We start from the raw sequence: 57671 nt of genomic DNA on the forward strand, positions 1-57671 counted from the left end.
GCGGGCGCGCCCGTGCCGCCGCCCACCCAGGCGGCCGCGCCCGCCACCCCGCCGCCCGGCTTCGGCCCGCCGCCCCAGGCCGCGTACGGCTATCCGCAGCCCCAGCCGTACCAGCAGACGGGCCCGATGCCCATGCCCGCACCTCCAGCCGCGCCCAAGAAGAAGACCGGCCGCAATGTCACCCTCGCGGTGCTGGCCGTCCTCGTCATCGCCGGATTCGCCGGAGCCGGGTCCTATCTCGCCCTCTCCGGCGGCGACAAGGGGGACAAGACCTCTGCCCAGGGCCAGGGCACGCCGTCCGGCGGGCAGTCCTCCTCCCCGCCGCAGCAGGAGACCGCCGCACCCGGTCCGGCCGCGGACGGCCAGGGCGACCCCGCCGACCCCGCCGACTCCTCCGATCCCGCCGCGCCGCCCGCCGAGCCCGTCGCCGATCCGAAGCCCGCGACGTACGACGGCCTCAACGTCGTCGACGAGTACCACCTCACCCTCGACGACGACCCGATCAAGCCGATCGGCGACAACTCCAACGCCGACGTCGGCTACGACTGGAGCCTCGGCCGGATCGAGGTCGCGAACGCCCGGCTGATCCTGTTGCGCAACGGCCAGACCGGAGACCTCGACACCTGCCGGAACGAGACGCGGTACGCGACCCGGCTCAAGCTCAACGGACTGTCCAAGGGATCAAGGTTCTGCGTGCTGACCAACTCCGGCCATGTCGGCGTGGTCACCTACCAGGGGAAGTCCCCCGACTCCGACCCCAGCCGCTACATCACCCTCGATGTGACCGTGTGGCGCAACGCGCTCAACCCGGTGGAACCCACGTCCTGAATTCCGTCCGCGGAGTGGCGCGCACCGCGCCCATGCCGTTAACTGGCCCGCGACCCCCGGTGACCGACCATCACCCGAGGGTCGCGGGCCGGTGTGTGCCGGGCACGACGATGTGCGAGGGGGAGGGCTGTTGTTGCGGAGCGTGGGGCAGACGCGGTTGGCAGGGAGCGGCGAGGACTCGAGAGCGACGGAGCTGCGCGCTGCCGTCTCCCGGCTCCGCCGTGAACTGGCAGGTCATCCGGTCGACTTCCCCGACCGGGGCATCGCGGAGGACGAACTGGCCGTGCTGGCCGCGATGGTGGCTGGCGGGCAGCCGGAGATCCCGCGCATGCGGCGGTCACTGCTTCTGATCGCGGGTGCGGTGGGGTCGGTGAGCGCGCTGGGGCCCGCGCTGATGCAGGTGCGCCAGGCGGTCGACCTGTTCGGCGAGGCGCCGCGGGGCCGCGGCTGAGTCACCGCGGCGGCGCTCGGCGGCTGACGGCCGCCGCCGGGCGGGCCCGAGCCCACGGCCGGGGCAGCCGGAGTCGTCCGGCGTGCGTTTGGGGTGTCGGGGCAGCCGGAGTCGTCCGGCGCACGCCCACGGCCGGACGGCCGGAGCCGTTCGGCGCATGGGCCGGCCAGGTCCGGCTCGACGTCGGCCGGCCCGGACTGACGCGTGGTCGGCCGGCCCGGGCCGGCGCGTGGTCGCCTCGGGGCTTGCGCTGCGCGCTCCGACAGCCCCGGATGCCGTCAGCCGTGTGCGGAGGCCTCCTCCGGGAGCGGCTCGGGGCGTTGCACGGGCGCGCCGCCCGCCGTGCCCAGCCGGGGCAGCCGCCGGTCGAGCCAGCGCGGCAGCCACCAGTTCGCGCGGCCCAGCAGCGCCATCGCCGCGGGTACGGCCACCATCCGCACCACCGTCGCGTCAAGCACGATGGCCGTCGCCAGTCCCAGGCCCATCATCTTCACCAGCGGTGAGGGATGGACGACAAAGCTGAGGAACACCACCGTCATGATCAGCGCAGCCGAGGTGATCACCCGGCCCGTGCCCGCGATGCCGCGGGCCACCGACTCGGCGTTGTCTCCGGTGGCCTCGTACTCCTCGCGGACGCGTGAGAGCAGGAACACCTCGTAGTCCATGGACAGGCCGAAGAGCACGGCGAAGAAAATGGCCGGCAGCGGGGACGCGATCGGCAGCGTCTGCTCCAGTCCGAACAGGCCCTGGAGCCAGCCCCACTGGAAGACGGCCACCACCACCCCGTACGCCCCGCCGATGGACAGCAGATTCATCACGACGGCCTTCAGCGGCACCACGACGGAGCGGAAGACCAGGGTCAGCAGCAGAAACGACATGACCAGGATCGCCGCGATGAAGACGGGCAGCGTGTCGGTGAGCTGCGTCGTCAGATCGACGGTCATCGCGGTCAGGCCCGACACCGCGACATTCGCGGGCGCCAGACCGCGAACCCGTTCGAGGGTGCGGGACGTCTCCGAGTCCGCGGCGGCTGTGGCCGGCACCGCCGGCAGCACTGCCGTGTCCCCGGCAGGCGACTCCTGCGCCGCCTTCACCTCCGCGATGCCGGGGTCGGCGGCGATCCGCTCGGACAGCGCGGGGATGCCCGAGGCGTCCACGCCGGGGCTGTGCAGATCGACGACGATCAGGAGCGGGGAGTTCACGCCGGGGCCGAAGCCCTCCGCCAGCAGATCGTGGGCGCGGCGGTGCGTCGTGCTCACCGAGTCGTCTCCGGCGTCCGGGAAGCCCGTCTGCATCTTCAGCGCCGGGGCGGCCAGCGCCAGCAGCGCCACGGCGGCGACGATCAGATACGGCCACGGCCGGCCCGCGACGCGGTGGGCGAACCGCTTCCACGCCGTGGCCTCGGGCTTGCCGGCCCGGCGGCGGCCCGTCAGCCGCCCGGCGTCCACGCGGTCGCCGAGCAGGGCCAGCAGCGCCGGCAGCAGGGTGAGCGAGGCGGCCACGGCGAACAGGACGACCAGCGAGGTGCTCAGGCCGATCGAGGTCAGAAAGCCCAGCCCGGTCAAGGCCAGGGCGGCCATCGCCACCACGACCGTGCCTCCGGCGAACACGACGGACGGGCCGGACGACGCCATGGCCTGCGACAGCGCGACGGCGTTGTCCCGGCCCGCGGCTCGGTTCTCCCGGTAGCGGGCCACGATGATCAGGGCGTAGTCGATGCCGACGCCGAGCCCGATCATCGCCCCGATCGTCGGCGCCGCGCTGGAGACGTCCATCGCCCCGGCCAGCAGCAGGATGCCGCCCAGCCCGGCGGCCACCGCCACCAGCGCCAGCACGACCGGGACCAGCGCGGCCACGACCGTGCCGAAGGCGACCGCAAGCACGGCCAGCGCGGCCAGCAGGCCGGCGGCCTCCGCGCCGGAGGTCTCCGTCTCGGCGTTGATGAACGCCGCGTCCCCGCCGAGCTCGGCCGTCACCCCCTCCGCCCGTGCCGGTTCCAGCGCGGCCGTGAGGGCGTCGAGCGGCTCGGGACCGAGCTCCGCCGACGGCGTGTCGAAGGCGATCTCGGCGTATCCGATGCGGCCGTCGGCCGACACCGCGCCCGCGGCGAACGGATCGGCCACCGCCGTGACGTGCTCCACACCGGCGATCTCGGCCACCGCGGCGTCGACTGCGGACCGGCTGTCCTCAAGCCGTCCGCCCTCCGGGACGGCGAACACCGCCTTGGCGCTGCCGCCCGCGGCCTCGGGGAAGCGTTCCTCAAGCAGCCGCATCGCCTTCTCGCTCTGGCTGCCGGGGGCGACGAGATCGTCGCTGAACGCGCCGCCAACGGTCCCCGCGAGCCCCAGGACGAGGGCCGCGGCCGTCAGCCACGCTCCGATGACGGTCCAGGGTCTGCGGGCGCTGGCGTCGCCGATGCGGCGGATGAAGCGATGCACGACGGGTGCTCCTTCGAGGGTGCGGACGAGAAAGCGGATCGAACGGCGGAGGGAACGGCCGAGAAGACGGCCGAGAAGACGGCCGACAAAGCGGTTCGAACGGCGGACGCCTGCCTGGCGGGCCGCCGCCGCTTGACTCTCCTCGCCTAGGCCCCGCAGGTCGCCCGCCCGCGGACGCAGCCGTTCACCCCTCTCGCGGCGGACGGCGCATCCCGGTCCGGGCCGCCGTCTCCCCCCGTGCGACGGAGACCCGCATCCGCCTCCGGGCTGATGACCGCCCCGCGGGGCTTGACCTATCGTGTGCGGATTGCTTCGGCGGCCCGCCCGGGACCACGGAACGTCCTGGCGTGGAGCGACGGTGAGAAGCGGAGCGACGGTGAGAAGGTGAGCACAACGGCGCTGGACAGCACGGCGTTGGACACCGCGGCGTGGCCGTCCCCGACGCCGCGGGGGACCGCCCCGAGGAGATACAGGGGGCCCTTCGCCCGCTGGCCCCGTGCCGCGGACGGGGTCCTCGCCGTCACGGTCTTCCTCACCACGCTGCTCGTGACGGAAGGCCCGGGAGACTCCCTGGTCATCCGGTCCTTCGGCGACCTCCCCCTGATCGCTCCGCTGGTCTTCGCCGCGGCCGCCGCCGCGCTGTACCGGCGCCGGAGCGCTCCGCTGGTCGCTCTCGGTGTGAACCTGGCGGGCTGGGTCGCACTGCTCGGAAGCGGTCACGCGGACCTCGGCTGGGGGACCGTCATCGCCCTGTACAGCACGGGCCGGTACGCCGACGACGACCGGTGGGCGCATGCCGGCGTGGCCGCGGCCCTCGTCGTGGTCGGCGTCGACGGTCTCTTCGAACCCGTGCCGTGGGCGGAGCAGGCCGTCGCGGGCGTCGTGGTCCTCTTCGGCGCGTGGTACGTGGGGCGACGGATGCGGCAGCGCGGGGAACGTGCCGCTCGGCTGCTCCAGGAGCAGGCCGCCGAAGCCCGCCGGATCGTCGCCGAGGAGCGGACCCGCATCGCACGCGAACTGCACGACGTGGTCGCCCACCGGGTGAGCATGATGACGGTGCAGGCGGGCGCCGCCAAGACCGTGGCGGCACAGGACCCCGAGAGCGCGCTCAAGGCGATGGCGGCGGTCGAGGAGGTGGGGCGGCAGGCGCTGGACGAGCTGCGCCATCTGCTCGGCGTCCTGCGGCCGGAGACCGGCCTGGACGCTCTCGGCCCCCAGCCGGGGCTCGCGGACCTCGACCGGCTGGTCGAGCAGATCCGCACGGCGGGCGTGGACGTCTCGCTGGCGGACGGCGCCCGGGAGGCGCAGACCGCGCTCTCGGGCCTTCCCGCGCGCGTGGACCTGTTCGCCTACCGCATCGTCCAGGAGGCGCTGACCAATGTGCTCAAGCACGCTGGCCCCGGCGCCCGCGCGGAGGTGCGGCTCGGCGTCGACCGCAAGGCGATCGTCATCGAGGTGCTGGACGACGGGCGCGGCACGGCCGTCACACAGGGCGCGGGCCCCGTCCAGGGAGACGGCCCGGGCCACGGGTTGGTCGGGATGCGGGAGCGGGCACTGCTGCTGGGCGGCTCCCTGGACGCCCGCCGACGCCCCGGCGGGGGCTTCCGGATCGTCGCCCGGCTTCCGTCGGGAGGTGAGCCGGCGTGACCATCAGCGTCGCCGTCGTCGACGACCAGGCACTGGTCCGCGGAGGCTTTGCGATGATCCTCCGGGTCCATCAGGACATCGAGGTGGTCGCCGAGGCCGGAACCGGCCTCGAAGCCGTCGAGGCGGCACGACGGCACCGGCCCGATGTGATCCTCATGGACATCCGGATGCCCGAGATGGACGGGCTGGAAGCCACCTCCCGCATCCTCGCCGAAGCGGACTGGGACGTTCGGGTGCTGATCCTGACCACGTTCGACCCGGACGAGTATGTCTACCGGGCGCTGCGCGCGGGAGCCAGCGCCTTTGTGCTCAAGGACATCCCTCCCGAGCAACTCGCCGACGCGGTCCGCACCGTGGCGGACGGCGGAGCCCTGCTGGCGCCGTCCATCACCCGGCGTCTCATTGGCAGGTTCAGCGAGCGCCCCGCCGTCAACGCGGCCATCGCCGCCCGGCTGGAGAGGCTCACCGAACGGGAGCGCGAAGTGGCGGCCGCTGTCGCGCGCGGGGCCAGCAACTCGGAGATCGCCGGAGACCTCCGCATCGGCGCGGCGACCGTCAAGTCGCATGTGTCGAGCATCCTGGTGAAGCTGGGGCTGCGCGACCGCACCCAGGTGGTGATCTTCGCCTACGAGAGCGGCCTCGTCGAGGCGGGCGTCCACGACATCGGCCACTGATGCCGGCCGCTGGCGCCGGCTGCTGACGTCGGCCGCAGACAGCGGACCGTGCGGCGACCGGCCTCCAGCCCGTGCGCCCCCGGCGTCCAGCCCGTGCGGCTCCCGGCACTCAGCGCGCCCGGGAGCCGCTCCTCAGCGGCGGATCAAGTGGCGGGCCGTCGCCGCCGCCACCGCCGCCGTGCGGGAGTCGACGCCCAGCTTCGCGTAGATATGCACCAGATGGGACTTGACCGTGGCCTGGCTCAGGAAGAGCCGCTTGCTGATCTGCAGATTCGACAGCCCGTCGCCGACCAGCTGAAGCACCTCCAGCTCCCGCTTCGTCAGCGCCGCCGCCGGGGCGCGCATACGGTGCATCAGACGGTGGGCGACCGCGGGCGCGAGGGCCGAGCCGCCGGACGAGGCCGTGCGGACCGCCGCGGCGAGTTCCTCGGGCGGGGCGTCCTTCAGCAGATACCCCGCCGCGCCCGCCTCCACCGCGGCCAGGATGTCGGCGTCGGAGTCGTATGTGGTCAGCACGAGGACCCGCGGACCGTCCGGCAGGGCGCTGATCTGCGCCGTCGCCTCCGAGCCGTGCAGCAGCCCCGCCCCGAACTGAAGGTCCATCAGCACCACGTCGACACCGCCCCCGGCAGACCGCAGTACGGCCTCCTCCGCGGTCGCCGCCTCCGCGACCACCGCGAAGTCCGGCTCGGTGTCCAGGACGGCCCGCAGCCCCGCCCGTACGACGGGGTGGTCGTCGGCGAGCAGCAGCCGGACCGTCGGCGGCGCGCTCATACGGCGGCCGCCCGCGTGGGCAGCGGCAGGGTGAGCGCGACGGCCGTGCCCTCGCCCGGGGCCGACTCCACGCTCAGGGTGCCGCCAAGCGTCCGCGCCCGGGACCGCATCCCCGGCAGGCCGAAGCCCTCGCCCCCGGCGACCGCCGCGGGGTCAAAGCCGCGGCCGTCGTCGACCACGTCCAGCGAGACGGAGGCGTCCATGAAGCTGAGGGTGATCTCGGCGCGTCCGGCCTGTGCGTGGCGTACCGCGTTGGCCAGCGCCGACTGGGCCGTGCGGAGCAGGGCTGCCTCGTAGGCGGTCGGCAGCTCCACCGGTGTGCCGCTCACCGAGAACCGCACGGCGGGCGGCCCCGGCGACTTCGCGCACAGCCGCTCCAGCGCGCCCGTCAGCGAGCCGTTCGCCAGGTCCGGCGGGGTCAGGGCGCGGACGAAGCGGCGGGCCTCGGCGAGATTGTCCTGCGCGGCCCGCCGTGCCTGCCGGACGTGCACCGCGGCGGCCGGGCCGTCCCCGGGCAGCGCCCGCTCGGCGGCCCGCAGCAGCAGCTGAATGGACGACAGCCCCTGCGCGAGGGTGTCATGGATCTCCCGAGCCAGCCGCTCCCGCTCCGCGAGCGTCCCCGCCGCGCGCTCGGCGGTCCGTTCCGCGTCGGCCAACTCGGCGCGCGTCGAGACCAGCTCCTCGATCAGCTGGCGACGCTGCTCGCTCTCCCGGTAGAGCGCCTGGTAGCCCAGGACGGTCGCGACCGCCACGGCCGCCCCGAGCAGCGGCCCGAGGAAGGCCCCCGGCGTCACCCGCTGCGCATGCAGCACAAAGCTGCCGATGGCCGAGGCGGCGGTCACGGCCACCGTGGGCAGCCCCCAGCGCACCGGCAGCAGATGCAGCTGGAGGAAGTACAGCGGGAAGGCCGCCCACAGCGCGTCGGGGGAGAGAGCGAGCAGCACCAGCCACATCGCGCCGAGGGCCGCGAGCCAGAGCCCGGCCGCGCGCGCCGAGCGGTCCACGGCGGGGGAGCGGACGCCGTACCCGTACACGGCCGCCATCGCCGCCGTGGCGGCAACAACCAGGGGCGTCGCCCCGCGGACGGCCGTCAGCGCCAGCAGACCCAGCAGCAGGGCGTGCAGACACCAGCGGAGCGCACGCAGTACGGGAGTGAGGGGGCGGGAATCCATGGCCCGTCCAGCGTAAGCGGACCGTCCCCGCACCGGGTCAACCAAAAGGTTGATACGAGCGTGCACGCAGGCTCGATGCCCGGCGGGCCGGGGTGCGCGCACGCTGGTCGGCATGTTCGTCGCATGGAGAGATCTGCGGTTCGCCAAGGGGCGATTCGCGCTGATGGGCACGGTCGTCGTGCTGATGACCCTGCTGGTGGGGCTGGTGTCCGGGCTGACCGAAGGGCTCGCCCGGGAGAACGTCTCCGCCGTGGCCGGTCTGCCCGCCGACCGGCTCGCCTTCGCGGCCCCGCAGGATGGCCGGGCGGTGTCCTTCGCCGATTCGGCGGTGTCCCGTGAGCAGTGGGAGACCTGGGAGCGGCAGCCGGGCGTGAGCAGCGCGCAGCCGCTGGGCATCCGCACGCTGCGTGCCGCTGCCGGGGACCGTACGGCGTCGGTGACGGCGTTCGCCGCCGCACCGGACTCCGGGCTCGCGCCGCGGGGCGTGGGCCCCGGCCGCGTCGTCCTCTCCGCGAAGGCCGCGAAGGAACTGGGCGCGGGAGTCGGCGACACCGTACGCCTGGGGGAGCGGGAGGCCGTGGTCGCGGCAGTGGCGGGCGAGGCCTCGTACAGCCACACCCCGGTCGTGTGGACCCCGCTCGACGGCGACGACGCCACGGTGATCGCCCTGCGGGCCGGGAGCGGCGCGGACCTGGCCGCGGGAGACGAGGCCGCCGGGACCACGACCCTCTCCGTGGACGACGCGCTGACCGCCATCGGCTCGTACCAGGCCGAGAACGGCTCGCTGCAGCTGATGCGGGGCTTCCTCTTCGTCATCTCCGCGCTGGTGACCGGCGCGTTCTTCACCGTGTGGACGATCCAGCGCAGCGGCGACGTCGCCGTGCTCAAGGCGCTCGGCGCGTCCACGCCCTATCTGCTGCGGGACGCCCTCGGGCAGGCCGTCGCCCTGCTGGCGGGCGGCACCCTCGCGGGCGCCGCACTCGCCGCCGGGGCCGGGGCGCTGATCGGCGGCACGGATGTGCCCTTCGTCCTCGACGCGGCGACGGTGCTGCTGCCCGCGGGGGTGCTGATCGCCCTCGGCGCGTGCGGCGCGGCGCTCGCCATCCGGCGGATCACCGCCGTCGACCCCCTCACCGCCCTCGGGAGCGCCCGATGACCCTGCTGATCGACGATGTGACCCTCACCTACCCCGACGGCGAAGGGCGGCTGACCGCCCTCGACGCGGTCGGCCTGCATGTCCCCGCCGGATCGCTCACCGCCGTCGTCGGCCCCTCCGGCTCCGGCAAGTCCAGCCTGCTGGCCGTCGCCGCGACGCTCGTGCGCCCCGACCGCGGCCGGGTGTCCGTCGCCGGCGTCGACGCCGGCGGCCTGGACCGCACGGCGCGGGCCGCGCTGCGGCGCGAGCGCATCGGCATCGTCTTCCAGCAGCCGAACCTGCTGCCGTCGCTGACCGCGGCGGAGCAGCTGGAGGTGATGGCCCATCTGACCGGCCGTATATCCCCCTCGGTACGACGCAGGGCCCGCGACCTCCTCGACGCCGTCGGCCTCGCGGCTCTGGCCCGCCGCCGCCCGCATGAACTGTCCGGCGGTCAGCGCCAGCGCGTGAACATTGCACGGGCCCTGATGAACGACCTCGCGGTGCTGCTCGTCGACGAACCCACCAGCGCGCTGGACCGGGAACGGGGCGCGGAGGTGATCGACCTGCTGCTGGCGCTGACGCGGGAGCGGGCGGTGGCGACGGTGGTCGTCACGCATGACGCGGGACATGCCGGGAGGGCGGACCGGGTGGCGACGATGCGGGACGGGCGGCTGGGGGCTCCGCCCCCGCACTCCCGTACGGCCTGACGGCCGTGTCCTCAAGCTCCCCCGGCTACCTCCCCCAGGCTCCGTCCGGGGGGACCCCACGGAGGTGCCCCCAGGCGGGGCTGGATTTTCCAGCCCCGCCTGGGGGTGCCGCCCAGCGGTAAGCCGGGGGAGATTGAGGCGCGAGGGCCGGAAACCAAGCCCCGCCGGCGATTGAGGCGCGGGGGTCCGGGGGCGGAGCCCCCGGGTCAGCCCTGGCTCCCCGTGCTGGCCAGCGCCGCGGAAAGATCGCGCGCGACCTCCTGGAGCACCGGGACGATCTTCTCCGTCGCCGCCTCCGTCACCCGGCCCGCCGGGCCCGAGATGGAGATCGCCGCGGCCGTGGGCGACTCGGGCACGGAGACGGCGAGGCAGCGGACGCCGATCTCCTGCTCGTTGTCGTCGACCGCGTAACCCGCCTGCCGGACCTGCTCCAGGGCGGCCAGGAAGCCCTCGGGCGTGGTGATGGTCTTCTCGGTGGCGGCGGGCATGCCCGTACGGGCCAGGAGCGCGCGGACCTCGTCGGGCGGGGTGTGGGCGAGGAGGGCCTTGCCGACGCCGGTGGAGTGGGGCAGCACACGCCGGCCCACCTCGGTGAACATGCGCATGGAGTGCTTGGACGGCACCTGCGCCACGTACACGATCTCGTCGCCGTCGAGGAGCGCCATGTTGGCTGTCTCGCCGGTCTCCTCGACGAGGCGGGCGAGATAGGGCCGCGCCCAGGTGCCCAGCAGGCGGGAGGCGGACTCGCCCAGGCGGATCAGCCGGGGGCCGAGGGCGTAGCGCCGGTTGGGCTGCTGGCGGACGTATCCGCACGCGACGAGCGTGCGCATGAGACGGTGGATGGTGGGCAGCGGCAGCCCGCTCGCCGCGGACAGCTCGCTCAGTCCGACCTCGCCGCCCGCGTCGGCCATTCTCTCAAGCAGGTCGAAGGCGCGTTCCAGGGACTGCACGCCGCCGCTGTTGGCGGTCTTGGCGGCGTCGGTGGTGCTGGCGCTGGACGTCGGCACGGGCGGTCCTTTCGGGCAGGCAGGGCGAGGCAGCAGCGTACCGGCCGGTCTTGCGCCCTCTCCTTGGCGGAAGCAACCTTCTGCTTAGTGGAATTGTACTTTCACTTTGTGGAAGCGCACAAGGGTCGTCCCGGTACGCCCGGTGACCCTTGACTGAAGCAGTCCCGTGGATGAAGACTCCTTCAACAGTTCGTTGAATTTCGGGAGGAGTACGGGTGGACGTCAATCTGGTGCTGCGCTCGACGCGCGTCATCACCCCGGAAGGCATGCGGCCGGCCTCGGTGGCCGTCGCCGGCGAGACGATCGCCGCGGTCCTCCCGTACGACGCGGAGCCGCCCGCCGGAGCGAGCGTCGAGGACGTCGGCGACCACGTCCTGCTGCCCGGTCTCGTCGACACCCACGTCCATGTGAACGACCCCGGCCGCACCGAGTGGGAAGGCTTCTACACCGCCACCCGCGCCGCGGCCGCCGGCGGCATCACCACCCTGCTGGACATGCCGCTGAACTCCCTCCCGCCGACCACGACCGTCGGCCATCTGCGCACCAAGCAGGAGGTCGCCCGCCCCAAGGCGCATATCGACACCGGCTTCTGGGGCGGCGCCATCGGCTCCAACCTCAAGGATCTGCGGCCGCTGCACGACGCGGGCGTCTTCGGCTTCAAATGCTTCCTGTCGCCCTCCGGAGTCGAGGAGTTCCCGGAACTCGACCAGGAGCAGCTCGCCCGCGCCATGGCCGAGATCGCCGGCTTCGGCGGACTGCTCATCGTGCACGCCGAGGACCCGCACCATCTCGCCGCCGCCCCCCAGAAGGCCGGCCCCCAGTACGCGGACTTCCTCGCCTCGCGCCCCCGCGACGCCGAGAACACGGCCATCGAGAGCCTCATCGGCCACGCCCGGCGGCTCGGCGCGCGCGTCCATGTGCTGCATCTGTCCTCCTCCGACGCCCTGCCGATGATCGCGGCCGCCCGCCGGGAGGGGGTGCGGATCACGGTGGAGACCTGCCCGCACTTCCTCACCCTCACCGCCGAGGAGGTCCCCGACGGGGCGACGGAGTTCAAGTGCTGCCCGCCCATCCGCGAGCGGGAGAACCAGGACGCGCTGTGGCAGGGCCTGGCCGACGGCGTAATCGACTGCATCGTCTCCGACCACTCCCCGTGCACCACCGACCTCAAGACCCCCGACTTCGCGTCCGCCTGGGGCGGCATCTCCTCCCTCCAGCTGGGGCTGCCGGCGATCTGGACCGAGGCCCGCAAGCGCGGCCACAGCCTTGAGGACGTCGTCCGCTGGATGGCGGCGGCCCCCGCCGCGCTCGCGGGACTCAGCCGGAAGGGCGTCATCGAAGCCGGCCGGGACGCCGACTTCGCGGTCCTCGCGCCCGACGAGACCTTCACCGTCGACCCGGCCGAACTCCACCACCGCAACCAGGTCACGGCCTACGCGGGCAAGACCCTGCACGGAGTCGTCACCGCGACGTGGCTGCGCGGCCGACGCATCGTGGAGAACGGCACCCTGGCCGCGCCGAGCGGCCGGCTGCTCGAAAGGAACAACTGAAACCGTGTCCATACCCTCCTTCACCGGCGACGCCAGTCCCTACGGCGGCGGCGACCCGTACGCGGACTACCGCACGGCCGAGTTCCCCTTCACCCACCTCGCCGACCTCGCCGACCGGCGGCTCGGCGCCGGTGTGATCGCCGCCAATGACGAGTTCTTCGCCGAGCGGGAGAACCTCCTCAAGCCCGAGCCCGCGGAGTTCGACCCGGAGCACTTCGGCCACAAGGGCAAGATCATGGACGGCTGGGAGACCCGCCGCCGCCGCGGCGTCTCCGCGGAGCGGCCGCACCCCGCCGAGGGCGACCACGACTGGGCGCTCGTACGGCTCGGCGCGCCCGGCGTCATCCGCGGCGTCGTCGTCGACACGGCCCACTTCCGCGGCAACTATCCGCAGGCGGTCTCCATCGAGGCCACGTCCGTCCCCGGAACCCCCTCGCCCGAGCAGCTCCTCGGCGACGGCGTCAAGTGGACGACCCTCGTCCCCCGCACCGCCATCGGCGGCCACGCCGCCAACGGCTTCGCCGTCGACGCCGAGCAGCGCTTCACCCATCTGCGCGTCAACCAGCACCCCGACGGCGGCATCGCCCGGCTCCGCGTGTACGGCGAAGTCGCCCCCGACCCCGCCTGGCTGAAGGCCCTCGGCACCTTCGACCTCGCGGCCCTGGAGAACGGCGGGCAGGTCGAGGACGCCTCCGACCGCTTCTACTCCCCGGCGACCAACACCATCCAGCCCGGCCGCTCCCGCAAGATGGACGACGGCTGGGAGACCCGCCGCCGCCGGGACAAGGGCAACGACTGGATCCGCTACCGGCTCGCCGAGCAGTCCGAGATCCGCGCCATCGAGATCGACACCGCCTGCCTCAAGGGCAACAGCGCGGGCTGGGCGGCGCTGTCCGTACGGGACGGCGGGGAAGGCGAGGCGGGCGAGTGGACCGAGGTACTGCCCCGCACCCGGCTCCAGCCGGACACCAACCACCGCTTCGTGCTGGACACCCCGGCCGTCGGCCGCCAGGTCCGCATCGACATCTACCCGGACGGCGGGTTCTCCCGGCTGCGGCTGTACGGCTCGCTGACCGAGCAGGGCGCGAACCGGCTGGCCGCCCGCCACCAGGAGCTCGGCGGCTGAGCGAGCACGACGATCAAGACCCGGGCGGCGGCGACACCGCCCGGGCCCCCGCTGTGGTCGCGGGGGCCGGGCCTTTCGCGCGAACGAAAAGGCCCCAAGACGCGGGGCGCACCGGCTGACAGCACCGGCGCGCCCCGCGCGCCGCGCCCGCCCGCCGATGAGTCCGGGGCGACAGTGGAGTCGACACTGCACCGACTGCCACTCCACACAAGGGAGCCCCGCCATGGCGCAGCTCACATTCATTCAGTTCCTCACGCTCGACGGCGTCTACCAGGGGCCCGGCGGCCCCGACGAAGACCGCAGCGGAGGCTTCGAACACGGCGGCTGGCTCGTCCCCTTCGCCGACGACGACATGGGCCGCTTTGTGAACGAGGTCTTCGACCGCGCCGGGGCCTTCCTCCTCGGCCGCAGGACGTACGACATCTTCGCCTCCTACTGGCCCCGGGTGACCGACGAAGACGACCCCATCGCCTCCCGCCTCAACCACCTGCCCAAATACGTGGTCTCCCGCACGCTGCGGCACGCCGACTGGGAGGGCTCTGCGATCGTCAGCGGCGACGACGACGCCGTGGCGGCAGAGGTGGCCCGGCTCAAGGAGGAGCAGCCGGAAGGCGAGCTCCAGATCCACGGCAGCGCCACACTGGCGCGGTCGCTGCTGGCCCGCGACCTGATCGACGTGTGCCACCTGCTCGTCTATCCGGTCGCGGTGGGCCAGGGGCAGCGGCTCTTCCAGGACCTGCCGCTGCCGACCGCCTTCGAGCTGACCGACCACCGCACGACGGCCGCCGGGGTCGCCATTCACACCTACCGGCCCGCGGGGCGTGCGACGTTCGGCACGATCGGCGCCTGAATCCCGTGATTCCCGGGCCTTGAGCCGGGGCGCTGACTCCCGGGCTCAGAACCCGCCGCCCCTTCCGGCGCGGTCCGCGACCATCAGCATCCCGAAGCCCACCACGGCGTAGACCGCGTACGCGAAGAGCTCCTTGCCGTCCAGGAAGCCGAACGTCTCCACCGCGTACCGGGTGAACCCGAGGAAGGGAAACCAGCCCGTCAGCTCGCGGATCACTCCGCAACCGCCCACCACGAGCAGCGCCGTCCCGGCGAACTCCAGAATCTTCTTCATGGGGCGATGGTGGACGCGGTGCGCACGGCCCCGCTTCGGCCGTCGGAACACGGTCCAGGGCCGAAGGTACGCCGAGAGCCCGACGAAAGTCCGCACTGTCCGCGACTCAAGCAGCGCGTCTCTCTCCGCTGCCCCGGCCCCGGCCCCTGCCTGCGTAGATTTATCGATATGACTCGCGCCACCCCCGCCCCTGGCGTCTCCCGTGCGGAGTATCCCTGGCTGCTCCCCTCCGCTCTGAGCGACCCCGAGCTGCCCGGCGACCGGGGCGGCCGGGAGCGGCCGCGGCGGACCGTACGCGACTGGATCGTCGACACCTGCGCCTTCGTGTTCGCCGCCTTCATCGGACTGGTCGCCCTGGAGTCGGTCCTGGAAGCCGACAACGCCGAGATCGTGATCTTCCTGGATCTGATCGCCGGGCTCGCCGCCTGTCTGGCGGTCTGGCTGCGGCGCAGGTGGCCCATGGGGCTGGCCGTGACGCTGGTGGTGGTGGGCACGCTGGCCCCGGCCGCGGGCGGCGCGATGCTGGTGGCCCTGTTCAGCGTCGCGGTGCACCGGCCGTTCAAGCCGGTCGCCGCCGTGGCGGCCCTGGCGGTCGCCGCCAGCGTCGTCCAGCCGTTCGTACGCCCCGACCCCACGCTGTCCCTCTGGGGCTCGATCGTGCTGGGCGCCGTGTTCGTGCTGCTCGCCATCGGCTGGGGCATGCTCGTACGCGCCCGCCGACAGCTGGTGATCGCCCTGCGGGAACGGGCCATGCGCGCGGAGAGCGAGGCGGAGCTGCGCGCCGAGCGAGCCCAGCGGCTGGCCCGTGAGGCCATCGCACGCGAGATGCACGATGTGCTCGCCCACCGGCTCACCCTGCTCAGCGTGCACGCCGGCGCGCTGGAGTTCCGGCCGGACGCGAAGCCCGCGGAGATCGCCCGCGCGGCGGGAGTGATCCGGGACAGCGCGCATGAGGCCCTGCAGGATCTGCGCGAGATCATCGGCGTGCTCCGCACCCCCGGAGAGGCGGCCGCGGGCGGCGGCGTCGCCGAACGCCCGCAGCCCACCCTGGCGACCCTGGACTCGCTGATCGCCGAGTCACGGGAGGCCGGGATGAAGGTCACCCTCGACAACCGCGTCCCGGACCCCTCCGCCGTGCCCGCGGCCACCGGACGCACCGTCTACCGCATCGCCCAGGAGGCGCTGACCAATGCGCGCAAGCACGCTCCGGGAACGGAGGTCACCGTCCGCGTCGCCGGCGAGCGCGGACAGGGGCTCACCGTCGAGGTGGTCAACCCGGCCCCCGCCGGCGACGTCGAGGCCGTGCCCGGCTCAGGACAGGGGCTGATCGGACTGACCGAGCGCGCCGCCCTCGCGGGCGGCCGTCTCGACCATGGACCGGACCCGGACGGCGGGTTCCGCGTCCACGCCTGGCTACCGTGGCCCCCATGACCGCACAGACCACCCCTCCCATCCGGCTTCTCGTCGTCGACGACGACCCCCTCGTACGGGCCGGGCTCTCCCTGATGCTCGGCGGCGCCGACGGCATCGAGATCGTGGGGGAGGGGGCGGACGGCGCGGAGGTCCCCGCGCTCGTCGAGGAACGGTCCCCCGACGTGGTCCTCATGGACATCCGGATGCCGACCGTGGACGGCCTGACCGCCACCGAGGAACTGCGCCGCCTGCCGAAGGCCCCCGAAGTCGTGGTCCTCACCACCTTCCACGCCGACCGACAGGTGCTCCGGGCGCTGCGCGCCGGGGCCGCCGGCTTCGTCCTCAAGGACACGCCGCCCGGGCAGATCGTCGAAGCGGTGCGCAGAGTCGCGGCGGGGGAGCCGGTGCTCTCCCCGGCCGTCACCCGGCAGTTGATGGCGCATGTCGCCGACAGCGCGGGCGACGAGCGCGCCCTGCGCGCACGGGCGCGGCTGGACGCGCTCGCCGAACGTGAACACGAGGTGGCCGTCGCCGTCGGCCACGGCCGCTCCAATGCGGAGATCGCCGCGGAGCTCTATATGAGCGTCCCCACCGTCAAGGCCCATGTCTCCCGCATCCTCGCCAAGCTCGAGCTCAACAATCGGGTGCAGATCGCGCTGCTGGTGCATGACGCGGGGCTGCTCGACGAGGACGAGCCGAGGCCGTAACTGGGGGCTCCGCCCCCAGACCCTCTCCGGGGGGAGGGGCTGCGGGGCTGCCGCCCCACGCCCCCTGACGGGCGGCAGCTTCGCGCCGCCGCCCCTTGTACGGCCTGAAGGCCGTGCCCTCAAACTCCCCCGGCTACCTCACCCGGACGGAGTCTGGGGGTACCCCCACGGAGGTGCCCCAGGGGTGCCCCCACGGAGGCGCCCCCAGAAGGTGCCCCCAACGGGCTTGATTTGGCTGCGCCAAATCCCAGCCTTGTCGGCGTTTGCGGCGCGGGGGCCAGAACCATCCAGCCGCGCCGGCGTTTGAGGCGCAAGGGTCTGCACGCTCAGCCCCGCCTGGGGGCACCTCCGCGGGGGTCCCCCCGGACGGAGTCTGGGGGAGGTAGCTGGGGGAGTTTGAGGCGGGAGGGCCCGCACAATCCAGCCCCGCCGGCGTTTGAGGAGCGGGGGTTCGGGGGCGGAGCCCCAGTAAAGCGGGGTCTGGGGCGGAGCCCCAGTTTCGGGAAGGGGCGGGGAGGGGAAGAGGCCCGCCGCAAGGCGAAAGGTGCCCGATGCACACAAGGAGGCCCCCATGCCCGTCCACGACACCCCCACCGTCGACCTCGCCGCGCTCGGCGAGAACTTCACCCGCAACCCCTATCCCGTCTACGCCGCCTTACGCGCACAAGGCCCCGTCCACCGCATCCAGATGCCCGAAGGCCGCCCCGCCTGGCTGATCGTCGGCTACGAGGCCGGGCGCGCCGCGCTCGCCGATCCGCGATTGGCCAAGGACTTCCGCCAGGCCGCCCCGGACCTGGCGGTCCGGCGGATCGCCGCCGGGGTGACGATGCTCAGCGCGGACCCGCCGCTGCACACCCGGCTGCGCACGCTGGTGGCCCGGGAATTCACCCCGCGGCGCGTGGAGCGGCTCGCGCCCCGCGTGCAGGAGATCGCCGACGGCCTGCTCGACGCGATGGCCCCGGCGGGCCGGGCCGATCTGGTGGACGCCTTCGCGTTCCCGCTTCCCATCGCCGTGATCTGTGAGCTGCTGGGCGTGCCCTTCCTGGACCGCGACTCCTTCCGCGCCTGGTCCAACACGGCGCTGTCCGGGACCGACCCCCAGGACCGCGTCGACGCCTCGGCGGCGATGAAGGGGTATCTGGTCCGCCTCGTCGCGGACAAGCGGCGGCGGCCGGGCGACGACCTGATGAGCGCCCTGATCCATGCCGCGGACGAGGACGGTGACCGGCTCAGCGAAGACGAACTGCTGGGCATGGCCTGGCTGCTGCTGGTCGCCGGACACGAGACCACGGTCAACCTCATCTCCAACGGCGTGCTCGCGCTCCTGACCCACCCCGCGCAACTGGACGCGCTGCGAGCCGACTTCTCGCTGCTCGACGGGGCCGTGGAGGAGATGCTGCGCTATGACGGGCCGCTGGAGACGCCCACGTACCGCTTCACGACCGACGCGTATCTGGTCGGCGACACGGTGATCCCGGGCGGCGGCGAACTGGTCCTGGTCGCGCTCGGCGACGCCGACCGCGATCCGGCGCGCTTCGCGGACCCGGACCGCTTCGACATCCGGCGCGAGAGCCGGGGGCATCTGGCCTTCGGCCACGGCATCCACTACTGCCTGGGTGCGCCGCTGGCCAGACTGGAGGCCCGGATCGCGCTCCGCTCCCTGCTCGAACGCTTTCCGGGCCTCCGCCTGGACGCCGATCCCGAGGCCCTGACCTGGCGCCCCGGCATGCTCATCCGCGGCCCGCTGAGCCTTCCGGTCGCCTGGTGACCGACCCGCCCGCCCCTTCGGGCCAACGGCCCGCATCGCCGCCCCGGCATCGGGACCCACTGCGAGCTGCTCCAGCACCCCTGCCGCGGGGGCCTCGGCCGACACGGCGCTCCCTCCGATCGCCCCCGCGGGTTTCCCGACCCGACCGCGCCCGCGACCACCTGGGCGGCCCGGGCCACGGGGCTGTGACGAGTTTCCCCGGCGGTATGCCGCCGGGCCTCGCTGCCCTGGCCGCCGGGCCGCGGCCCGCTCTGGGCCCCTGTCGTCGCGCCGTCCGCCCGGCCGCGACTGCCCGGCCCGCCCCGGGCCACAGGGCTGTGGCGAGGCCCCCGGCCCCCCGGCCGCCCGGACCCGCCGCCGCAGGCGGCAGCGCGCCGCTACCGGGACTAATCGCAGTGCTCCCCCGTTTACGGGGGAGCACTGCGATTCTGAGAGCTGCTCTGACAGATCGCAGATCAGAGCGGGCGATTTTGCTGCTCGATGTACTGACGGACGATCGACAGCGGAGCCCCGCCGACCGATCCGGCGAAGTAGGAGCCGGACCACAGCCGTTGCGCCCGCCAGTAGTGCCGGACCAGTTCCGGGTATTCCTGGCGGAGCCTGCGGGAGCTGACGCCCTTGAGGCTGTTGACCAGCTTGGAGACAGCGACCTTGGGCGGGAAGTTCACGAGCAGGTGAACGTGGTTGTTCTCGCCGTTGAACTCCACCAGTTCGCATTCGAAGTCGGCGCAGACGGCCCGCATGATCTCCTCCATGCGCGTCAGGTGTGCGTCGTTGAACACCTTGTGCCGGTACTTCGTCACGAAGACCAAGTGCGCGTGCATGGCGAACGCACAGTGTCTCCCTGTCCTGATGTTCTGATAATCAGTCATAAACCAACTGTAGTATGGTGATCGTCGTGCAGCTCAGGTACGCCTTCCGGATGTACCCGAACAGTCCCCAGCGCTCGGCGCTGGCCAGGGCGTTCGGGTGCGCCAGGGTGGTCTACAACGACGCGCTTCGCGCTCGTGAGACCGCCCGCACCGCCGGCGAAGCGTTCCCGAAGACCGGCGATCTGTCCTAGCTGCTGATCACCGAGGCGAAGAAGACCGAGGAGCGGGCCTGGCTCGGGGAGGTATCCGCCGTCGTCCTGCAACAGTCCCTCCGAGACCTCGACACTGCCTATCGGAATTTCTTCGACGGGTTGAAGGGCAAGCGCCCGCGCATGGGAGCGCCCCGGCTCAAGAGCCGCAAGGACAATCGGCAGGCCGTACGGTTCACCGCCAACGCCCGCTGGAAGATCACCACCGGCGGTGACCTGTCGCTGCCGAAGATCGGCGATGTGCGGGTGAAGTGGTCCCGACCCCTGCCCTCCACACCGTCCACGGTGACCGTGATCAAGGACGCGGCCGGAAGGTACTTCTGTTCCTTCGTCATCGAGACCGAGGCGGACGAGACGCTGCCCGAGATGGCCGCCCAGGTCGGCATCGACCTGGGCCTGTCTCACTTCGCGATCCTGTCGGACGGCACGAAGATCGACAGTCCGCGTTTCCTGCGCCGGGCTCAGAAACGCCTCAAGCGCGCACAACAAGCCCTCAACCGCAAGGCCAAGGGCAGCAACAACCGAGGAAAGGCCCGGCTCAAGGTCGCCCGCGCTCACGTGAAGGTGGCCGACGCACGGCGCGAGTTCCACCACCAGCTCTCAACGAAGATCATCCGTGAGAACCAAGCGGTTGCCGTTGAGGACCTGGCGGTCAAGGGACTCGCCCGTACACGCCTGGCCAAGTTTATCCACGACGCCGGATGGTCGGCGTTCATCGGGATGCTGGAATACAAGGCCGCCCGGTACGGGCGCACCATCGTCAAGATCGGCCGGTTCGAGCCGACGTCTCAGGTGTGCTCGCAGTGCGGCGTCGAGGACGGCCCCAAGCCCCTCCACGTCCGCGTGTGGGAGTGCGGAGCCTGCGGGGCCATCCTCGATCGAGACATCAACGCGGCGGTTAACGTCGCCAAGGCGGCCGGACTGGCCGTGTCAGCCTGCGGAGCGCGGGTAAGACCGGGACTCGTCCCGGCGCAGCGCGGTGAAACAGGAACCCACCGAGACGGTCAGCCGACCGTGGCAGGAATCCCCCGGCTTTAGCCGGGGGAGCGGAAGTCAATCCGCCGGGATCTCCTCCAGCCGCACCGGCCGCCGCTCCCGCCGGGACAGCTCGCATGCCTCGGCGATCCGCAGAGCCGTCAGCGCCTCGCGCCCGTCGCACGGGTTGTCCGCCTCGCCGCGCGCCACGCGTACGAACGCGTCCAGTTCGGCCTCGTACGCGGGGGCGAACCGCTCCAGGAAGCCGGGCCACGGCTTGTCCGCGCGGGGCGGGCCCTGGGGCTCGGTGGAGGTGATGGGGGTGCGGTCGTCGAGGCCGACCGCCACCTGGTCCAGCTCGCCCGCCAGCTCCATCCGCACGTCGTAGCCCGCGCCGTTGCACCGTGTGGCCGTCGCCGTGGCCAGCGCGCCGTCGTCCAGGGTGAGCAGCGCGGCCGCGGTGTCCACGTCGCCGGCCTCACGGAACATCGCGGGGCCGGCGTCGGAGCCATACGCGTACACCTCGACGACCTCGCGACCGGTCACCCACCGCAGGATGTCGAAGTCATGTACCAGGCAGTCCCGGTACAGGCCGCCGGAGAGCGGCAGATACGCGGCGGGCGGCGGCGCGGGGTCGGAGGTGACGGCCCGTACGGTGTGCAGCCGGCCGAGCCGGCCGGAGCGCACCAGCTCGCGTGCGGCTGTGTACCCCGCGTCGAAGCGGCGCATAAAGCCGAGCTGGAGGAGCGTGCCCGCGCTCTCCACCTCGTTCAGCGCGGCCAGCGTGCCCGGCAGATCGAGGGCGATCGGCTTCTCGCAGAAGGCAGGCAGCCCGGCCCGCGCGGCGCGGGCGATCAGTTCGGCGTGTGCGGCGGTGGCGGAGGCGATGACCACCGCGTCCACGCCCCACGTGAAGATCTCGTCCGGCCCTGGGGCCGCCGTCGCCCCGGTGCGTTCGGCGACCTGGGCCGCGCGTCCCGCGTCCGTGTCCGCCACGACCAGGGAGCCCACATCCCGGTGGCGGCTGAGCACGCCCGCGTGGAAGCTCCCGATACGTCCCGTTCCGATGAGTCCGATGCGCATGCGCCTAAAGGTGATGCCCGCGATGCCATCGTGTCAAGACTTTGTCCTGACAACCGAACTTCACGACTTCCCGTCAACATCCCCGCCCGACTACGCTCACCTCTGTGCCCAAGCAGCCCAGACACACGGCGGACGCGTCTTCGTCACTCCAGCTCAGCGTGGACCGCACCAGCCCGGTCCCGCTCTATTTCCAGCTCGCCCAGCAGCTTGAGGCGGCCATCGAACGGGGCAGTCTCACGCCCGGCAGCCTCCTCGGCAACGAGATAGAGCTCGCGAACCGCCTCGGTCTGTCCCGCCCCACCGTCCGCCAGGCCATCCAGTCCCTTGTCGACAAGGGGCTGCTGGTGCGCCGCCGCGGGGTGGGCACCCAGGTCGTGCACAGCCAGGTCAAGCGCCCTCTGGAGCTGAGCAGCCTCTACGACGACCTGGAGGCGGCCGGCCAGCGCCCCGCCACCATCGTGCTGCGCAACGCCCTCGAACCGGCGGGCGCCGAGGCCGCGGCCGCCCTCGGCGTCCCCGAGGGCAGCGATGTCCAGCTGATCGAGCGGCTGCGCTATGCGCACGGCGAGCCGATGGCCCTGCTGCGCAACCAGCTGCCCGCCGGACTGGTCGACTGCGACAGCGAGCAGCTGGAGGTCACCGGCCTGTACCGGATGATGCGGGCCGCGGGAATCACCCTGCACAGCGCCCGCCAGTCGGTCGGCGCGCGCGCCGCCACCGCCGCCGAGGCCGAGCTGCTCACCGAGGAGCCGGGCGCGCCGGTGCTCACCATGGGGCGTACGGCCTTCGACGACACCGGCCGGGCCGTGGAGTTCGGCACGCACATCTACCGCGCTTCGCGGTACGCCTTCGAGTTCCAGCTCCTCGTCCGCCCGTAGGGGCGTCACCGTCTCGGCCATTCCGCGTCAGAATGTTCGGACAAAGTATTGACGGCTCGGGGTCGCCTGCGTAGAAACTCTCCTCAGCCGCCACAGGGCGGCCGGGAGAGAAGGCGGGACCCACCATGCGCAATGTCCGAACAGCCCTGAGACCCCATCGAGCCCGTACGGCAGCAGCCCTGCTCGCCGCACTCGCACTCGCCGCGACCGCCGGATGCAGCAGCTCCGGCGGCAAGGCGGCCGACGACAAGCCCTCCGACGGCGCGGCGGCCGGCGGCGGCAAGCCCGCCGCCACCGAGCGAATGAAGATCGCGATGGTCACCCACTCCGGCGAGGGCGACACCTTCTGGGACATCGTCCAGAGCGGCGCGAAGGTCGCCGCGGGCAAGGACAATGTCGAGTTCCTGTACGCCGCCAACAAGGAGGGCAAGGAACAGGCCCAGCTCGTCCAGACCTATATCGACCAGAAGGTCGACGGAATCGTGGTCACCCTCGCCAAGCCGGAGGCCATGCAGGACGTCGTCAAGAAGGCCGTCGCCGCGGGCATCCCCGTCGTCACCATCAACTCCGGAGCGGAGTTCTCCGAGGAGCTGGGCGCGCTCGCCCATATCGGCCAGGACGAGTCCGTGGCGGGCGAGGCCGTCGGCGAGGAGCTCAACAGACGCGGCAAGAAGAAAGCTCTCTGCGTGATCCACGAGCAGGGCAACGTCTCCCTCGAAGCCCGCTGCGCCGGAGTGAAGAAGACCTTCCAGGGCACGGTGGAGAACCTCAACGTCGAGGGTGTCAATATGCCCGCCTCCACCTCCTCCATCGAGGCCAAGCTGCAGAGCTCCAAGGACATCGACGCCGTCGTCACGCTGGGCGCGCCCTTCGCCGCCGCCTGTGTCCAGGCCAAGAACGGCGCGGGCTCCACGGCCGAGATCAACACCTTTGACCTCAACGCCGAGGTGGTCAGACAGCTCAAGGCCAAGGAGATCGGCTTCGCCGTAGACCAGCAGCCCTACCTCCAGGGCTATCTCGCCGTCGACGAACTCTGGCTCCACAAGGTCAACGGCAATGTGATCGGCGGCGGCAAGCCGGTGCTGACCGGGCCCGCCCTGATCACCGAGAAGGACGTGCCGGCGCTGGAGAAGCTCACGGCCGACGGCACCCGATGACCGCGCTCACCATCGCCGTGAACCATACTTGGGCGGCCGGACCGGGGCGATTCGACCACCGGCCGCACCGAGAAGCACAGGCCGTCAAGGTCGCACAGCAAGAAGGGCACGGCGTCGTGGCAAGGGCAAGGACAGGGGTACGCGCGCTCGGCGCGGTGCTCGCGGCGGTACTCGGAGCCACCCTCACCGCATGCAGCAGCACCGGCGGCAAGCGCGCCGAGGACGCCCGCAAGGCGCAGCAGGCCGCCGGGCGGGCCGCCGTCACCACCCCCCGGTGGACCTTCGCCATGGTCACCCACTCCGGGGACGGCGACACCTTCTGGGACATCGTGCAGAGCGGGGCCAAGCAGGCCGCCGCCAAGGACAACATCGACTTCCTGTACGCGCACAGCGACGAGGGACAGCAGCAGGCGCAGCTCGTCCAGTCGTACATCGACAAGGACGTCGACGGCCTGATCGTCACGCTCGCCAAGCCCGATGCGATGAAGTCCGTCGTCAGCAAGGCCGTCGCCGCAGGCATCCCGGTGATCACCGTGAACTCCGGGTCCGCCGAGTCGAAGGAGCTGGGCGCCCTCACCCATGTCGGCCAGGACGAGACGATCGCCGGCGAGGCCGTCGGCGACGAGCTTGACCGGCGCGGGAAGAAAAAGGCCCTGTGCGTGCTGCACGAGCAGGGCAACGTCGGCCATGAGCAGCGCTGCGCCGGAGCGGAGAAGGCCTTCGACGGCGATATGCAGAGCCTGTACGTCGAGGGGACGAACATGCCCGACGTACGGGCGGCCATCGAGGCCAAGCTGCAGTCCGACCGCTCGATCGACGCCGTCGTGACCCTGGGCGCGCCGTTCGCGGACGCCGCCGTCCAGGCCAAGCAGAGCGCGGGCAGCAAGGCCGAGATCGACACCTTTGACCTCAATGAGAAAGTCGCCACAGCCCTCCAGGCCGGATCGCTCGGCTTCGCCGTCGACCAGCAGCCCCATCTCCAGGGCTATCAGGCCGTGGATCTGCTGTGGCTCTACAAGTACAACGCCGAGGTGCTCGGCGGCGGACGTCCGGTGCTGACCGGGCCGCAGATCGTCACCCGCGACGACGCCGCCGAGCTGCGTGACTACACGGAGCGGGGAACCCGATGAGCGCGACCGCACCACCTGCCGCCACACCGCAGAAGACCGCGGACGAGCGGCTGCTGCACACCTCACCGCTGCGCAAGCTGCTCGGCCGCCCGGAACTGGGCTCGGTCGTCGGCGCCGTCGCGGTCTTCATCTTCTTCTCGGTCGTCGCAGATTCGTTTCTGCAGACCTCCAGCTTCTCCACCGTGCTGTACGCGGCCTCCACGCTCGGCATCATGGCCGTGCCGGTCGCGCTGCTGATGATCGGCGGGGAGTTCGACCTGTCGGCGGGCGTCCTGGTCACCACCTCGGCGCTGGTCTCCTCGATGGTCAGCTACCAGCTGACCGCGAACGTATGGGTCGGGGTGCTGGTGTCGCTGCTGGTCACCCTGGCCGTCGGGGTCTTCAACGGGCTGCTGCTCACCCGCACCAAGCTGCCCAGCTTCATCATCACGCTCGGCACCTTCCTGATGCTGACCGGCCTCAATCTCGGCTTCACCAAGCTGATCAGCGGCACGGTCTCCACCAAGTCCATCGCCGACATGGACGGCTTTGAATCCGCGAAGTCGCTGTTCGCCTCCCAGCTCACCATCGGTGACATCAGCCTCAAAGTGACGATCCTGTGGTGGTTCGCCCTGGTGGCCCTGGCCACCTGGATTCTGCTGCGCACCCGCTTCGGAAACTGGATCTTCGCGGTCGGCGGCAACGCGCCCGCGGCGCGCGCGGTCGGCGTGCCGGTCGTCAAGACCAAGATCGGGCTGTATCTGGGCGTCGGCTTCTGCGCCTGGGTCTCCGGGCAGCATCTGCTGTTCTCGTTCGACGTCGTCCAGTCCGGCGAGGGCGTCGGCAACGAGCTGACGTACATCATCGCGGCCGTCATCGGCGGCTGTCTGATCACCGGCGGCTACGGGTCGGCGATCGGCTCCGCGGTCGGCGCGTTCATCTTCGGCATGACCAGCAAGGGGATCGTCTACGCGGAGTGGAACCCGGACTGGTTCAAGTTCTTCCTCGGGGCGATGCTCCTACTGGCCACCCTGCTGAACGCATGGGTCCGCAAGCGCGCGGAGGCGACGAAATGACGACGACGACCGCTGTCCCGGCCCCCCTCGTCGAGCTGACCGACGTCAGCAAGCACTACGGCAACATCCGCGCCCTCGAAGGCGTCTCCCTGCGGGTCGACGCCGGGCAGATCACCTGCGTGCTGGGCGACAACGGCGCGGGCAAGTCCACCCTCATCAAGATCATCGCGGGTCTGCACCAGCATGACGCGGGCGCCTTCCGCATCGAGGGCGAGGACACCCGCCTCGCCAACCCGCGCGAGGCGCTGGACCGGGGCATCGCCACCGTCTACCAGGACCTCGCCGTCGTCCCCCTGATGCCCGTCTGGCGGAACTTCTTCCTCGGCTCCGAGCCGACGAAGGGCGCGGGACCCTTCAAACGGCTCGACGTCGCCACGATGCGGGAGACCACGCGCGCGGAGCTGCTGCGGATGGGCATCGACCTCCGCGACGTCGACCAGCCCATCGGCACGCTCTCCGGCGGCGAACGCCAGTGCGTGGCGATCGCCCGCGCCGTCTACTTCGGCGCGAAGGTCCTCGTCCTCGACGAACCGACCGCCGCGCTCGGCGTCAAGCAGTCCGGTGTCGTCCTGAAGTACGTCGCGGCGGCGCGGGACGCGGGACTGGGCGTGGTGCTCATCACTCACAACCCGCACCACGCCTATCTGGTCGGCGACCGCTTCGTCCTGCTGAAGCGGGGCGCGATGACGGCGAGCCACACGAAGGACTCGGTGAGCCTGGATGAGCTGACGCGGCAGATGGCGGGCGGGAGCGAGCTGGACGACCTGCGGCACGAGCTGGAGCGGCAGGGGTGACAACCGGGGCTGAAGCCCCGGACCGAATCCCGTTTCCCGGGGGCTCCGCCCCCGGACCCCCGCTCCTCAAACGCCGGAGGGGCTGGAATTTGGCTGCGCCAATTCAGCCCGTCCGGCGATTGAGGACACGGCCGAAGGCCGTACGGGGGGTCCGGGGGCCTGCCCCCAGTTTCGGGAACGGCCCGCCGCAGGCGGACCCGCCCCCCGCCCGCTCCCGATGGCAGAATCGGTTCCTGACCGCCGTCCGCCCCCAACCCCCCAGGGGACATGAGTACGTACCGCGACTTCGCGAACCGAGGCTCCGCCCGCGCCACCGTCCTGCGGACCGTGGGGACACGCGAGCGCCGCTCGCATCTGTCCGCGCCGCGGGTGCCGACCGTCGGGATCGACATCGGCGGCACCAAGGTGATGGCGGGCGTCGTCGACGCCGACGGGGTGATCCTGGAGAAGGTCCGCACGGAGACGCCGGACAAGTCCAAGAGCCCCAAGGTCGTCGAGGACGTCATCTGCGAGCTGGTGCTCGACCTCTCCGACCGCCATGACGTGCACGCCGTGGGCATCGGCGCGGCCGGCTGGGTCGACGCAGACCGCTCCAGCGTGCTCTTCGCCCCCCATCTCGCCTGGCGCAACGAGCCCCTTCGGGACGCGCTCTCCGGCCGCCTCGCCGTCCCCGTGCTGGTGGACAACGACGCGAACGCGGCCGCCTGGGCGGAGTGGCGCTTCGGCGCGGGCCGCGGCGAGGACCACCTCGTCATGATCACGCTCGGCACGGGCATCGGCGGCGCGATCCTGGAGGACGGCCGGGTCAAGCGCGGCAAGTACGGGGTGGCCGGCGAGTTCGGCCATATGCAGGTGGTGCCCGGCGGTCATCGCTGCCCCTGCGGCAACCGCGGCTGCTGGGAGCAGTACAGCTCGGGCAACGCCCTGGTGCGCGAGGCCCGTGAGCTGGCCGCCGCGGACTCCCCGGTCGCGTACAACATCATCGAACGGGTCAAGGGGAACATCCCGGACATCACCGGCCCGCTGATCACCGAGCTGGCCCGGGAAGGCGACGCCATGTGCGTCGAGCTTCTGGAGGACATAGGGCAGTGGCTCGGCGTGGGCATCGCCAACCTCGCCGCCGCCCTCGACCCCTCCTGCTTTGTCATCGGCGGCGGAGTCAGCGCCGCCGACGACCTCCTCATCGGTCCCGCACGCGACGCCTTCCGCCGCCATCTCACCGGCCGCGGCTACCGCCCCGAGGCCCGTATCGCCAAGGCCCAGCTCGGCCCCGAAGCCGGTATGGTCGGCGCCGCGGACCTCGCCAGGCTGGTGGCGCGCCGCTTCCGCCGGGCCACCCGGCGCCGGGTGGAGCGCCATGAGCGGTACGAGCGCTATGCGCAGGCGCTCCGCAACCCGAGCACTGCCCGCCCCACCCAGGAACCGTAGCCATGACCCTGCCCCACCAGCCGCCGTCCGCGCCCCCGCCCGCCCGGCGCCCGGAGTCCGGCCAGATTCCGGAGCCCGAGACCCGTCGCCGCATGGTCCTGCGCCGTCTGCTGACGCTCGTCATCATTTTGCTGCTGATCGGCGTCCCGGCCGGCTATCTCGTGGTCTCCGCCCAGCAGAGCCGGGCCAGCGGCCGTGACAAGGAGGCCGAGTCCTCGGCCACCGGTCTGCGCGAAGTCTGGCCCTCGCTGATGAAGCGCCGCATCTTCGAGGTGCCGATCCCCTCCGGCTCCGCCCACGTCGCCTACTACGAGACCAGCAACTGGAAGACCAGCCGGCTGTATGTGCAGTTCCGTACGTCCCCCCAGGGGCTGGACGCCTTCCTGAAGGACGTCGGGACGAGCCGCGCGGAACTGGCCGACGGCGAGGTCGCCATCAGCGACCGCGACGCGGAGACCGTCGGCTGGGACTTCGACGTGCCCGGCCATGACTGGCGCGGGATCGTCCAAGAGCAGCAGGCCCCCCGGCCGACCAGGGACATCACGGTCGATCTGACCGAACCCGACCGCCCCTGGGTGTACGTGGTCTCCGCCACCAACCCCTGAATGCCCGGCCCCTGAACGGACCATGCCACGCAGTCATTACCGTGGGTCGGGTGAGTGAGACGCATACGCCCCCGCAGACCCTGCAGCACCGGTGGGACGGCCCGGACGACGCCCCCGTACTCGTCCTCGGGCCATCGCTCGCCACCACCTGGCATATGTGGGACCGGCAGATAGCCGAGCTGACCCGCCAGTGGCGGGTGCTGCGCTTCGATCTGCCCGGCCACGGCGGAGCGCCCGCGCACCCCGCCGCCTCCATCACAGACCTCGCGGACCGGCTGCTCGCCACGCTCGACGAACTGGGCGTCCAGCGCTTCGGCTACGCGGGCTGCGCGGTGGGCGGCGCGGTCGGCATCGAGCTGGCGCTGCGCCGCCCCGACCGGATTGCCGCGCTGGCGCTGGTCGCCGCCTCCCCGCGCTTCGGCACCGCCGACGAGTTCCGCCAGCGCGGGGTGGTCGTCCGCACCAACGGCCTTGACCCGATCGCCCGCAGCGCGCCCGAGCGCTGGTTCACCCACTCCTTCGCCGCTTCTCAGCCCGCGATCGTGGAGTGGGCGGTGCAGATGGTCCGCACCACCGATCCGGGCTGCTATGTCGCCGCCTGCGAGGCGCTCGCCGCCTTTGACGTCACCGCGGAACTCGGCCGGATCGCCGTGCCCGCCCTGGTGGTCGTCGGCTCCGAGGACCAGATCACCGGGCCCGCCGAGGCCCGCACACTGGTCGCGGGCATCCCCGACGCCCGGCTCGCCCTGGTGCCCGGGGCCTCTCATCTGGCCCCCGTCGAGCAGCCCGCGGCCGTCACGGAGCTGCTCGTCCACCACTTCGCGACCGCCTGGCAGTCCGCCCCCGCGGGCGTGGACGCGCCCCCCGGGCCCGTACACCACGCCCCTCCGCCCGAGCCCCCCGGGCCCGTGTCCGCGGCGCCTGCCGCGCCCGCCGCGCCCGCGGTCCCGGCGGCCGAGCCCGGACCGGCCGGGACCGCCGCCGGCGTGACCGGGCCGATGCGCCCCGATCCGTACGAGGCGGGGATGCGGGTACGCCGCGAAGTGCTGGGCGACGCCCATGTGGACCGGGCGACGGCGGCCGCCGACGACTTCACCCGTGACTTCCAGGACCTGGTCACCCGCTACGCCTGGGGCGAGATCTGGACCCGTGACGGCCTGGACCTGCGCACCCGGAGCTGTGTCACCCTCACCGCGCTCGTCGCGGGCGGCCACCTCGACGAGCTGGCCTTCCACACCCGCGCCGCCCTGCGCAACGGGCTGAGCCCCGCCGAGATCCGCGAGGTGCTGCTGCACGCGGCCGTCTACTGCGGGGTCCCCGCGGCCAATGCGGCGTTCCGTGTCGCACAGGCGGTCATCCGGGAGGAGACGGGCCCCCGTCCATAGCAGGATGGGGGCATGAGGCTCACCAAGAAGAGGCACGCCTGCATCCGGCTGGAGAAGGACGGGCAGACGCTCGTCATCGACCCCGGCGCCTTCACCGAGGAGGACGCGGCGCTCGGCGCGGACGTCATCCTCGTCACGCACGAGCACATCGACCACTTCAACGAGCAGCGGCTGCGCACCGCCCTGGAGGCCAATCCGGCCGCGGCCCTGTGGACCCTGCGCAGCGTCGCCGGCCAGATGGCGGGGGCCTTCCCCGGCAGGGTCCACACGGTCGGCCACGGCGACCGCTTCACCGCCGCCGGATTCGATGTGCAGGTCCATGGCGAGCTGCACGCCGTGATCCACCCGGACATTCCGAGGATCACCAATGTCGGCTATCTCGTGGACGGTTCCGTCTTCCATCCCGGCGATGCGCTGACCGTCCCCGAGCACCCGGTCGACACGCTGATGCTGCCCGTGCACGCGCCCTGGAACAAGATCTCCGAAGTGATCGACTATGTCCGCGAGGTGAAGCCGCGGCGCGCCGTCGACATCCATGACGCCCTGCTCACCGATCTCGCGCGGCCGATCTACGACAGCCAGATCGGCGCGCTCGGCGGTGCGGAGCACGGCCGGCTGACGCCGGGCGAGAGCACGGACCTGTGACGACAGGCCCCCGCTGAGGGACTGTCGTCCGGATCGGGAGCGCAGCCCGCCGGTGACTGTCGGACCCCGCCGTTAGGGTGGGGTCCATGCGCATCGCCACCTGGAACGTCAACTCGATCACCGCTCGGCTGCCCCGGCTGCTGGCCTGGCTGGAGAGCAGCGGCACCGATGTGCTGTGCATCCAGGAGACCAAGTGCACCGCCGAGCAGTTCCCCGCCGACGAGCTGCGCGAGCTCGGCTATGAATCGGCCGTCCACGCCGACGGCCGGTGGAACGGGGTGGCGCTGGTCTCCCGCGTCGGTCTTTCGGACGTCGTCATGGGCCTCCCCGGCGGTCCGGCGTACGAGGGGGTGCAGGAGCCCCGCGCGATCTCCGCGAGCTGCGGCCCGGTCCGCCTCTGGTCGGTCTATGTGCCCAACGGCCGGGAGGTCGCCCATGACCACTACACCTACAAGCTGCGCTGGCTGGAGGCGCTGAGGTCGGCCGTCGCGCAGGACGCGGCGGCAGAGCGGCCGTTCGCCGTGCTGGGGGACTTCAATATCGCGCCCGCCGACGAGGACGTATGGGACATCGCCGCCTTCGAGGGCTCCACCCATGTCACCGCCGCCGAGCGGGGAGCGCTTGAGTCCCTCCGCTCCGCCGGGCTCTCGGATGTGGTGCCCCGCCCCCTCAAGTACGACCACCCGTTCACGTACTGGGACTACCGCCAGCTGTGCTTCCCCAAGAACCGCGGCATGCGCATCGACCTGGTGTATGGGAACGGCCCGTTCGCGGGGGCCGTCAAGGACAGCTATGTGGACCGGGAGGAGCGCAAGGGCAAGGGCGCGTCGGACCATGCGCCCGTGGTCGTCGATCTCGACGTCTGACGGTTGCCGACGCGCGCCTGGTGGTGCGCGCGGCTGCCGGGATGCGAGGGTGAGTGGTATGAACATCCCTTTCTTGGACAGCTGGCTCAAGCGTCTCGGCGGTGACCAGGAAGACGGGACTTCGGCCGCGTCTCCCCGCGTGGACGACCCCGCGCATGCGGCGGCCGTGGCCGAACTGCTCGCGGAGTGCGAGCTGCTGCGTGTCCGGGCGGGGGAGGCCGGGCTCGCCCTGGACGACTCGCCGGACTCACTGGCCGCCCTCGACCAGCTCCCGCCACGCTGGCGCGAGGACCCCGAGGAGCTGCCCTGGCTGGGCAATGACGCGGGCCTCTACCTCGGCACGGTGATCGTCCGTACGGTGCCCGGCGCGCACTGGCACATCCGCCCCGGCGGGCACCCCGTGGTGGAGCTGGCCTCCGGCCGCGCCGTCAATGTGGTCGAGGCGGGGCTCGACTGGGCGATGGCGGGCGCGCCGGAGCTGTCTCTGGTCTATGCCGAGGCGGCCGAGGCGTAGAGCGGGACTGTCCGCCGGGCGGGCCAGGATTAATACGGCTTATGCCCCCTTTATGCGTGTCCTGAGCGAAGTCCCTTTTCGGGGCGGATAGTTTGCGGAGGACAGCTCGCCCGGACCCCCGGCGGCAGCCGATGATCACTCCTTGCGCAGCGGAACCGACAGATACGACGGATCGGTTGCGGACGAGGAGAAGGTCAGCTGTGCGCCGGATGGGTTGTGCTCGATATAGAGGGGATCGACCGTGTCGACGACCAGGGCGAGCCGGTGGCCCGCCGGCACGTCGTACGCGGTGGAGAACAGCTCCAGATCCACGCTGAACGGCGTGCCCGGTGTCCTGCCGTGGAAGGTGTACGGCGCGTTGCTGATGAGCTTGCCGATGCCGAGGGGGCCCACATCGTACAGATAGGCGACGAGCGTCCCGCTCCCCTTGGTGCTGGTGACCGTGGTGTGCAGCTTCGCCGTGCCGCGCAGCCGCTGCTCGGAGCCGTACCGCTCGGACTGCCAGACGGCGGCGAAGGAGCGCGGGAGGAAGGGGACCACGGCCATCGGCGGAAGCTTCAGGAACTGGTCGAGGGTGTTGGACAGCATCACCGTCCCGCCGTTCGCCCCTGAGTCGACGTTCGCGTAGATCCTCTTGCGGCCGTCCAGTGCGATCTTCCGCTCGGTCGCGCCGACCGACTTCCAGTCCGGGTATCCCTCGTAGCCGCCGCCGGTGCGGGAGACGAGCTGGACGGGCTGTTCCCGGTCGATGCCGTTGTCGACGCCCTTGAGATAGCGGTCGAACCAGCGGTGGGCGCTGCTCCATACGTCGTTGGGCAGCCCGAGCAGCCCCGGCGCCTCGGCGGTGGCATGGTCGCCGGGGCGGAACTCCAGCCGTTTGGGGCCGGTCAGCTTCTCGTAGAAGGACGCGTACTGGTTGGGCGGGAAGACCGTGTCGCCCCAGGCGTTGCCGAGCATCACGGCCGCGCCGTTGTCGTTGATCCGGTCGAGATAGGCGGCGGGGGAGCGCTTCCAGCCCCAGTCGGTCATCTGCTGTTCCCTGGCCAGGTTGGAGCCGAGGAAGTCCTTGAGAATCCGCTGCATTTCCTCGCTGGGCCGGCCGGTGAGATAGCCGGCCCCGCCGAGCAGCCCGGCGGCCTGGCGATGCTGGGTGCGGCCGCTGTAGATGGAGCCGATGAGATCGGCCCAGCCGCTCAGCGCCACCACGGCCTTGATGCGCTTGTCATGCGCGGCGGCCAGCAGGCTGATGCCGGCGCCGTAGGAGACCCCGGCCACTCCGATGCGCTGGGGGTCGGCCGGGGTGTTGGCCAGCGTCCAGTCGATGACCCGGGAGGCGTCGGCGACATCCGGGGGGCCGGCGACCTCGATGCGGCCGCCTGACTGCCAGAAGCCGCGGGTGTTGTAACTCACCACCACATAGCCGGAGTCGGCGAGCTTGCGGGCCTGGGCGAGATACTCGATCTGCGGCATGGCCCAGCTCGTCGGCAGCACGATCGCCGGATAGCGGCGGTGGCCGTCCGAGTCGGCGGGGACGACGGCATTGGCCTTGAGGACTGTGCCGCCGTCGCCCTCGATGTCGGCGAACCGCACGCCCGTCGCCCCTGATGTGCCGTAGGCGTCCATGCCGCGGACATCCGCTGAGGCGGTCGCGGCGGGGGAGGCAGGCGCGCTGACCACGGCCGGTCCCGCGAGAAGTGCCGCGGAAACCGTGCCGATCGCGGCCGTACGCAGAGCGGTGCGCGTCAGTGCCACGGGTCACTCCTCACTCGTGTCAGCAAAGTGACCCGAAGGTAACCGCGATGACTTACCCGTGGTAACCAGTCGGTATGTTACGTAAGAGTAACAATCATGGGTGCGGCCGCCGGCGTCCCGTCAGCGCAGAGCGCTCTTCGTCTGCCACTCCTCCCAGCTCAGATTCCACTCGCCATAGCCGTTGTTGAGCGCCTGAGTGCCCTTGGCGTCGTCGCCCGTGACCTCGAAGGGGTCGCCGATCTGAACGTTGTCGTAGACCCACTTGGCGTCGGCGTCGCTCATCCCGATGCAGCCGGAGCTCTTGTTCGCATTGCCGAAGTAGGCCGCGTTCCACGGGGCGGCGTGTGCATACATTCCGGACCAGGTCAGCCGCATCGAGTAGTCGACCATCTTGTCGTAGGCATTGCCGAGGCCGACCGTCTCGGAGCGCATATTGATCGTGCCCTCCTTCGACATCAGCACCGTCTTGCCGCGCCAGGAGGCCTTCTCGCCGCCCGGAGTGCCCGCCGACATCGGCACGTCCTTGACCTCCGCGCCGTCGCGCAGCAGCTTCAGCCGGTGGCCGTCCAGATCGATCTTGACGATCTGGTTCTTCCCGATGGTGAACGTCGTGGTGTAGTCACGGACGAACCAGCCGCCTTCCGCGCCCGAGTCGACGCCGTTGAGATCGGCGTTCAGCGTCACCTCGGTGCCCGGCTGCCAGTACTTCTCGGGACGCCAGTCCACCCGGTCCTTGCCGGACCAGTCCTGCATCCAGCCCCACGACCCCTTGGTGTCGTTCGAGGTGGTGACCTTCAGCTGCTTCTCCACCGCGGCCTTGTTCTTCACCGGGTGGTCGAAGACGATCGACAGCGGCTGCCCGATGCCCACCGTCGTGTTCTTGCCGGGGGCCAGGGTCAGCTTGTTGACCTTCTCCGGCTCCGCGGTGGCGAATTCCGCGCTCGCGCTTCCGCCGTCCGCGTCCTTCGCCCGCACCGAGTACGCGGTGCCGGGCGCCGCACCGCGCTGAGACGTCCAGCTTCTGCCGTCCGCCGCTATCTTCCCCGCGAGCTGCGCGCCCTTGGAGTCGGTGACCGTGACCTCCGCGAGCCTGCCCTCGCCCAGCGTCACCTTCACCGGCTCGCCCGCCTTGGCCTGCTTGCCCGTCAGATTGACCGAGATCTCCGTCCGCTTCTTGCCGCCGGCGTTCGCCGCGCTGCCCGTGTCGGCGGAGGCGCCGCCGGAACACGCGGTCAGCGCCGCGGCCAGGGTCGCCGCCGAAGCGGCGAGAGCGGCGCGCGCGGCGCGGCCCGTACGGGCAGGGCGGCCGGGGCGGCGGCCACGGCGGGGGAGCGGGCGTATGCGGCTGAGGCTCAACGGTCTACCTCCGATGGGATCTCGTTCTGAGATGAAGAGTCCTCATCGCAATGACTGGTTGCAGTACATGTGCGATTTCCCGGAAACTCCGGTGTGACAAGAAACGCAGAGGTTGAAGGACTTTGGCCCCCCTCGGCAGGGGCGGAAGTCCCGTCAGCCGCCCCGGCGCGGCCGGGCGCCGCCCAGCGCCCTGGCGCGCAAGGCGGCGTTTCGAGACAACGGCGCGCGGCCGCAATCCAGCCGAACTCCCCATGGCGACCCGGCCGAACGCGCCGGTGACACTCCCCGGGGCGCGCGAAATGCGCCAGCGGGCAACAGAAGGCCGTGCGTCCGGACTTGCCCGCCCGCGGCGTTGCGGCCAACGTGGTGGTGGCGTATGACCGTGCCGGCGATCGGAGAAGCCGTGGCCCCCTTCCCCCTGCCTTACTCACTCCACGGTTCCGGCCCGCACAAAGTCATCGCCGTGCACGGCTGGCTCGCCGACCGCGCCGACTACGCCGCCACCCTGCCCGACCTCGACCGGGAGAGCTTCACCTACGTCTTCGTCGATCTGCGCGGATACGGCGAGGCGCGGGCCACCGCCGGTCAGTACAGCACCGCGGAAGGCGCGGCCGATCTCGTCGCGCTCGCCGACGGACTGGGCTGGCGGACCTTCTCGCTCATCGGCCACTCCATGGGCGCGTCGGTCGCCCAGCGGGTCCTCGCGGTGTCGCCGGAGCGGGTCCGACGCCTCGTCGGGGTCTCGCCCGTGCCGGCGTGCGGGCTGAAGATGCCGCCCGGCCAGTGGGAGCTGTTCGCCTCGGCCGCGGAGAAGCCGGAGAACCGGCGGATCATCATCGACCGCACCACCGGCTCCTGCCGCCCCGCCGCCTGGCTGGACCGGATGGTCTACCGCTCGCAGACCCGCACCGACCCCAAGGCGTTCCGCGCCTGGCTCGACTCCTGGTCCGGTGAGGACTTCCGGACGAAAGTGGAGGGAGTCCGAACGCCCGCGCTTGCCGTGACCGGTGCGCTCGACCCGGCGATCACCGCGGACCTCATGCGGCAGACCTGGATGCGCTGCTACCCGGAGGCGGAGCTGGCGGAGCTCGGCTGCGCGGGGCACTACGCCATGGACGAGACGCCGCTGCAACTCGTCCGCACGGTCGAGGACTTCCTGCGCGCGGACGGCTGAGGCGCACCCGGCGGCGTGATGATGTCATCTGGACCTCCCGGGTCTCCCGAGCCTGCGGGTTCTCCCGAGCCTGTCGAGCCTGTCGGGTCTCCCGGTCCTCCTGGTTCTCCTGGTTCTCCCGACGTCTTCGACCCGCGGATCTACGGGCGCGGGCTGCCGCATGAGACCTTCGCATGGCTGCGCGCACACCGGCCCGTGTGCTGGCAGGAGGAGTACGAGGTGCTCGGCTGGCCGTCCGGACCCGGCTTCTGGGCGGTGACCCGCCATGCCGACGTGGTGCGGGTGCTCAGGGACTCCGCCGCCTTCTCCTCGTACCTCGGCGCCACCCAGATCCGCGATCCCGACCCCGCCGATCTGCCCTTCATCCGCCGCATGATGCTCAATCAGGATCCCCCGGCCCACGGCCGGCTGCGCCGGCTGGTCAGCCGTGCCTTCACACCGGGGCGGACCGGCCGCTTCGAGGCGGCGGCACGCGAACGCGCCAGGACGCTGCTCGCCGCGGCGCGGGACGCGGGGCCCGTCGTCGATCTGGTCAAGACCGTCACCGACGACTACGCCCTGCTCAACCTCGCCGACCTCCTCGGCGTCCCCGAGAGCGACCGCGGGGCGCTGCTCGACTGGACCGAACGGGTCATCGCCTACCAGGACCCCGAGTCCCCGCCCGTCGTGGACGCCGACGGCAGACCCGTCAATCCGCGCTCGCCCGCCATGCTGGAGGAGATGTTCGCCTACGCCAGGCAGCTCGCCGCGCACAAGCGGACCGCACCCGGCGACGATCTGATGACCGTGCTCGCCCAGTCGGAGCTGTCGGACGGGGAGCTGGAGATGTTCTTCTTCCTGCTCACCGTCGCCGGGAACGACACCGTCCGCAGCGCCGCGCCCGGCGGCTTCCTGGTGCTCGCCGGCCGGCCGGACGAACAGCGCGGACTGCGCGCCGGCCGGGTGAGCCCGCAGAGCGCCGTCGAAGAGCTGCTGCGCTGGCATCCGCCCGTGCTGTCCTTCCGCAGGACCGCCGCGTACGACACCGAGCTGGCCGGGCAGCCGATCCGCGCGGGCGACAAGGTCGTCGTCTTCCACGCCTCCGCCAACTACGACGACGCCGTCTTCACCGACCCGCTCCGGCTGGACCTGGCCCGCACCCCCAACCCCCATGTCTCCTTCGGAGACGGGCCCCATGTGTGTCTGGGCGCGCACTTCGCCCGGCTCCAGCTGCGGGTCCTCCACGAGGAGGCGATCCGCGCGCTGCCCTCCTCGCACCCGCGGACACCCCGCCGCGCCGTCTCGTCTCCAACTTCATCAACGGCCTCACATCGCTGCCGCTGGCTCTGGGCGCGGGGTGAGCGCCTCTCTCGTCACAGCCGACGCGCGCGCTTACGCCAGCCGCGACCACGCCGAGGTGCGCGTCCGCTTACTCCGTACGGCGGGTATGGCGAGAAGATCGTCATATAACCGGGTAAGGACCTGTTTCTCCAGAGAAAGGGTCCTTGGTGCGCACTCGAAGAACCGCTCTCGCCGTCGCCGGCGGCGCCGTCCTGCTGGCCGTCGCAGCCTTGCCCGCCGCCGCCCTGCCCGCGGTGGCCCCGCCCGAGCCGGGACCCTGGTCCTACCGGACCGCCGACCTGGCCGAGGACGACCGCTGGGCGGAGGAGCGTGAAGAAGGAACCGCCGCCGCCCCGGCCGAGGCGAGAGCCCTGCTCGCCAAGGTCCAGCGGTGTCGGCAGATCTCCAAGGGGAAATACCGCAAGGACGCGGGGGCGCGGGCGGACATCCCGGTGTGCGGGACGGACGGGGCGGTCTTCTGGAAGGCCGACATGGACATCGACTGCGACGGGGTGCCCACGGCGAAGTGCAACAGCCGGACGGACCCGTGGTTCCACGCCACGACGGCCTTCCGGCAGTCCGACGGCCGCCATCTGAACGCCGAGAAGCTGCCGTTCATCGTGGTGCCCGCGCCCAGCCGCATCTGGGACTACCGCGCGCACGGCATCCGGGGCGGGTCGGCCGCGGCGGTGATCTACCGGGACCGCGTCCAGTACGCGGTGGTGGGGGACACCGGGCCGACCACCGTCATCGGCGAGGCGTCCTACGCCGCGGCCAAGGCGCTGGGGATCGACCCGGACCCCCGGGGCGGGGGAGTGCCGTCCGGAGTGACGTACATCGTCTTCAAGAACACACGGGTTTCCCCGATCGAGGACCGGGCGGAGGCGGCGCGGGTGGGGGCGGCGATGGCGGCGGGATTCCTGGCGGACGAGTGACGCCGCCGCGGCGTGCGGGGGCTTCGCCCTGTGCGGTTCTTCGCTCCGTGCGGCCCTTCGCTCCGTGCCCCGGGGTTTCCCGGGCGGGTCCGCCCTCGTTGGGGGCACGTTCCCCTCCGGCCCGGGCGGCTTCGGTCACCCGGCCCCAGTGCACCGGACAGGTGCTGGGTACGCGGGGTCTCCGGCGCCTGCCCGGGCCATGGGCATCCCGCACGTGACCGGGGGTCACAGGGCTGTGAGGATCCTCGGGCCGGAGGCGGTGACGGCGACGGTGTGCTCCGCGTGGGCCGCGCGCGTCCCGTCTGCCGTGCGGACCGTCCAGCCGTCCCCCGCCGTACGGCATCCGTCGCCCCCGCCCGCGATGAGCATCGGCTCGATGGCCAGCACCATGCCGTGGCGCAACGGCATGCCCCGACCCGCGCGCCCCTCGTTCGGCACCGCCGGGTCCTCGTGCATCCGCCGTCCCACCCCGTGGCCGCCCATCCCCGCCGGGATGCCATAGCCGGCTCGCCGGCACACCTGCCCGACCGCATGGGCGATGTCCCCCACGCGGTTGCCGACGACCGCCGCCGCCATGCCCGCGGCCAGCGCCTCCTCGGCGGTCCTGATCAGCCGTTCGTCCTCCGGGCGGCCCCGCCCCACGGTGAAGCTGACCGCCGCGTCGCCGGCCCAGCCGTCCAGCACCGCCCCGCAGTCCACGCTCACCAGGTCGCCGTCGCGCAGCCGGTATCCGCCGGGGACGCCGTGCACGATCGCGTCGTTCACCGATGTGCACACGACGGCGGGGAAGGGCGTCGGCGCCCAGCCAGGGTGATATCCGAGGAACGGCGACTCCGCCCCGGCCTCGGCCAGCACCCGCCGCGCCGCCCGGTCCAGCTCCCGCAGGCCGACCCCCGGCGCGGCGGCCTCCCGCGCCGCGGCCAGCGCCCGCGCCACTGTCCGGCCCGCTTCCCGCATCGCCTCGATCGACGCATCGCTCTTCAGCTCCACCACGTCCACGCCTCCACCGATGAGATCACCGTTATTCAAATACCGGGATAAGAATACCGTGATTAGAATCGGGTCATGGTGCGCACCCCACTCACCCCCGAAGAACGCGAACGCGGCGAGCGGCTCGGGCGGCTGCTGCGCGAGGCCCGTGAGGCGAGCGGTGGCCGGAGCATGGCCGAGGTCGCCGCGGCGGCGGGGATCTCCGCCGAGACTCTGCGCAAGATCGAGACCGGCAGGGCGCCGACACCGGCGTTCTTCACGGTGGCGGCGCTTGCGTCGGCGCTGGGGTTGTCCATGGACGACTTGGCCGCCCGATGCGTGCTTGCGCCTGCCGGCTAGGGGTGGGGGTCCGCCCGGACGGGCTCTTTTGAGCCTCGCCGGCGATTGAGGCGCGGGGGGCAGAAATCCAGCCTCTCCGGCGTTTGAGGAGCGGGGGTCCGGGGGCGGAGCCCCCGGTTAAGGAGCCCGTCCTCTCCGCGCCGCGCCGCCGTCCGTAGGCGTCTGGGAGCCCATCCGAAAACGCCGCGTAGCCGTCCTGTAACACGGATGCGGTCCAATGCCTGCGGTTCCAACGAGGGCAGGGACGGCGATGACAGAACATCAACTCCCGCTGGAAACGCAGGTTTTCGCGCGGTACCTCAGTGAGCTGACGGCGCTGCTCGACGAGTCCGCCGGCTGGTGCGGCGTCTTCTGGCAGCGCGATCCCGGCGGCATGCGGGCCTGTCTCGACGGCGTCGAGGTTCCGCCGTGGGATGTGGTGGAGGCCCTGCTGCACGACCTCGCGGGGGTCAGGGGCGCGGAGGCCGCAGAGCTCGCGTCCGTACGTGCGCGGGAGCTGCACTCCGCGGCGGCCGCGGCGTACGACCGGCTGCCAGGGGGCCGCGAGGCGCTGGTGGAGCGGCTGGAGCTGATGCTCCGTGAACAGACGTATGCCGCGGACCGTGCGGAGGAGCTGCTGCGCCGGATGGGCGCGGAGCCGGACGGCGGGCCTGAGGCCGAACGGCTCGCGACGGACCTGGCCTGGGCGCGTGACGACCATGCACGGGCCACCGCCCGAGTCGCGGAGTTCCGCGGCCGCCTCGCCGCCCACCGGGATGAGGCGGGCCCCACGGCCGCCACAGCCCCGACGCTGGGCGCGCCCGCGCCGTCCGCGCCCGCGCCGTCCGCGCCCGAGCCCTCTGCGCACCAATCCTCCGACTGGTTCCGCCCCGCACGGCCCGACCCGGAGGCTCAGCGCGAGCCGGAGGCCAAACCGCATCCCCAGCCCCAGCCTCAGCTTCAGCCGGACTCCGGGCCTCGCGCCGAGCCCGCACGCTCCCGCAAGCCGCGGCGGCCTCGCGGAGCCAGGTACGCCGGGATGGAGGCGGAGGCGGCGGATGACGCGTCGCCGGAGGGGGCCGCCGCCGTGCCCGTGCTGCCGGCCGCTCCGTCCGCGACCCCGCGCGGCGCACGCTTCGGCGGCTCCCCGGCCGACGCTCCCGCGCCCGCCGCGCCACCCGTCCCCGACGCCGCCCGGCACGCCGCCCGGGAGACCGTCGCCGCCCTCGGGCGGCTCCGCGCGGAGGGCCGCAGCGGCGAAGCGCACGTCGTTCTCTGCGAGGCCGCCGCCCGCCCCGCCGACTGGCTCCCCGTGTTCGCCGCGGAGCTGTGCCGCGCGGGCCTCTCCGCCGACTGGGCGACCCTTCTGTGGGAGGCCGCCTCGCAGCCCGCCCCGCGGCTCGCGGCGGCCGCCTCGGCCCTGGCCGCGGCCGGCCGGGCCGACGACAGCCGTCAGCTCCTGCGCCAGGGCGTCGCGCGCCCGGCGGCCGACATCGCCGCCGCGGCGCTGGCGCTGGAAGACGAGGGCGGCGGGCCCGAGGCCCATGCGCTGCTCACCGCGTTCGCTCGGAGCCGTACGCCCGAGGAGACCGCGAGCATCGCCGAGACCGCTCCGCGGCGGCTGGTGCCGCGTCTGCTCGACGCCGCCCGCGCGGTCTCCGCGGCACGCGAGCGCGATCTGGTGCACGCGCTGCGCGTGGCGGGCCATCTCGCCTGAAGGCCGCCGGCCCGCCGGACAGTCAGGCCACAGCCCATCAGTGCGTCCGGCCCGCTGACGGACTCCGCCCATCCATGCTCACCCCTGACCGATCCGCGTCGAAACATGATCGACTCGGCGGGTTAACGACGATGGTCTTGCCCCGCTGTGTGACGGGGCTTACGTTCTCCTCCTACGCACTGTCTACGTGCGTAGAGGCTCTCTGACGCGCCGTCGAAGGAGCGACCCATGGCCCAAGTCGTACGCGCCGCGCTCGTCCAGGCCACCTGGACCGGCGACACCGAATCCATGATCGCCAAGCATGAGGAACACGCCCGCGAGGCGGCCCGGCAGGGCGCCAAGGTCATCGGCTTCCAAGAGGTCTTCAACGCACCGTACTTCTGCCAGGTCCAGGATCCGGAGCACTACCGCTGGGCCGAGCCGGTCCCCGACGGCCCTACCGTACGCCGGATGCAGGCGCTCGCCCGCGAGACAGGCATGGTGATCGTCGTCCCGGTCTTCGAGATCGAGGGCGCCGGCTTCTACTACAACACCGCGGCCGTCATTGACGCTGACGGCTCCTACCTCGGCAAATACCGCAAGCACCATATCCCGCAGGTGAAGGGCTTCTGGGAGAAGTTCTACTTCCGGCCCGGCAACGCCGGATGGCCTGTGTTCGACACCGCCGTCGGCAAGGTCGGCGTCTACATCTGCTACGACCGCCATTTCCCGGAGGGCTGGCGGCAGCTCGGTCTGGCCGGCGCCCAGCTGGTCTACAACCCCTCCGCCACCTCCCGCGGTCTGTCCGCCTATCTCTGGCAGCTCGAACAGCCCGCGGCCGCCGTCGCCAACGAGTACTTCATCGCCGCCATCAACCGCGTCGGCCAGGAGGAGTACGGCGACAACGACTTCTACGGCACCAGCTACTTCGTCGATCCGCGCGGCCAGTTCGTCGGCGAGGTAGCCAGCGACAAGGAGGAGGAACTGGTCGTCAGGGACCTCGACTTCGACCTCATCGACGAAGTGCGACAGCAGTGGGCGTTCTACCGGGACCGCAGGCCCGACGCATACGAGGGGCTGGTGCGGCCGTGAGCGACCTCTACGAGCGCCACCGCGCCGTCATCCCCGACTGGATCGCCCTCTTCTACGAGCGCCCCATCGAACTCACCCACGGCGAGGGCCGCCATGTCTGGGACGCCGACGGCAACCGCTATCTCGACTTCTTCGGCGGCATCCTCACCACCATGACCGCCCACGCCCTGCCGGAAGTCACCAAGGCGGTCAGCGAACAGGCCGGGCGGCTCATCCACTCCTCCACCCTCTACCTCAACCGCCTCATGGTGGAGCTCGCCGAGCGCATCGCGTCCCTCTCCGGCATCCCCGACGCCCGGGTCTTCTTCACCACCTCCGGCACCGAGGCCAATGACACGGCGCTGCTGCTCGCCACCGCCTACCGCGGCTCCAACCAGATCCTGGCGATGCGCAACAGCTACCACGGCCGCTCCTTCTCCACGGTCTCCGTCACCGGAAACCGCTCCTGGTCCACCACCGGCCTCTCCCCGCTGCAGACGCTGTATGTACACGGGGGCGTCCGCACCCGCGGGCCGTACGCGCAGCTCACCGACGACCGGTTCACCGAGGCGTGCGTCGCCGACCTGGAAGACCTCCTCGGGCACACCCGCGACCCCGCCGCGCTGATCGCCGAGCCGATCCAGGGCGTCGGCGGCTTCACCTCCCCGCCGGACGGGCTGTACGCGGCCTTCCGCGAGGTCCTGAACCGCCACGGCGTGCTGTGGATCTCGGACGAGGTGCAGACCGGCTGGGGCCGCACCGGCGACCACTTCTGGGGCTGGCAGGCGCACGCCGACAGCGGCCCGCCCGACATGCTCACCTTCGCCAAGGGCATCGGGAACGGCATGTCCGTCGGCGGAGTCGTCGCCCGCGCCGAGATCATGAACTGTCTGGACGCCAACTCCATCTCCACCTTCGGCGGCTCCCCGGTCACCATGGCGGCGGGTCTGGCCAACCTCTCGTATCTGCTGGAACACGACCTCCAGGGCAATGCCCGCCGGGTCGGCGGACTGCTGATCGAGCGGCTGCGCGCCATCGGCGCCGCCGTCCCCGCCGTACGCGAGGTCCGCGGCCGCGGGCTGATGATCGGCGTCGAACTGGCCAGGCCGGAGACCGACGCCCCGTACCCCGAAGCGGCCGCGGCCGTCATGGAGGCCGCCCGCGAGGGCGGGCTGCTCATCGGCAAGGGCGGCGGCCACAGCACCACCGTCCTGCGGATCGCACCGCCGCTCTCCCTCACCGTCGCCGAGGCGGAAGAGGGCGCGGCCATCCTCGAACGGGCCCTCCACGAGATCTGACCCGAGCACGCAAGCACCTGGGCACGCAAGCACCTGGGCACGCAAGCACCTGGGCACGCAAGCACCTGAGCACCTGAGCACCTGAGCATAGAGACTCAAGGGAGCGCACAGCATGAGCAGCACCCGCACCCTGATCCGCGGCGGCCTGGTCATCACCGCGGCCGACGAGACCCACGCCGACGTGCTCATCGAGGACGGCCGGATCGCCGCGCTCGCCGCACACGGCACGGCGGCCGCAGAGTCCTGGACCGCCGACCGCACCATCGACGCTACCGGCAAGTACGTCATCCCGGGCGGCGTCGACGCCCATACGCATATGGAGCTGCCGTTCGGCGGGACCTTCGCCTCCGACACCTTCGAGACCGGCACCCGCGCCGCCGCCTGGGGCGGCACCACCACCATCGTCGACTTCGCCGTCCAGACCGCAGGGCAGGCCCTGCGGGCAGGTCTTGACGCCTGGTACGCCAAGGCGGACGGCGTCTGCGCCATCGACTACGCCTTCCATATGATCCTCTCCGACGTCAATGAGTCGACGCTCAAGGAGATGGATCTGCTGGTGGAGGAGGGCATCACCTCCTTCAAGCTCTTCATGGCCTACCCCGGCGTCTTCTACAGCGACGACGGACAGATCCTGCGGGCCATGCAGCGCTCCTCCGCCAACGGCGGGCTGATCATGATGCACGCGGAGAACGGCATCGCGATCGACGTCCTGGTCGAACAGGCCCTGGCGCGCGGCGAGACCGACCCCCGCCACCACGGCGAAGTGCGCAAGGTCCTGCTGGAGGCGGAGGCCACGCACCGGGCCATCCAGCTCGCCCGGGTCGCCGGCGCCCCGCTGTATGTCGTCCATGTCTCGGCGGAAGAGGCCGTCGCCGAACTCGCCGCCGCCCGCGACCGGGGGCTCCCCGTCTTCGGCGAGACCTGCCCGCAGTATCTGTTCCTGTCTGCGGACAATCTCGCGGAGCCGGACTTCGAGGGCGCGAAGTACGTCTGCTCCACGCCCCTGCGCCCCCGCGAGCACCAGGCGGCGCTCTGGCGCGGACTGCGCACCAACGACCTCCAGGTCGTCTCCACCGACCACTGCCCGTTCTGCTTCAGCGGACAGAAGGAGCTGGGCCGCGGCGACTTCTCCAAGATCCCCAACGGACTGCCCGGCGTGGAGAACCGGATGGATCTCCTCCATCAGGCCGTGCTCGACGGCCGTCTCACCCGCCGCCGCTGGATCGAGGTCGCCTGCGCCACCCCGGCGCGCATGTTCGGGCTCTACCCGAAGAAGGGCACCATCGCGCCCGGCGCCGACGCCGACGTCGTGATCTACGACCCGCACGCCGAGCAGACGCTCTCGGCCGCTGCCCACCATATGAACGTCGACTACTCGGCGTACGAGGGGAAGACGGTCACCGGGCAGGTGGAGACGGTCCTGTCGCGCGGCGAGGTCGTCATCGACCGGCGCACCTACACCGGCCACGCCGGACACGGCGTCTACACGCCGCGCTCCACCTGCCAGTACCTGAACTGAGGAGGCCGTACGCCATGGACTTCGGACTCGTCCTGCAGACCGATCCGCCCGCCTCGTCGGTCGTCTCCCTGATGCGCCGCGCCGAGCGCAACGGCTTCCGCTACGGCTGGACCTTCGACTCGGCGGTCCTGTGGCAGGAGCCCTTCGTCATCTACAGCCAGATCCTCGAACACACCCAGCGGATGACCGTCGGGCCGATGGTGACCAACCCGGGCACCCGCACCTGGGAGGTCACCGCCTCCACCTTCGCCACCCTCAATGACATGTTCGGCAACCGCACCGTCTGCGGCATCGGACGCGGCGACTCCGCGATGCGCGTCGCCGGGCGCAAGCCCAACACCCTCGCCCGGCTCGGCGAGGCGATCGACGTCATCCGCGACCTCGCGGAGGGCCGGGACGCGTTGGTCGACGGGCAGCGGCTGCGCATCCCCTGGGTGAGGGACGGCAGGCTGCCCGTCTGGATGGCGGCGTACGGACCCAAGGCGCTGGCGCTGGCCGGGCGGAAGGCCGACGGCTTCATCCTCCAGCTCGCCGACCCCTTCCTCACCGAGTGGATGGTCAAGGCGGTGCGGTCCGCGGCCGCCGAGGCGGGCCGCGACCCGTCCGACGTCACGATCTGCGTGGCCGCCCCCGCGTACGTCGGAGAGGATCTGGCGCACGCCCGGGAGCAGTGCCGCTGGTTCGGCGGCATGGTCGGCAACCATGTAGCGGATCTCGTCGCCCGCTACGGCGAGCACTCCGGCATGGTGCCCGAGGCCCTCACCGCGTACATCAAGGAGCGGCACGGCTACGACTACAGCCATCACGGCCGCGCCGGAAACCCCTCCACGGACTTCGTCCCCGACGAGATCGTCGACCGGTTCTGTCTGCTGGGGCCGGCCGAGGCGCATATCGAGAAGCTGCGGGCCCTGCGGGAGCTGGGTGTCGACCAGTTCGCGGTGTACGCCATGCACGACGCACGCGAAGCCGTGATCGACGCGTACGGGGAGAAGGTCATCCCCGCGTTCGCCTGAGCCCGCCCCGCACGGCCGACCGCCCGCGCCCGTCCGCCCCCGTCCCCGGCTCTCTCCCCGCCGCATACGAAGAACGGCATGCCTATGTCCGACGTGCCCGCGCCCATATCCCCGTCATCCCCGTCATCCCCGTCATCCTCGCCATCCCCATCCGCATCCCCATCCCCCCAGGCGACCGCCGCCGACGGCAGGGTGGAGCTCGCCCCGGGCGCGTATCCGGCCGACAGCCCCTTCGCCAACGCCGATCTGCACCCCGTGCCGCTGGCCGAACGGCGCTGGACCACCTATAACTTCGCCGCGCTCTGGATCGGGATGGCCGTCAACATCCCCTCCTGGACGCTCGCCTCCGGTCTGGTCGCCCTCGGCATGGACTGGAAGCAGGCCGTGCTCACCATCGCGCTGGGCAATGTGATCGTGCTGCTGCCGATGCTGCTCACCGGCCATGCCGGGCCCAAATACGGCATTCCCTTCCCGGTGCTGGCCCGCGCCTCCTTCGGGCTGCGCGGGGCCAATCTGCCCGCCCTGCTGCGCGGACTGGTCGCCTGCGCCTGGTTCGGCATCCAGACCTGGATCGGCGGTGCGTCCATCTACTTCCTGGCCGGCCGGATCTTCGGCGCGGGCGGCTGGTGGACCGGGGCGGGCACGGTCGCCGGATACCCCTGGACCCAGTGGCTGTGCTTCCTGCTGTTCTTCGCGATCGAGATCGTCATCATCCTTCGCGGCATGGAGGCCGTGCGCCGACTGGAGAACTGGGCCGCGCCGCTGATGCTGGCGGGCGCCCTGGCGCTGCTGTGGTGGATCGCCGACAAGGCCGGCGGCTTCGGCCCGCTCCTCGACCAGCCCTCACAGCTCGGCTGGGGCGGTGACTTCTGGAAGGTGTTCTTCCCCGCGCTGATGGGCATGGTCGGCTTCTGGTCGACGCTCTCCCTCAACATCCCGGACTTCACCCGCTTCGGCGCCGGCCAGCGCGCCCAGGTGTGGGGCCAGAGCCTGGGACTGCCCACCACCATGGCCGCCTTCGCCCTGCTGTCGGTGCTCGTCACCTCGGGCTCGCAGGCGGTGTACGGCGAGCCGATCTGGGACCCCAGCCAGCTGGCGGCACGGATGGACAGCACCGCCGGCGTCGTCTTCGCGCTGCTGGTGATCCTTCTGGCGACGCTGTCCACGAACATCGCGGCCAATCTCGTCAGCCCGGCCTACGATCTGTCCAATCTCGCGCCCAAGCTGATCACCTTCCGCACGGGCGCGCTGATCGCCTGCGTCATTGGCGTCGTCATCTTCCCCTGGAAGCTGATCGAGAACCCGGACGTCTATATCTTCACCTGGCTCGGCACCGTCGGCGGCCTGCTCGGCACGGTCGCGGGCATCCTCATCGCCGACTACTGGCTGCTGCGCCGCACCCGTCTGGAGCTGGCCGGGCTCTATACGGCGGGCAGCGTCTACTGGTATTCCTCCGGCTGGAACCGGCGCGCGGTCACCGCCTTCGCCGCGGGCGCGGTGCTCGCGGTGGGCGGCTCGCACTCCGCGCCGGGCAAGGGGCCGTTCCCCGAGGACGGGCTGATCCCCTTGCTCAAGCCGCTCGCCGACTACGGATGGGCGGTGGGACTGGGGGTGTCGCTGGCGCTGTATCTGGCGCTGATGGCCCCGGTGACGCGGCGACCACGCTGAGCGGTTCGCCGGCGTGTGCGGCGCGGGGGGGGCCGGGGCGGAGCCCCCCCCGGTCGCGCCGGCTAGCGGGTGTGCCGCTGGGCCTGGACGATCTGGCGCATCGTGCGGTCCGCTCCCGCCATCCGCCGCTGGACCCGCTCCGACAGCGCCGGGAACTGGCCGCCGATCGCCGTCAGCAGCTTCAGCTCGAACGGCGCGACATTGACCTCGGCCCGGTTCTGCTCGATGGCCCGCACCACCCCGCTGACGACCTGACGGGGCGAGACCGTGCGCAGCCCGCCCGGCGTGGCCGCGCCGGTCGCGGCGAACATCCCGGCGTCTCGCACAAAACCGGGCTGGACGATGGAGACGCCCACCCCGGTGTGGTGCAGATCCTGGCGCAGCGCCAGCGCGAAACCGCGCAGCCCGAACTTCGACGCGCCGTACAGGGCGGCCGCCTTGGTCGCGGTCTTGCCGGACATGGAGCCGACGAAGGCGAGATGGCCCCGGCCCGCCTTGGCCATCCCGGGCGCCAGCAGCCGGGCCAGCATGGCGGGCGCACGGAGGTTGACGGCGAGGGCGCGGTCGATCTGGCCCGGGGTGTAGTCCAGCAGATCGCCGCTGGAGGGCAGGGCGGCGTTGGCGATCAGGATCTGCGCGCCGGACGCCTCGGCGGCGAGGCGCTCGACATCGTCGGGGTCGGCCAGATCGGCCGTGACGGTACGCGCGCGGTAGACGGCGGCCAGCGGCTCCAGAGCCTCCTTGCGGCGGCCCGAGAGGATCAACTCGGCTCCCCGGGCGTGCAGTTCGGCGGCGAGTGCGCTGCCGATGCCGCCGGTGACTCCGGTGAGCAGAACCGTTGCTCCGGTGATGCGCATCTGGTTACCCTCCAGTTCTGTTCGTTCGAACGAACAATAGGGAGGCGGGGCGGTCATGTCCACCGGGACATTCACCGGACTGGCGCAAAGCGCCAAAGAGTTGACGGAGGGTCATACAACCTCCGAAGAGCTGACGGCCCGAGCGATCCGGCGCATCGAGGCCAGCCAGAGCACGGTCAACGCCTTCCGCTGGGTGCGCGGTGAGCAAGCCCTTGAGGAGGCGAGGGAAGCCGACCGCAGGCTGGCGGCGGGGGAGCGGCTGCCGCTCCTCGGAGTGCCGGTCGCGGTCAAGGACGACACCGACGTCGCCGGGCTGCCCACCCTCTTCGGCTGCCGCGGCGAACTCCCGCCGAGCGCCGCGGACGGCGAGTCGGTACGGCGGCTGCGCGCCGCCGGGGCCGTGATCGTCGGCAAGACCAACTCCTGCGAGCTGGGCCAGTGGGCCTTCACCGAAGGGCCCGCCTTCGGCGCGACGCGCAACCCGTGGTCGCTCACCCACACCCCCGGCGGCTCCTCGGGCGGCTCGGCCGCGGCCGTCGCCGCCGGACTCGTGCCCGCCGCCCTCGGCTCGGACGGCGCGGGCTCCATCCGCATTCCCTCCGCCTGGTGCCATCTCGTCGGCATCAAACCGCAGCGCGGCCGGGTCTCCCTGCACCCGTACGCGGACGCCTTCCAGGGACTTGCCGTCAACGGCCCGCTCGCCCGCACGGTCGCCGACGCGGCGCTGCTCCTCGACGCCGTCCAGGGGGCCCGGCCAGAGGACCGGCACCGGCCGGGCGCCGTCGACGCCTCAGCGGCCGCGCGGCGCGAGCCCGGACGGCTGCGCGTCGCGCTCGCCTGGCGGCCCCCGATGACCCTCACGGGCGCCGCGCCGCACCCTGAAGTCCGGCGCGCCGTCGGCGAGGTGGCCGAAGCCCTGGCCCGCCTCGGCCACCATGTGGAAGAGGCCAGGCCCCGCTACGGGCTGGTCGGACTTGCGCTGGTCACCCGTGCCAGCGCGGGCATCGCCGAGGTGGCCGCCCACCACCCGGAGCCCGCGCTCCTCGATCCGCGCACCCGCACCGCCGTGCGCCGCGGACGGGCGCTCGGCGGCCGTACCCTCTCCGGTCGCGCGGTCCGGGCCGCGCGCGCCATGGAGGCGCGGCAGCAGCGCCGCATCGGCGCGATCTTCGACGCGTACGATGTGGTGCTCACCCCCACCACGGCCGCGCCGCCGCCCCGCGTCGGGACGTTCGACGGGCTCAGCGCCTGGCGCACCGACTCCACGATGATCGCCGCCTGCCCGTACGCCTGGCCCTGGAACGTCCTGGGCTGGCCGGGCGTCAATGTGCCCGCCGGCCTCACCCGCGACGGCCTGCCCGTCGGCGCGCAGCTGCTCGGCCCGGCGGGCGGCGAGGAACGCCTGATCTCGCTGGCCGCCCAGCTGGAAGCAGACCTCCGCTGGCACGAGAAGCGGCCGCCCGCCCCCGCGATCAACGGGAGCGCACCGGTGGAACAATGACCGCCATGTCCCACGCCGTTCGCTCCGCCCCGGTCACCCGGCAGCGCATCATCGCCGCCGTCCTGCACATCATCGGCCAGGGCGGAGTCGCGGCGGTCACCAACCGGCGCATAGCCAAGGAGGCCGGGGTCTCCCTCGGCTCCGTCACGTACCACTTCGCCAGCCAGCACGAACTGCTCAGGGAGAGCCTGCTGCACTTCGTCCGCGAGGAGACCCGCCGCTTCACGGAACTCGCCGACGCCTGCCAGCAGGAGGGCATCGACATCGAAGGAGCGGCGGCGCTGGCGGGGCAGGTGGCGGGCGGCATGGCCTTCGACAGCGAACACATCGCGCCGTTCGAGCTCTATGTGGAGGCGGGGCGGGACGGGCGGCTGCGCGAGGCGGCGGCGGAGGCGTTCGCCGCGTATGACCGCCTGGCCGCGCAGATCCTGGGCGGCCTCGGCGTCCCCGACGCCGAGCGCCTGGCGGCGACGACGGTGGCGCTGGTGATGGGCCTCCAGCTCCGGCGACTGGCCACGGGGTCGCCCGCGGAGGACCTGGTGGACGCGCTGCTCCTCCTGGCGCGCGGCGCGCTCCCGGGGGCTACGCCCCCGCACCCCCGCGCCTCGAACTCCCTCAGCTAGGACACGGCCTTCAGGCCGTATGGGGGTCCGGGGGCGGAGCCCCCGTTTCGGGATGGGGCGGGGCTGGGGAGAAACCCCCAAGCCACCCGCACCCACAGGAGCCCCCACCCCGTGTTCACCACCCGCCCCACCCTCACCGGGGTCTTCGGCATGGTCTCGTCCACGCACTGGCTCGCCTCCCAATCCGCCATGGCCGTGCTCGAAAACGGCGGCAACGCCTACGACGCCGCCGTCGCCGCGGGATTCGTCCTGCATGTCGTGGAGCCGCATATGTGCGGGCCCGCCGGGGAGGTGCCGGTCATCGTCGCGCCGGCGGGCGGCGAGGTGCGGGTGCTGTGCGGGCAGGGGCCCGCGCCCGCCGGGGCGAGCGCCGAGGCGTATCGGGCGCTCGGGCTCGACCTGGTGCCCGGCACCGGGCCGCTCGCCGCCGCCGTGCCGGGCGCGTTCGACGCCTGGATGCTGCTGCTGCGCGACCACGGCACCAAGTCCCTGGCCGAGGTGCTGCGGTACGCGATCGAGTACGCCGACCACGGGCACCTCCCGGTCCCCCACATCGGCGAGACCGTCGAGACCGTCCGCGAGCTGTTCGAGACCGAGTGGACCTCGTCGGCCGAGGTCTATCTGCCCGGCGGGCACGCCCCTTCCCCCGGCCGGCTGCTGCGCAATCCCGCCCTCGCCGCGACCTGGCGGCGGCTGATCGCCGAAGCCGAGGCGGCCGGCCCCGGCCGCGAGACGCAGATCGAGGCGGCGCGCGCCGTCTGGCGGGCGGGGTTCATCGCCGAGGCGCTTGTGCGGCAGGCGGCCCGGCCCACCCTGGACACCAGCGGCGCCCACCACACCGGCGTGCTGACGGCCGGCGACCTGGCCGGCTTCTCGGCGTCGTACGAGCCCCCGGTCAGCTACGACTGGCGGGGCTGGACCCTCTGCAAGGCAGGCGGCTGGAGCCAGGGCCCGGTGCTCCTCCAGCAGCTCGCACTGCTCCCGGACGAACTGCCCCCGTACGCTTCGGGGGAGTATGTCCACCTCCTGGTCGAGGGCTGCAAACTCGCCATGGCCGACCGCGAGGCCTGGTACGGCGACGCCGCCGGCGTCCCGCTCGGCGATCTGCTCTCCCCTTCGTACAACGCCGCCCGCCGCACGCTGATCGGCGAGAAGGCCTCGTACGAGCTGCGGCCGGGCAGCCCCGGTGGCCGCACACCCCGCCTCAGCCCGTACGCGACCGCGCTCCCCGGACCCGCCGGCGGCCCGGGCGCCGGTGAGCCGACCCTGTCCGCCGACGGCGCGACCCGCGGCGACACCTGCCATGTCGACGTCGTCGACCGCTGGGGCAACATGGTCGCCGCCACCCCCAGCGGCGGCTGGCTCCAGTCCAACCCCGTCGTCCCCGAGCTGGGCTTCCCCCTCGGCACCCGGCTCCAGATGACCTGGCTGGACCCCGGGCTGCCGGGCACCCTCACCCCAGGCCGCCGCCCCCGCACCACGCTCACCCCGTCCCTCGCGCTGCGCGACGGCGAGCCGGTCATGGCCTTCGGCACCCCCGGCGGCGACCAGCAGGACCAGTGGCAGCTGCACTTCTTCCTGGCGCTCGCCCACGGCGGTCTCGGCCTCCAGGCGGCGATTGACGCCCCGAACTGGCACAACGACGCGTTTCCCAGTTCGTTCCACCCGCGCGGCATGCGCCCCGGCAGCGTCACCGCCGAGTCGCGCATGGCCCCCGAGACGCTCGCCGAACTGCGGCGACGCGGCCATGACGTCACCATCGGCGGCCCCTGGTCGGAGGGGCGGCTCTGCGCGGTCGCCCGCGACCCGCGCACCGGGGTCCTGTCCGCCGCGGCGAACCCCAGGGGAATGCAGGGTTACGCGGTGGGGCGCTGACCGCACCGACGGTTGTCAGCGGACCATGCTTAGCTGGACGTATGATCGATGACTTCGCAAGCGCCCACCTGACCGACGTCGAGGAGGCGCTCCGCAAGGCGGCAGCCGCCGAGATCACTCCCCGCTTCCGGCAGCTCGCCGAGCACGAGATCGTCGAGAAGAGCGGGCCGCACGATCTGGTGACCATCGCCGACCGCAGCGCCGAGGAGCATCTGACGGCCTCGCTCACCAAGCTGCTCCCCGGCTCGGTCGTGGTCGGCGAGGAGGCGGTGCACGCGGACCCGTCCGTATACGAGGCGCTGCGCGGCGACGCCCCGGTGTGGATCGTCGACCCGGTCGACGGCACCCGTCAGTTCGTGCACGGCGAGCCGGAGTTCTGCACGCTCGTCGCCCTGGCGCAGGGCGGCGAGACGCTGGCCTCCTGGACATACGCCCCGGCGCTCGACGAGATGGCCGTCGCGGTCCGCGGCGGCGGCGCGCGGCTGAACGGCGAGGCGCTGCGGGCGGGTTCGCCCGAGCCCGGCGCGGTGCTGGAGGTCGCCATGTCGCACCCGGACTTCACGACGGACGAGGAGAAGCACGCCCTGCTCGGGCTGCGGGCGCCCGGTGTGCACACCCGCGTGTGCGGCTCCGCGGGACTGGAGTATCTGAACGTCGCCAGGGGCGCGTTGGACGCGGTCGCCTTCTCCTGGGAGCTGGCCTGGGACCATGCGGCGGGACTGCTGCTCGTCGCCGAGGCGGGCGGGGCGAATCTGACGCTCTCGGGCGAGCCTTTCCGCCTCTTCGGGGGCAACGCCCTGCCGTTCACGGCGGCGCGCGACGCGGCCACGGCCCGGCGCGTACGCGAGCTGCTGGCCGGCTGACGGCCCCCTGCGGCGGCCGGGGGCTGACACCCAGCCAGATCTGCTGTCTCCCCCTCCTCCACGGCGGCCTATTCTGGGAACCTCTTGGCCATCGGCAGACGAAGGAGTCCCAAGGTGCCGTCGATGCTCGACGCCGTCGTGGTGGGGGCGGGACCCAACGGGCTGACCGCAGCCGTCGAACTGGCCCGCCGCGGCCTGCGCACGGAGGTGTTCGAGGCCCTCGACACGGTCGGCGGAGGTGCCAGGACCGAGGAGCTCACCCTGCCCGGCTTCCGCCATGACCCATGCTCCGCGGTGCATCCGCTGGGCATCGGCTCACCCGTCTTCGCGGAGCTGGCCCTGGAGCGGTACGGACTTGACTGGCTGCACGCCGAGCGGCCGCTCGCCCACCCCTTCCCGGACGGCACAGCGGCCGTGCTCACCCGCTCGCTGGGGGAGAGCGCCATGTCGCTGGGGGCCGAGGACGCGGGGGCGTACCGCCGGCTCGTCCAGCCCTACCTGGGACACTGGGACACGCTCGCGCGGGATTTCCTGCGCACGCCCTGGGACGGCCTGCCCCGCGACCCGTACCGCTTCGCACGCTTCGGCCTCGCCGCCATCCAGCCCGCGAGCTGGCTCGCGCGCCGGTTCCGCGGCGAGCGGGCGCGGGGCCTGCTCGCCGGGCTCGCCGCCCACGCCATCGCCCCCACCAGCGGGCTCGCCACCGGCGGCATCGCCCTGATGTTCGCGCTCGCCGCCCATGCCAGGGGCTGGCCGCTGCCCCGCGGCGGCTCCCAGGCCATCGCCGACGCCCTCGCCGCCGCTCTGCGCGACCACGGCGGCCGGATCCACACCGGCGTCGAGGTGAAGCGGCTCGACGAACTGCCCCCGGCACGGGCGTATGTCTTCGACACCTCCCCGACCGCGCTCGCCCGCATCGCGGGGCTGGGCGACGCCTACCGCCACTACCGCTATGGCGCGGCCGCCTTCAAGATCGACTACGCGCTGTCAGGACCGGTGCCATGGACCGCCGAGGAGGCCAGGACCGCGGGCACCGTGCACCTCGGACCCACGGCCGAGGAGATCGAGGCGGCCCTCAGCGCCGCCGTCACCGGCCGCGCCCCGGACAGACCGTTCCTGATCACCTCACAGCCCACGGTCGTCGACCCGTCCAGGGCCCCGGAGGGCAGACACATCCTCTGGGCGTACGGGCATGTCCCGGCGGACTGGGACGGCGACGCGACCGAGGCGATCGAACGGCAGCTGGAGCGCTTCGCCCCCGGCTTCCGCGACCTCATCCTGGCCCGCGCCGTCTCCGGCCCGCCGCAGCTGGCCCGGCGCAACGCCAACTACGTCGGCGGGGACATCGCCTGCGGCGCTTTCGCGGGCCTTCAGACGCTCATCCGGCCGCGCCTCGCCCGTGTGCCATACGCGACCCGGCACCCCTCCGTCTTCATCTGCTCCTCGGCCACCCCGCCCGGCCCCGGCGTACACGGCATGTCCGGCCACCATGCGGCAAAAGCGGTCTGGCGGCGGCTGCGCACCGCGCGCTGAGAACCGGCGGAGGGATGATGGCCCCATGGCTGCCATCACGCTCGTCCAGGGCGACATCACCCGCCAGCGCGCCGACGCCATCGTCAACGCCGCCAACTCCTCCCTGTTGGGCGGCGGCGGAGTGGACGGGGCCATTCACCGCCGCGGAGGCCCCGAGATCCTCGCCGAGTGCCGCGCCCTGCGCGCCTCCCGCTACGGCAAGGGCCTGCCGACCGGCCAGGCCGTCGCCACCACCGCGGGCAACCTCGACGCCGATCATGTGATCCACACCGTCGGCCCGGTGTGGTCCGCCTCCGAGGACCGCTCCGGGCTGCTGGCCTCCTGCTACCGCGAGTCCCTGCGCGTGGCGACCGGGCTGGGCGCGCGGACGGTGGCCTTCCCCGCGGTGTCCACGGGCGTATACCGCTGGCCCATGGACGACGCCGCCCGCATCGCCATCCGCACCGTCCGGGCGGAGGCCGCCCCGCCGATCGAGGAGGTGCGGTTCGTCCTCTTCGATGAACACGCCTATCGGGAATTCGAGACGGCCCTGGCAGCGGAAGGCTGATGTCGTTTTTCCGCCAGCCGAGCCCGGTGGCCGTGCCCCATGCTTGAGCCATGCACACCGACACGGAACGCTGCGTACGCGCCGTCCAGTCGAAGGACGCCCGCTTCGACGGCTGGTTCTTCACGGCCGTGCGCACTACGGGGATCTACTGCCGCCCCAGCTGCCCCGCGGTGCCGCCCAAGCCGGAGAACATGACCTTCTACCCGAGCGCCGCCGCCTGCCAGCAGGCCGGCTACCGGGCCTGCAAACGCTGCCGCCCCGACACCACCCCCGGCTCCCCCGAGTGGAACGCCCGCGCCGACGCCGTCGCCCGCGCCATGCGGCTGATCAGAGACGGCGTCGTCGACCGCGAGGGCGTCCCCGGCCTCGCCGCCCGCCTCGGCTACTCGACCCGCCAGATCGAACGGCAGCTCCGCGCCGAGCTGGGGGCCGGGCCGCTGGCGCTCGCCCGCGCCCAGCGCGCCCAGACCGCGCGGCTGCTCATCGAGACGACGTCCCTGCCGATGGCCGACATCGCCTTCGCCGCGGGCTTCTCCTCCATCCGCGCCTTCAACGACACCGTCCGCGAGGTCTTCGCCCTCACCCCCGGCGAACTGCGCACCCGCGCCGCCCGCCGCTCCCCGGACGCCGCACCGGCCCGGACGCCCGGAGCGATCACCCTGCGGCTGCCGTACCGCACCCCGCTCACCCCCAGCAATCTCTTCGGGCATCTCGCCGCCACCGCCGTCCCCGGGGTCGAGGAATGGCGCGACGGCGCATACCGCCGCACGCTCACCCTCCCGTACGGGCACGGCATCGTCGCCCTCACCCCGCGGCCCGGCCATATCGCCTGCCGGCTCTCCCTCACCGACCACCGTGACCTCACCATCGCCATCAGCCGCTGCCGCTGGCTGCTCGACCTGGACGCCGACCCGGCCGCCGTCGACGACCGGCTGCGCGCCGATCCGCTGCTCGCCCCGCTCGTCGACAAGGAGCCGGGGCGGCGGGTGCCGCGCACCGTCGACGCCGCGGAGTTCGCCGTCCGCGCCGTCCTCGGCCAGCAGGTGTCCACGGCCGCGGCCCGCACCCACGCCGGCCGGCTCGTCGCGGCCCACGGGCAGCCCGTCGACGACCCCGAGGGCGCACTCACCCACCTCTTCCCGTCGCCACAGCAGCTCGCCGCGCTCGACCCGGAGAGCCTCGCCCTGCCGCGCAGCCGCCGCACCACCCTCACCACGCTGGTCGCGGCACTGGCCGGCGGCGCACTCTCCCTCGACCCCGGCAGCGACTGGGACCACGCCCGCCGGCAGCTCACCGCGCTCCCCGGCTTCGGCCCCTGGACCGTCGACGTGATCGCGATGCGCGCCCTGGGCGACCCCGACGCCTTCCTCCCCACCGACCTCGGCATGCGCCGCGCCGCCGCGGAGCTGGGCCTGCCGTCCACCCCCGCAGCGCTCACCGCCCGAGCGGCGGCCTGGCGGCCCTGGCGCGCCTACGCCGTCCAGTACCTATGGGCCACAGACAGCCACCCCATCAACTTCCTTCCCGTATAAGGACCCTGGACCCTCCCCATGAGCTACCGCCAGCACACCGTCATCGACAGCCCCTACGGCCCCCTGACCCTCGTCGCCGTCGACGGCGTCCTCGCCCGCCTCCATATGGAG

50 protein-coding genes and 3 pseudogenes (1 of these 53 running past the window's edge) are annotated in these 57671 nt (G+C 72.3%); 42 read left to right on the forward strand and 11 right to left on the reverse strand.

Features of this window, described 5'->3' with window-relative positions; all coding sequences use genetic code 11:
* Window positions 1–828: pseudogene (locus tag OF819_RS06165) on the forward strand (serine/threonine protein kinase); the annotation flags it as partial.
* A gap of 142 nt (window positions 829–970) precedes the next feature.
* Window positions 971–1279 (forward strand): DUF5955 family protein, encoded by a 309-nt coding sequence (locus OF819_RS06170; RefSeq protein ID WP_267242335.1) that lies wholly within the window; start codon window positions 971–973, stop codon window positions 1277–1279.
* A gap of 278 nt (window positions 1280–1557) precedes the next feature.
* Here the strand turns inward: OF819_RS06170 and OF819_RS06175 are convergent, their stop codons facing one another.
* Window positions 1558–3717, reverse strand: a complete 2160-nt coding sequence (locus tag OF819_RS06175) for an MMPL family transporter (RefSeq protein ID WP_267242336.1) — start codon at window positions 3715–3717, stop codon at window positions 1558–1560.
* 384 nt (window positions 3718–4101) lie between these two features.
* Here OF819_RS06175 and OF819_RS06180 point away from each other — a divergent pair, with 384 nt between their 5' ends.
* Window positions 4102–5364, forward strand: coding sequence for a sensor histidine kinase (locus tag OF819_RS06180; RefSeq protein ID WP_267242337.1), 1263 nt, complete (start codon window positions 4102–4104; stop codon window positions 5362–5364).
* Window positions 5361–6038 carry a response regulator transcription factor gene (locus tag OF819_RS06185; RefSeq protein WP_267242338.1) on the forward strand — a complete coding sequence of 226 codons (678 nt, stop codon included), beginning with the start codon at window positions 5361–5363 and terminating at the stop codon, window positions 6036–6038. The genes OF819_RS06180 and OF819_RS06185 overlap by 4 nt, the downstream gene beginning before the upstream one ends.
* Window positions 6039–6170: 132 nt before the next feature.
* On the opposite strand, the gene OF819_RS06190 is transcribed toward OF819_RS06185, so the two are convergent.
* Both OF819_RS06190 and OF819_RS06195 read right to left on the reverse strand, forming a co-directional pair.
* The gene (locus OF819_RS06190; RefSeq protein ID WP_267242339.1) at window positions 6171–6812 is read right to left on the reverse strand and encodes a response regulator transcription factor; all 642 of its coding nucleotides are present in this window, start codon (window positions 6810–6812) and stop codon (window positions 6171–6173) included.
* Entirely contained in the window at window positions 6809–7984 is a 1176-nt protein-coding gene (locus OF819_RS06195) for a sensor histidine kinase (RefSeq protein ID WP_267242340.1), read from the reverse strand. The genes OF819_RS06190 and OF819_RS06195 overlap by 4 nt, the downstream gene beginning before the upstream one ends.
* A 112-nt stretch (window positions 7985–8096) precedes the next feature.
* On the opposite strand from OF819_RS06195, the gene OF819_RS06200 reads away from it, so the two are divergent.
* Both OF819_RS06200 and OF819_RS06205 read left to right on the forward strand, forming a co-directional pair.
* On the forward strand, window positions 8097–9140 hold the full coding sequence (locus OF819_RS06200) for an ABC transporter permease (protein WP_267242341.1): 1044 nt from the start codon (window positions 8097–8099) through the stop codon (window positions 9138–9140).
* Window positions 9137–9829, forward strand: a complete 693-nt coding sequence (locus tag OF819_RS06205) for an ABC transporter ATP-binding protein (protein ID WP_267242342.1) — start codon at window positions 9137–9139, stop codon at window positions 9827–9829. The genes OF819_RS06200 and OF819_RS06205 overlap by 4 nt, the downstream gene beginning before the upstream one ends.
* Before the next feature lie 206 nt (window positions 9830–10035).
* Here OF819_RS06205 and OF819_RS06210 read toward each other — a convergent pair whose 3' ends face one another.
* A complete protein-coding gene (locus OF819_RS06210) occupies window positions 10036–10836 on the reverse strand; it encodes an IclR family transcriptional regulator (protein WP_267242343.1) in 801 nt (266 codons plus the stop codon).
* 266 nt (window positions 10837–11102) lie between these two features.
* On the opposite strand from OF819_RS06210, the gene allB reads away from it, so the two are divergent.
* The 3 genes from allB (at window position 11103) to OF819_RS06225 (ending at window position 14362) form a co-directional block, all read left to right on the forward strand.
* Window positions 11103–12386, forward strand: a complete 1284-nt coding sequence (gene allB, locus OF819_RS06215) for an allantoinase AllB (RefSeq protein ID WP_267242552.1) — start codon at window positions 11103–11105, stop codon at window positions 12384–12386.
* Window positions 12387–12390: 4 nt separating this feature from the next.
* Window positions 12391–13512 carry an allantoicase gene (gene alc / locus OF819_RS06220; protein ID WP_267242344.1) on the forward strand — a complete coding sequence of 374 codons (1122 nt, stop codon included), beginning with the start codon at window positions 12391–12393 and terminating at the stop codon, window positions 13510–13512.
* 223 nt (window positions 13513–13735) lie between these two features.
* A complete protein-coding gene (locus OF819_RS06225; protein ID WP_267242345.1) occupies window positions 13736–14362 on the forward strand; it encodes a dihydrofolate reductase family protein in 627 nt (208 codons plus the stop codon).
* A 45-nt stretch (window positions 14363–14407) separates the two neighbouring features.
* Here the strand turns inward: OF819_RS06225 and OF819_RS06230 are convergent, their stop codons facing one another.
* Window positions 14408–14635 carry a hypothetical protein gene (locus tag OF819_RS06230; protein WP_267242346.1) on the reverse strand — a complete coding sequence of 76 codons (228 nt, stop codon included), beginning with the start codon at window positions 14633–14635 and terminating at the stop codon, window positions 14408–14410.
* A 168-nt stretch (window positions 14636–14803) separates the two neighbouring features.
* On the opposite strand from OF819_RS06230, the gene OF819_RS06235 reads away from it, so the two are divergent.
* From OF819_RS06235 to OF819_RS06245, 3 genes are all read left to right on the forward strand, one after another.
* Window positions 14804–16066: a sensor histidine kinase gene (locus OF819_RS06235; RefSeq protein ID WP_267242347.1), complete on the forward strand. Its 1263-nt coding sequence runs from the start codon at window positions 14804–14806 to the stop codon at window positions 16064–16066.
* Window positions 16063–16755, forward strand: a complete 693-nt coding sequence (locus tag OF819_RS06240; protein WP_267242348.1) for a response regulator — start codon at window positions 16063–16065, stop codon at window positions 16753–16755. The genes OF819_RS06235 and OF819_RS06240 overlap by 4 nt, the downstream gene beginning before the upstream one ends.
* 571 nt (window positions 16756–17326) lie before the next feature.
* The gene (locus OF819_RS06245) at window positions 17327–18523 is read left to right on the forward strand and encodes a cytochrome P450 family protein (protein ID WP_267242349.1); all 1197 of its coding nucleotides are present in this window, start codon (window positions 17327–17329) and stop codon (window positions 18521–18523) included.
* A 455-nt stretch (window positions 18524–18978) separates the two neighbouring features.
* Here the strand turns inward: OF819_RS06245 and tnpA are convergent, their stop codons facing one another.
* Window positions 18979–19395, reverse strand: a complete 417-nt coding sequence (tnpA, locus tag OF819_RS06250; RefSeq protein WP_267242350.1) for an IS200/IS605 family transposase — start codon at window positions 19393–19395, stop codon at window positions 18979–18981.
* Between the two features lie 26 nt (window positions 19396–19421).
* Between tnpA and OF819_RS06255 the strand changes: the two are divergent.
* A pseudogene (locus tag OF819_RS06255) lies at window positions 19422–20642 on the forward strand (RNA-guided endonuclease InsQ/TnpB family protein).
* A gap of 15 nt (window positions 20643–20657) precedes the next feature.
* Here the strand turns inward: OF819_RS06255 and OF819_RS06260 are convergent.
* Window positions 20658–21662, reverse strand: a complete 1005-nt coding sequence (locus tag OF819_RS06260; protein WP_267242351.1) for a Gfo/Idh/MocA family oxidoreductase — start codon at window positions 21660–21662, stop codon at window positions 20658–20660.
* Between the two features lie 158 nt (window positions 21663–21820).
* Between OF819_RS06260 and OF819_RS06265 the strand changes: the two genes are divergently transcribed.
* The 11 genes from OF819_RS06265 (at window position 21821) to OF819_RS06315 (ending at window position 32119) form a co-directional block, all read left to right on the forward strand.
* Window positions 21821–22540 (forward strand): GntR family transcriptional regulator, encoded by a 720-nt coding sequence (locus tag OF819_RS06265; protein ID WP_323748903.1) that lies wholly within the window; start codon window positions 21821–21823, stop codon window positions 22538–22540.
* A 125-nt stretch (window positions 22541–22665) separates the two neighbouring features.
* The gene (locus OF819_RS06270) at window positions 22666–23697 is read left to right on the forward strand and encodes a sugar ABC transporter substrate-binding protein (RefSeq protein WP_267242353.1); all 1032 of its coding nucleotides are present in this window, start codon (window positions 22666–22668) and stop codon (window positions 23695–23697) included.
* A gap of 116 nt (window positions 23698–23813) precedes the next feature.
* Complete coding sequence (locus tag OF819_RS06275) at window positions 23814–24827, forward strand: sugar ABC transporter substrate-binding protein (protein ID WP_267242553.1); 1014 nt, start codon at window positions 23814–23816, stop codon at window positions 24825–24827.
* Complete coding sequence (locus OF819_RS06280) at window positions 24824–25882, forward strand: ABC transporter permease (protein ID WP_267242354.1); 1059 nt, start codon at window positions 24824–24826, stop codon at window positions 25880–25882. Before OF819_RS06275 ends, OF819_RS06280 begins: the two co-directional genes overlap by 4 nt.
* A complete protein-coding gene (locus OF819_RS06285) occupies window positions 25879–26676 on the forward strand; it encodes an ATP-binding cassette domain-containing protein (protein WP_267242355.1) in 798 nt (265 codons plus the stop codon). Before OF819_RS06280 ends, OF819_RS06285 begins: the two co-directional genes overlap by 4 nt.
* A gap of 267 nt (window positions 26677–26943) precedes the next feature.
* Complete coding sequence (locus OF819_RS06290) at window positions 26944–28104, forward strand: ROK family glucokinase (RefSeq protein ID WP_267242356.1); 1161 nt, start codon at window positions 26944–26946, stop codon at window positions 28102–28104.
* Between the two features lie 2 nt (window positions 28105–28106).
* Complete coding sequence (locus OF819_RS06295; RefSeq protein WP_267242357.1) at window positions 28107–28709, forward strand: hypothetical protein; 603 nt, start codon at window positions 28107–28109, stop codon at window positions 28707–28709.
* 41 nt (window positions 28710–28750) lie between these two features.
* The gene (gene pcaC, locus OF819_RS06300) at window positions 28751–30094 is read left to right on the forward strand and encodes a 4-carboxymuconolactone decarboxylase (RefSeq protein WP_267242358.1); all 1344 of its coding nucleotides are present in this window, start codon (window positions 28751–28753) and stop codon (window positions 30092–30094) included.
* A gap of 12 nt (window positions 30095–30106) precedes the next feature.
* Window positions 30107–30739: an MBL fold metallo-hydrolase gene (locus OF819_RS06305; RefSeq protein WP_267242359.1), complete on the forward strand. Its 633-nt coding sequence runs from the start codon at window positions 30107–30109 to the stop codon at window positions 30737–30739.
* An 86-nt stretch (window positions 30740–30825) separates the two neighbouring features.
* Window positions 30826–31605, forward strand: coding sequence for an exodeoxyribonuclease III (locus OF819_RS06310; RefSeq protein WP_267242360.1), 780 nt, complete (start codon window positions 30826–30828; stop codon window positions 31603–31605).
* A 58-nt stretch (window positions 31606–31663) separates the two neighbouring features.
* Window positions 31664–32119 carry a DUF6278 family protein gene (locus tag OF819_RS06315; protein WP_267242361.1) on the forward strand — a complete coding sequence of 152 codons (456 nt, stop codon included), beginning with the start codon at window positions 31664–31666 and terminating at the stop codon, window positions 32117–32119.
* 135 nt (window positions 32120–32254) lie between these two features.
* Here the strand turns inward: OF819_RS06315 and OF819_RS06320 are convergent, their stop codons facing one another.
* A complete protein-coding gene (locus OF819_RS06320; protein WP_267242362.1) occupies window positions 32255–33871 on the reverse strand; it encodes an alpha/beta fold hydrolase in 1617 nt (538 codons plus the stop codon).
* Between the two features lie 120 nt (window positions 33872–33991).
* Window positions 33992–35227 (reverse strand): L,D-transpeptidase, encoded by a 1236-nt coding sequence (locus tag OF819_RS06325; RefSeq protein WP_416370480.1) that lies wholly within the window; start codon window positions 35225–35227, stop codon window positions 33992–33994.
* A 376-nt stretch (window positions 35228–35603) separates the two neighbouring features.
* Here OF819_RS06325 and OF819_RS06330 point away from each other — a divergent pair, with 376 nt between their 5' ends.
* The 3 genes and pseudogenes from OF819_RS06330 (at window position 35604) to OF819_RS06340 (ending at window position 38656) form a co-directional block, all read left to right on the forward strand.
* A complete protein-coding gene (locus OF819_RS06330; protein ID WP_267242363.1) occupies window positions 35604–36401 on the forward strand; it encodes an alpha/beta fold hydrolase in 798 nt (265 codons plus the stop codon).
* 21 nt (window positions 36402–36422) lie between these two features.
* Window positions 36423–37741 (forward strand): annotated as a pseudogene (locus OF819_RS06335) (cytochrome P450).
* A gap of 147 nt (window positions 37742–37888) precedes the next feature.
* Complete coding sequence (locus OF819_RS06340) at window positions 37889–38656, forward strand: glycoside hydrolase family 75 protein (RefSeq protein WP_267242364.1); 768 nt, start codon at window positions 37889–37891, stop codon at window positions 38654–38656.
* A gap of 225 nt (window positions 38657–38881) precedes the next feature.
* On the opposite strand, the gene map is transcribed toward OF819_RS06340, so the two are convergent.
* Entirely contained in the window at window positions 38882–39649 is a 768-nt protein-coding gene (gene map / locus OF819_RS06345) for a type I methionyl aminopeptidase (RefSeq protein ID WP_267242365.1), read from the reverse strand.
* Between the two features lie 72 nt (window positions 39650–39721).
* Here map and OF819_RS06350 point away from each other — a divergent pair, with 72 nt between their 5' ends.
* The 7 genes from OF819_RS06350 (at window position 39722) to OF819_RS06380 (ending at window position 48229) form a co-directional block, all read left to right on the forward strand.
* Complete coding sequence (locus tag OF819_RS06350; RefSeq protein ID WP_267242366.1) at window positions 39722–39985, forward strand: helix-turn-helix domain-containing protein; 264 nt, start codon at window positions 39722–39724, stop codon at window positions 39983–39985.
* Window positions 39986–40235: 250 nt separating this feature from the next.
* Complete coding sequence (locus OF819_RS06355; RefSeq protein WP_267242367.1) at window positions 40236–41681, forward strand: hypothetical protein; 1446 nt, start codon at window positions 40236–40238, stop codon at window positions 41679–41681.
* A 228-nt stretch (window positions 41682–41909) separates the two neighbouring features.
* Window positions 41910–42752, forward strand: coding sequence for a nitrilase-related carbon-nitrogen hydrolase (locus OF819_RS06360; protein ID WP_267242368.1), 843 nt, complete (start codon window positions 41910–41912; stop codon window positions 42750–42752).
* Window positions 42749–44029 (forward strand): aspartate aminotransferase family protein, encoded by a 1281-nt coding sequence (locus tag OF819_RS06365; protein ID WP_267242369.1) that lies wholly within the window; start codon window positions 42749–42751, stop codon window positions 44027–44029. Before OF819_RS06360 ends, OF819_RS06365 begins: the two co-directional genes overlap by 4 nt.
* A gap of 112 nt (window positions 44030–44141) precedes the next feature.
* Window positions 44142–45548, forward strand: a complete 1407-nt coding sequence (hydA, locus tag OF819_RS06370; protein ID WP_267242370.1) for a dihydropyrimidinase — start codon at window positions 44142–44144, stop codon at window positions 45546–45548.
* A gap of 14 nt (window positions 45549–45562) precedes the next feature.
* Window positions 45563–46561: a TIGR03842 family LLM class F420-dependent oxidoreductase gene (locus OF819_RS06375; protein WP_267242371.1), complete on the forward strand. Its 999-nt coding sequence runs from the start codon at window positions 45563–45565 to the stop codon at window positions 46559–46561.
* Between the two features lie 84 nt (window positions 46562–46645).
* Entirely contained in the window at window positions 46646–48229 is a 1584-nt protein-coding gene (locus OF819_RS06380) for an NCS1 family nucleobase:cation symporter-1 (RefSeq protein ID WP_267242555.1), read from the forward strand.
* 62 nt (window positions 48230–48291) lie between these two features.
* Here OF819_RS06380 and OF819_RS06385 read toward each other — a convergent pair whose 3' ends face one another.
* The gene (locus tag OF819_RS06385) at window positions 48292–49086 is read right to left on the reverse strand and encodes an SDR family NAD(P)-dependent oxidoreductase (RefSeq protein WP_267242372.1); all 795 of its coding nucleotides are present in this window, start codon (window positions 49084–49086) and stop codon (window positions 48292–48294) included.
* 55 nt (window positions 49087–49141) lie between these two features.
* On the opposite strand from OF819_RS06385, the gene OF819_RS06390 reads away from it, so the two are divergent.
* The 8 genes from OF819_RS06390 to OF819_RS06425 all read left to right on the forward strand — a co-directional run.
* Window positions 49142–50587: an amidase gene (locus OF819_RS06390; RefSeq protein WP_267242373.1), complete on the forward strand. Its 1446-nt coding sequence runs from the start codon at window positions 49142–49144 to the stop codon at window positions 50585–50587.
* Window positions 50588–50592: 5 nt separating this feature from the next.
* A complete protein-coding gene (locus tag OF819_RS06395) occupies window positions 50593–51210 on the forward strand; it encodes a TetR/AcrR family transcriptional regulator (protein ID WP_267242374.1) in 618 nt (205 codons plus the stop codon).
* A 111-nt stretch (window positions 51211–51321) separates the two neighbouring features.
* Window positions 51322–53085 carry a gamma-glutamyltransferase family protein gene (locus OF819_RS06400; protein WP_267242375.1) on the forward strand — a complete coding sequence of 588 codons (1764 nt, stop codon included), beginning with the start codon at window positions 51322–51324 and terminating at the stop codon, window positions 53083–53085.
* A gap of 41 nt (window positions 53086–53126) precedes the next feature.
* The gene (locus OF819_RS06405) at window positions 53127–53948 is read left to right on the forward strand and encodes an inositol monophosphatase family protein (protein ID WP_267242376.1); all 822 of its coding nucleotides are present in this window, start codon (window positions 53127–53129) and stop codon (window positions 53946–53948) included.
* Window positions 53949–54062: 114 nt separating this feature from the next.
* Window positions 54063–55481, forward strand: a complete 1419-nt coding sequence (locus tag OF819_RS06410; protein ID WP_267242377.1) for a phytoene desaturase family protein — start codon at window positions 54063–54065, stop codon at window positions 55479–55481.
* Between the two features lie 25 nt (window positions 55482–55506).
* Window positions 55507–56028 carry an O-acetyl-ADP-ribose deacetylase gene (locus OF819_RS06415; protein WP_267242378.1) on the forward strand — a complete coding sequence of 174 codons (522 nt, stop codon included), beginning with the start codon at window positions 55507–55509 and terminating at the stop codon, window positions 56026–56028.
* Window positions 56029–56078: 50 nt separating this feature from the next.
* Window positions 56079–57560, forward strand: a complete 1482-nt coding sequence (locus tag OF819_RS06420) for a DNA-3-methyladenine glycosylase 2 family protein (RefSeq protein WP_267242379.1) — start codon at window positions 56079–56081, stop codon at window positions 57558–57560.
* Between the two features lie 18 nt (window positions 57561–57578).
* On the forward strand, window positions 57579–57671 hold the beginning of the coding sequence (locus tag OF819_RS06425) for a methylated-DNA--[protein]-cysteine S-methyltransferase (RefSeq protein WP_267242380.1). It continues 393 nt past the right edge of the window; 93 of the gene's 486 nt are visible here — the first part of the coding sequence; the start codon lies at window positions 57579–57581; its stop codon lies off the right edge, out of view.

Origin of the sequence: Streptomyces sp. PR69 (genome assembly GCF_026420845.1) — a bacterium.
Taxonomy (GTDB): domain Bacteria; phylum Actinomycetota; class Actinomycetes; order Streptomycetales; family Streptomycetaceae; genus Streptomyces.

Coding starts and splice junctions, on each gene's coding strand:
- OF819_RS06420 (WP_267242379.1), top strand. CDS start 56,079: ATGCACACCGACACGGAACGCTGCGTACGCGCCGTCCAGTCGAAGGAC.
- OF819_RS06395 (WP_267242374.1), top strand. CDS start 50,593: ATGTCCCACGCCGTTCGCTCCGCCCCGGTCACCCGGCAGCGCATCATC.
- allB (WP_267242552.1), top strand. CDS start 11,103: ATGCGGCCGGCCTCGGTGGCCGTCGCCGGCGAGACGATCGCCGCGGTC.
- OF819_RS06205 (WP_267242342.1), top strand. CDS start 9,137: ATGACCCTGCTGATCGACGATGTGACCCTCACCTACCCCGACGGCGAA.
- OF819_RS06190 (WP_267242339.1), bottom strand. CDS start 6,812: ATGAGCGCGCCGCCGACGGTCCGGCTGCTGCTCGCCGACGACCACCCC.
- tnpA (WP_267242350.1), bottom strand. CDS start 19,395: ATGACTGATTATCAGAACATCAGGACAGGGAGACACTGTGCGTTCGCC.
- OF819_RS06405 (WP_267242376.1), top strand. CDS start 53,127: ATGATCGATGACTTCGCAAGCGCCCACCTGACCGACGTCGAGGAGGCG.
- OF819_RS06195 (WP_267242340.1), bottom strand. CDS start 7,984: ATGGATTCCCGCCCCCTCACTCCCGTACTGCGTGCGCTCCGCTGGTGT.
- OF819_RS06235 (WP_267242347.1), top strand. CDS start 14,804: ATGACTCGCGCCACCCCCGCCCCTGGCGTCTCCCGTGCGGAGTATCCC.
- OF819_RS06330 (WP_267242363.1), top strand. CDS start 35,604: ATGACCGTGCCGGCGATCGGAGAAGCCGTGGCCCCCTTCCCCCTGCCT.
- OF819_RS06225 (WP_267242345.1), top strand. CDS start 13,736: ATGGCGCAGCTCACATTCATTCAGTTCCTCACGCTCGACGGCGTCTAC.
- OF819_RS06285 (WP_267242355.1), top strand. CDS start 25,879: ATGACGACGACGACCGCTGTCCCGGCCCCCCTCGTCGAGCTGACCGAC.
- OF819_RS06200 (WP_267242341.1), top strand. CDS start 8,097: ATGTTCGTCGCATGGAGAGATCTGCGGTTCGCCAAGGGGCGATTCGCG.
- OF819_RS06240 (WP_267242348.1), top strand. CDS start 16,063: ATGACCGCACAGACCACCCCTCCCATCCGGCTTCTCGTCGTCGACGAC.
- OF819_RS06280 (WP_267242354.1), top strand. CDS start 24,824: ATGAGCGCGACCGCACCACCTGCCGCCACACCGCAGAAGACCGCGGAC.
- OF819_RS06385 (WP_267242372.1), bottom strand. CDS start 49,086: ATGCGCATCACCGGAGCAACGGTTCTGCTCACCGGAGTCACCGGCGGC.
- OF819_RS06230 (WP_267242346.1), bottom strand. CDS start 14,635: ATGAAGAAGATTCTGGAGTTCGCCGGGACGGCGCTGCTCGTGGTGGGC.
- OF819_RS06315 (WP_267242361.1), top strand. CDS start 31,664: ATGAACATCCCTTTCTTGGACAGCTGGCTCAAGCGTCTCGGCGGTGAC.
- OF819_RS06245 (WP_267242349.1), top strand. CDS start 17,327: ATGCCCGTCCACGACACCCCCACCGTCGACCTCGCCGCGCTCGGCGAG.
- OF819_RS06360 (WP_267242368.1), top strand. CDS start 41,910: ATGGCCCAAGTCGTACGCGCCGCGCTCGTCCAGGCCACCTGGACCGGC.
- OF819_RS06355 (WP_267242367.1), top strand. CDS start 40,236: ATGACAGAACATCAACTCCCGCTGGAAACGCAGGTTTTCGCGCGGTAC.
- OF819_RS06260 (WP_267242351.1), bottom strand. CDS start 21,662: ATGCGCATCGGACTCATCGGAACGGGACGTATCGGGAGCTTCCACGCG.
- OF819_RS06375 (WP_267242371.1), top strand. CDS start 45,563: ATGGACTTCGGACTCGTCCTGCAGACCGATCCGCCCGCCTCGTCGGTC.
- OF819_RS06310 (WP_267242360.1), top strand. CDS start 30,826: ATGCGCATCGCCACCTGGAACGTCAACTCGATCACCGCTCGGCTGCCC.
- hydA (WP_267242370.1), top strand. CDS start 44,142: ATGAGCAGCACCCGCACCCTGATCCGCGGCGGCCTGGTCATCACCGCG.
- OF819_RS06270 (WP_267242353.1), top strand. CDS start 22,666: ATGCGCAATGTCCGAACAGCCCTGAGACCCCATCGAGCCCGTACGGCA.
- OF819_RS06305 (WP_267242359.1), top strand. CDS start 30,107: ATGAGGCTCACCAAGAAGAGGCACGCCTGCATCCGGCTGGAGAAGGAC.
- OF819_RS06380 (WP_267242555.1), top strand. CDS start 46,646: ATGTCCGACGTGCCCGCGCCCATATCCCCGTCATCCCCGTCATCCCCG.
- OF819_RS06290 (WP_267242356.1), top strand. CDS start 26,944: ATGAGTACGTACCGCGACTTCGCGAACCGAGGCTCCGCCCGCGCCACC.
- OF819_RS06350 (WP_267242366.1), top strand. CDS start 39,722: ATGGTGCGCACCCCACTCACCCCCGAAGAACGCGAACGCGGCGAGCGG.
- OF819_RS06295 (WP_267242357.1), top strand. CDS start 28,107: ATGACCCTGCCCCACCAGCCGCCGTCCGCGCCCCCGCCCGCCCGGCGC.
- OF819_RS06415 (WP_267242378.1), top strand. CDS start 55,507: ATGGCTGCCATCACGCTCGTCCAGGGCGACATCACCCGCCAGCGCGCC.
- OF819_RS06390 (WP_267242373.1), top strand. CDS start 49,142: ATGTCCACCGGGACATTCACCGGACTGGCGCAAAGCGCCAAAGAGTTG.